The 56288-nt window shown below is 63.2% G+C and carries 47 protein-coding genes and 3 tRNA genes (2 of these 50 running past the window's edge); 22 read left to right on the top strand and 28 right to left on the bottom strand.

All coding sequences use genetic code 11. From position 1 onward, the window contains the following. Nucleotides 1–814: the 5' portion of an NAD(P)-dependent alcohol dehydrogenase gene (locus ACQ4WQ_RS10215; RefSeq protein WP_436496691.1), read on the bottom strand. 233 nt of this gene lie to the left of the window's left edge; 814 of the gene's 1047 nt are visible here — the first part of the coding sequence; its start codon is at nucleotides 812–814; its stop codon lies off the left edge, out of view. 179 nt (nucleotides 815–993) lie between these two features. Here ACQ4WQ_RS10215 and ACQ4WQ_RS10210 point away from each other — a divergent pair, with 179 nt between their 5' ends. Further along, nucleotides 994–1944: an AraC family transcriptional regulator gene (locus tag ACQ4WQ_RS10210; protein ID WP_436496689.1), complete on the top strand. Its 951-nt coding sequence runs from the start codon at nucleotides 994–996 to the stop codon at nucleotides 1942–1944. 11 nt (nucleotides 1945–1955) lie between these two features. Here the strand turns inward: ACQ4WQ_RS10210 and ACQ4WQ_RS10205 are convergent, their stop codons facing one another. Genes ACQ4WQ_RS10205 through ACQ4WQ_RS10195 form a run of 3 tightly spaced genes read right to left on the bottom strand, consistent with a single transcriptional unit; the run spans nucleotide 1956 to nucleotide 4948 of the window. Then, a complete protein-coding gene (locus tag ACQ4WQ_RS10205; protein WP_436497395.1) occupies nucleotides 1956–2264 on the bottom strand; it encodes an AtuA-related protein in 309 nt (102 codons plus the stop codon). A 19-nt stretch (nucleotides 2265–2283) separates the two neighbouring features. After that, a complete protein-coding gene (locus ACQ4WQ_RS10200) occupies nucleotides 2284–3621 on the bottom strand; it encodes an acyclic terpene utilization AtuA family protein (protein ID WP_436496687.1) in 1338 nt (445 codons plus the stop codon). 28 nt (nucleotides 3622–3649) lie between these two features. Continuing rightward, nucleotides 3650–4948, bottom strand: coding sequence for a CitMHS family transporter (locus ACQ4WQ_RS10195; RefSeq protein ID WP_436496685.1), 1299 nt, complete (start codon nucleotides 4946–4948; stop codon nucleotides 3650–3652). A 139-nt stretch (nucleotides 4949–5087) separates the two neighbouring features. Here ACQ4WQ_RS10195 and ACQ4WQ_RS10190 point away from each other — a divergent pair, with 139 nt between their 5' ends. Next, on the top strand, nucleotides 5088–5987 hold the full coding sequence (locus tag ACQ4WQ_RS10190) for a LysR family transcriptional regulator (RefSeq protein ID WP_436496683.1): 900 nt from the start codon (nucleotides 5088–5090) through the stop codon (nucleotides 5985–5987). Between the two features lie 9 nt (nucleotides 5988–5996). Here ACQ4WQ_RS10190 and ACQ4WQ_RS10185 read toward each other — a convergent pair whose 3' ends face one another. Continuing rightward, nucleotides 5997–9566 (bottom strand): hydantoinase B/oxoprolinase family protein, encoded by a 3570-nt coding sequence (locus ACQ4WQ_RS10185; RefSeq protein ID WP_436496681.1) that lies wholly within the window; start codon nucleotides 9564–9566, stop codon nucleotides 5997–5999. Between the two features lie 143 nt (nucleotides 9567–9709). Here ACQ4WQ_RS10185 and ACQ4WQ_RS10180 point away from each other — a divergent pair, with 143 nt between their 5' ends. Then, nucleotides 9710–11251, top strand: a complete 1542-nt coding sequence (locus ACQ4WQ_RS10180; RefSeq protein ID WP_436496679.1) for an NAD(P)H-hydrate dehydratase — start codon at nucleotides 9710–9712, stop codon at nucleotides 11249–11251. A 115-nt stretch (nucleotides 11252–11366) separates the two neighbouring features. Here the strand turns inward: ACQ4WQ_RS10180 and ACQ4WQ_RS10175 are convergent, their stop codons facing one another. Continuing rightward, entirely contained in the window at nucleotides 11367–12128 is a 762-nt protein-coding gene (locus ACQ4WQ_RS10175) for an ABC transporter ATP-binding protein (protein WP_436496677.1), read from the bottom strand. On the opposite strand from ACQ4WQ_RS10175, the gene ACQ4WQ_RS10170 reads away from it, so the two are divergent. Beyond that, the gene (locus tag ACQ4WQ_RS10170) at nucleotides 12127–12816 is read left to right on the top strand and encodes an arylesterase (RefSeq protein ID WP_436496675.1); all 690 of its coding nucleotides are present in this window, start codon (nucleotides 12127–12129) and stop codon (nucleotides 12814–12816) included. The two genes, ACQ4WQ_RS10175 and ACQ4WQ_RS10170, sit on opposite strands and share 2 nt — an antisense overlap. A gap of 69 nt (nucleotides 12817–12885) precedes the next feature. Here ACQ4WQ_RS10170 and ACQ4WQ_RS10165 read toward each other — a convergent pair whose 3' ends face one another. The 8 genes from ACQ4WQ_RS10165 to tig form a co-directional block, all read right to left on the bottom strand. Continuing rightward, nucleotides 12886–14808, bottom strand: a complete 1923-nt coding sequence (locus ACQ4WQ_RS10165) for a SurA N-terminal domain-containing protein (RefSeq protein ID WP_436496673.1) — start codon at nucleotides 14806–14808, stop codon at nucleotides 12886–12888. Between the two features lie 409 nt (nucleotides 14809–15217). After that, nucleotides 15218–15294, bottom strand: a tRNA-Asp gene (locus tag ACQ4WQ_RS10160). 17 nt (nucleotides 15295–15311) lie between these two features. Then, a tRNA-Asp gene (locus ACQ4WQ_RS10155) sits at nucleotides 15312–15388 on the bottom strand. Between the two features lie 125 nt (nucleotides 15389–15513). After that, nucleotides 15514–15786: an HU family DNA-binding protein gene (locus tag ACQ4WQ_RS10150; RefSeq protein WP_010398442.1), complete on the bottom strand. Its 273-nt coding sequence runs from the start codon at nucleotides 15784–15786 to the stop codon at nucleotides 15514–15516. A gap of 204 nt (nucleotides 15787–15990) precedes the next feature. After that, nucleotides 15991–18402, bottom strand: a complete 2412-nt coding sequence (lon, locus tag ACQ4WQ_RS10145; protein ID WP_034751007.1) for an endopeptidase La — start codon at nucleotides 18400–18402, stop codon at nucleotides 15991–15993. Nucleotides 18403–18679: 277 nt separating this feature from the next. Further along, the gene (gene clpX / locus ACQ4WQ_RS10140; RefSeq protein ID WP_010398446.1) at nucleotides 18680–19948 is read right to left on the bottom strand and encodes an ATP-dependent Clp protease ATP-binding subunit ClpX; all 1269 of its coding nucleotides are present in this window, start codon (nucleotides 19946–19948) and stop codon (nucleotides 18680–18682) included. A 199-nt stretch (nucleotides 19949–20147) separates the two neighbouring features. Then, nucleotides 20148–20765 (bottom strand): ATP-dependent Clp endopeptidase proteolytic subunit ClpP, encoded by a 618-nt coding sequence (gene clpP, locus ACQ4WQ_RS10135; protein WP_369811567.1) that lies wholly within the window; start codon nucleotides 20763–20765, stop codon nucleotides 20148–20150. A gap of 85 nt (nucleotides 20766–20850) precedes the next feature. After that, a complete protein-coding gene (gene tig, locus ACQ4WQ_RS10130; protein ID WP_046685568.1) occupies nucleotides 20851–22191 on the bottom strand; it encodes a trigger factor in 1341 nt (446 codons plus the stop codon). Between the two features lie 599 nt (nucleotides 22192–22790). Between tig and ACQ4WQ_RS10125 the strand changes: the two genes are divergently transcribed. Next, nucleotides 22791–22973, top strand: a complete 183-nt coding sequence (locus tag ACQ4WQ_RS10125; protein WP_436496670.1) for a hypothetical protein — start codon at nucleotides 22791–22793, stop codon at nucleotides 22971–22973. Nucleotides 22974–22986: 13 nt separating this feature from the next. Beyond that, nucleotides 22987–24504, top strand: a complete 1518-nt coding sequence (locus ACQ4WQ_RS10120; protein ID WP_436496668.1) for a hypothetical protein — start codon at nucleotides 22987–22989, stop codon at nucleotides 24502–24504. A 60-nt stretch (nucleotides 24505–24564) separates the two neighbouring features. On the opposite strand, the gene ACQ4WQ_RS10115 is transcribed toward ACQ4WQ_RS10120, so the two are convergent. From ACQ4WQ_RS10115 to ACQ4WQ_RS10105, 3 genes are all read right to left on the bottom strand, one after another. Beyond that, a tRNA-Leu gene (locus ACQ4WQ_RS10115) sits at nucleotides 24565–24647 on the bottom strand. A 177-nt stretch (nucleotides 24648–24824) separates the two neighbouring features. Continuing rightward, nucleotides 24825–27923, bottom strand: coding sequence for an efflux RND transporter permease subunit (locus tag ACQ4WQ_RS10110; RefSeq protein WP_326456173.1), 3099 nt, complete (start codon nucleotides 27921–27923; stop codon nucleotides 24825–24827). After that, entirely contained in the window at nucleotides 27920–29083 is a 1164-nt protein-coding gene (locus ACQ4WQ_RS10105; RefSeq protein ID WP_436496666.1) for an efflux RND transporter periplasmic adaptor subunit, read from the bottom strand. The genes ACQ4WQ_RS10110 and ACQ4WQ_RS10105 overlap by 4 nt, the downstream gene beginning before the upstream one ends. Before the next feature lie 291 nt (nucleotides 29084–29374). Between ACQ4WQ_RS10105 and hpnC the strand changes: the two genes are divergently transcribed. From hpnC to ACQ4WQ_RS10075, 6 genes are all read left to right on the top strand, one after another. Then, on the top strand, nucleotides 29375–30256 hold the full coding sequence (gene hpnC, locus ACQ4WQ_RS10100) for a squalene synthase HpnC (protein WP_326456175.1): 882 nt from the start codon (nucleotides 29375–29377) through the stop codon (nucleotides 30254–30256). A gap of 46 nt (nucleotides 30257–30302) precedes the next feature. Further along, on the top strand, nucleotides 30303–31136 hold the full coding sequence (hpnD, locus tag ACQ4WQ_RS10095; protein ID WP_436497393.1) for a presqualene diphosphate synthase HpnD: 834 nt from the start codon (nucleotides 30303–30305) through the stop codon (nucleotides 31134–31136). Next, the gene (gene hpnE / locus ACQ4WQ_RS10090; protein WP_436496663.1) at nucleotides 31129–32502 is read left to right on the top strand and encodes a hydroxysqualene dehydroxylase HpnE; all 1374 of its coding nucleotides are present in this window, start codon (nucleotides 31129–31131) and stop codon (nucleotides 32500–32502) included. The genes hpnD and hpnE overlap by 8 nt, the downstream gene beginning before the upstream one ends. Nucleotides 32503–32626: 124 nt before the next feature. Then, nucleotides 32627–32782 carry a hypothetical protein gene (locus ACQ4WQ_RS10085; RefSeq protein ID WP_326456177.1) on the top strand — a complete coding sequence of 52 codons (156 nt, stop codon included), beginning with the start codon at nucleotides 32627–32629 and terminating at the stop codon, nucleotides 32780–32782. A gap of 28 nt (nucleotides 32783–32810) precedes the next feature. Next, nucleotides 32811–33593: a DUF1700 domain-containing protein gene (locus ACQ4WQ_RS10080; RefSeq protein WP_326456178.1), complete on the top strand. Its 783-nt coding sequence runs from the start codon at nucleotides 32811–32813 to the stop codon at nucleotides 33591–33593. 10 nt (nucleotides 33594–33603) lie between these two features. Further along, nucleotides 33604–34410 (top strand): head GIN domain-containing protein, encoded by an 807-nt coding sequence (locus tag ACQ4WQ_RS10075; protein ID WP_436496661.1) that lies wholly within the window; start codon nucleotides 33604–33606, stop codon nucleotides 34408–34410. A gap of 155 nt (nucleotides 34411–34565) precedes the next feature. Here ACQ4WQ_RS10075 and ACQ4WQ_RS10070 read toward each other — a convergent pair whose 3' ends face one another. After that, nucleotides 34566–35807, bottom strand: a complete 1242-nt coding sequence (locus ACQ4WQ_RS10070; protein WP_436496659.1) for a TIGR03862 family flavoprotein — start codon at nucleotides 35805–35807, stop codon at nucleotides 34566–34568. Nucleotides 35808–35961: 154 nt separating this feature from the next. On the opposite strand from ACQ4WQ_RS10070, the gene ACQ4WQ_RS10065 reads away from it, so the two are divergent. Further along, a complete protein-coding gene (locus ACQ4WQ_RS10065; protein ID WP_436496657.1) occupies nucleotides 35962–36195 on the top strand; it encodes a hypothetical protein in 234 nt (77 codons plus the stop codon). Nucleotides 36196–36242: 47 nt separating this feature from the next. Here ACQ4WQ_RS10065 and ACQ4WQ_RS10060 read toward each other — a convergent pair whose 3' ends face one another. Genes ACQ4WQ_RS10060 through thrC form a run of 3 tightly spaced genes read right to left on the bottom strand, consistent with a single transcriptional unit; the run spans nucleotide 36243 to nucleotide 39215 of the window. Continuing rightward, the gene (locus ACQ4WQ_RS10060; protein WP_326456182.1) at nucleotides 36243–36497 is read right to left on the bottom strand and encodes a MoaD/ThiS family protein; all 255 of its coding nucleotides are present in this window, start codon (nucleotides 36495–36497) and stop codon (nucleotides 36243–36245) included. Nucleotides 36498–36507: 10 nt separating this feature from the next. Then, complete coding sequence (locus tag ACQ4WQ_RS10055; RefSeq protein ID WP_436496654.1) at nucleotides 36508–37734, bottom strand: molybdopterin molybdotransferase MoeA; 1227 nt, start codon at nucleotides 37732–37734, stop codon at nucleotides 36508–36510. Then, entirely contained in the window at nucleotides 37734–39215 is a 1482-nt protein-coding gene (thrC, locus tag ACQ4WQ_RS10050) for a threonine synthase (RefSeq protein WP_436496652.1), read from the bottom strand. Before thrC ends, ACQ4WQ_RS10055 begins: the two co-directional genes overlap by 1 nt. An 88-nt stretch (nucleotides 39216–39303) precedes the next feature. On the opposite strand from thrC, the gene ACQ4WQ_RS10045 reads away from it, so the two are divergent. Next, nucleotides 39304–39516, top strand: a complete 213-nt coding sequence (locus ACQ4WQ_RS10045) for a hypothetical protein (RefSeq protein ID WP_436496650.1) — start codon at nucleotides 39304–39306, stop codon at nucleotides 39514–39516. Beyond that, a complete protein-coding gene (locus ACQ4WQ_RS10040) occupies nucleotides 39503–40243 on the top strand; it encodes an AAA family ATPase (protein ID WP_436496648.1) in 741 nt (246 codons plus the stop codon). Before ACQ4WQ_RS10045 ends, ACQ4WQ_RS10040 begins: the two co-directional genes overlap by 14 nt. 216 nt (nucleotides 40244–40459) lie before the next feature. On the opposite strand, the gene ACQ4WQ_RS10035 is transcribed toward ACQ4WQ_RS10040, so the two are convergent. From ACQ4WQ_RS10035 to kbl, 3 genes are read right to left on the bottom strand one after another with little or no spacing between them, the layout of a single operon-like run. Continuing rightward, nucleotides 40460–41872 carry an L-serine ammonia-lyase gene (locus tag ACQ4WQ_RS10035; protein ID WP_436496646.1) on the bottom strand — a complete coding sequence of 471 codons (1413 nt, stop codon included), beginning with the start codon at nucleotides 41870–41872 and terminating at the stop codon, nucleotides 40460–40462. Nucleotides 41873–41919: 47 nt separating this feature from the next. Further along, nucleotides 41920–42885, bottom strand: coding sequence for an NAD-dependent epimerase/dehydratase family protein (locus ACQ4WQ_RS10030; protein ID WP_436496644.1), 966 nt, complete (start codon nucleotides 42883–42885; stop codon nucleotides 41920–41922). Nucleotides 42886–42905: 20 nt separating this feature from the next. Further along, nucleotides 42906–44132 (bottom strand): glycine C-acetyltransferase, encoded by a 1227-nt coding sequence (gene kbl / locus ACQ4WQ_RS10025; protein ID WP_070218655.1) that lies wholly within the window; start codon nucleotides 44130–44132, stop codon nucleotides 42906–42908. 213 nt (nucleotides 44133–44345) lie between these two features. Here kbl and ACQ4WQ_RS10020 point away from each other — a divergent pair, with 213 nt between their 5' ends. From ACQ4WQ_RS10020 to ACQ4WQ_RS09995, 6 genes are all read left to right on the top strand, one after another. Continuing rightward, entirely contained in the window at nucleotides 44346–44921 is a 576-nt protein-coding gene (locus ACQ4WQ_RS10020; protein ID WP_034751403.1) for a helix-turn-helix domain-containing protein, read from the top strand. A gap of 169 nt (nucleotides 44922–45090) precedes the next feature. After that, nucleotides 45091–46017, top strand: coding sequence for an STM4015 family protein (locus ACQ4WQ_RS10015; RefSeq protein WP_326456188.1), 927 nt, complete (start codon nucleotides 45091–45093; stop codon nucleotides 46015–46017). A gap of 13 nt (nucleotides 46018–46030) precedes the next feature. Next, nucleotides 46031–47119, top strand: a complete 1089-nt coding sequence (locus tag ACQ4WQ_RS10010; RefSeq protein ID WP_436496641.1) for an STM4014 family protein — start codon at nucleotides 46031–46033, stop codon at nucleotides 47117–47119. Next, nucleotides 47112–47957, top strand: a complete 846-nt coding sequence (locus ACQ4WQ_RS10005; RefSeq protein WP_436496639.1) for an STM4013/SEN3800 family hydrolase — start codon at nucleotides 47112–47114, stop codon at nucleotides 47955–47957. The genes ACQ4WQ_RS10010 and ACQ4WQ_RS10005 overlap by 8 nt, the downstream gene beginning before the upstream one ends. Beyond that, a complete protein-coding gene (locus ACQ4WQ_RS10000) occupies nucleotides 47954–49333 on the top strand; it encodes an STM4012 family radical SAM protein (protein ID WP_436496637.1) in 1380 nt (459 codons plus the stop codon). Before ACQ4WQ_RS10005 ends, ACQ4WQ_RS10000 begins: the two co-directional genes overlap by 4 nt. After that, a complete protein-coding gene (locus tag ACQ4WQ_RS09995) occupies nucleotides 49327–50229 on the top strand; it encodes an STM4011 family radical SAM protein (protein WP_436496635.1) in 903 nt (300 codons plus the stop codon). The genes ACQ4WQ_RS10000 and ACQ4WQ_RS09995 overlap by 7 nt, the downstream gene beginning before the upstream one ends. Nucleotides 50230–50322: 93 nt before the next feature. Here the strand turns inward: ACQ4WQ_RS09995 and ACQ4WQ_RS09990 are convergent, their stop codons facing one another. Further along, nucleotides 50323–52503: a prolyl oligopeptidase family serine peptidase gene (locus ACQ4WQ_RS09990; RefSeq protein WP_326456193.1), complete on the bottom strand. Its 2181-nt coding sequence runs from the start codon at nucleotides 52501–52503 to the stop codon at nucleotides 50323–50325. A gap of 411 nt (nucleotides 52504–52914) precedes the next feature. On the opposite strand from ACQ4WQ_RS09990, the gene ACQ4WQ_RS09985 reads away from it, so the two are divergent. Then, entirely contained in the window at nucleotides 52915–54702 is a 1788-nt protein-coding gene (locus ACQ4WQ_RS09985; protein ID WP_436497391.1) for a GGDEF domain-containing protein, read from the top strand. Nucleotides 54703–54720: 18 nt separating this feature from the next. Here the strand turns inward: ACQ4WQ_RS09985 and ACQ4WQ_RS09980 are convergent, their stop codons facing one another. The 3 genes from ACQ4WQ_RS09980 to ACQ4WQ_RS09970 all read right to left on the bottom strand — a co-directional run. Continuing rightward, the gene (locus tag ACQ4WQ_RS09980) at nucleotides 54721–55164 is read right to left on the bottom strand and encodes a DUF6386 family protein (RefSeq protein WP_436496633.1); all 444 of its coding nucleotides are present in this window, start codon (nucleotides 55162–55164) and stop codon (nucleotides 54721–54723) included. After that, nucleotides 55161–55637 (bottom strand): DUF4262 domain-containing protein, encoded by a 477-nt coding sequence (locus ACQ4WQ_RS09975; RefSeq protein ID WP_436496631.1) that lies wholly within the window; start codon nucleotides 55635–55637, stop codon nucleotides 55161–55163. The genes ACQ4WQ_RS09980 and ACQ4WQ_RS09975 overlap by 4 nt, the downstream gene beginning before the upstream one ends. 101 nt (nucleotides 55638–55738) lie before the next feature. Further along, on the bottom strand, nucleotides 55739–56288 hold the final stretch of the coding sequence (locus ACQ4WQ_RS09970) for a tetratricopeptide repeat protein (protein ID WP_436496629.1). It continues 839 nt past the right edge of the window; 550 of the gene's 1389 nt are visible here — the last part of the coding sequence; its start codon lies off the right edge, out of view — the gene reads right to left on this strand; the stop codon is at nucleotides 55739–55741.

The raw sequence follows: 56288 nt of genomic DNA, 5'->3' as shown, positions 1-56288 counted from the left end.
CCGGGATGCCGACGATGACCATGTTGCCATCGACTTTCAGCAGGTTGATGTACTGGTTCCAGTCGATGGCCGCGCCCACGGTGCAGATGATCAAATCAAACGTGCCGGCCAATTTGCTGAACGTTTCCGCGTCGTTGGTGGCGTAATAATGGTCGGCGCCCAGGCGCAGGCCGTCTTCGCGCTTCGACAGGGTCTGGCTCAGCACCGTCACTTCGGCGCCCATGGCGTGGGCGATCTTCACGCCCATGTGGCCCAGGCCACCCATGCCCAGGATGGCGACCTGCTTGCCGGGGCCGGCCTTCCAGTGGTTCAGCGGCGAGTACAGCGTGATGCCGGCGCACAGCAGCGGCGCGGCCGCGTCCAGCGGCAGGTTGTCTGGAATCGACAGCACATAGCCTTCCTTGACGACGATGCTGTCCGAGTAGCCGCCCTGCGTGGCCGTCTTGCCGTCCGCTTCCAGGCCGTTGTAGGTCTGGATCAGGCCTGGCATGTACTGTTCCAGATCCACGTTGCGCGTCGTGCAGGTGGTGCAGGAATCGACGAAGCAACCCACGCCCACGTGGTCGCCCACCTTGAACTTGCTCACATTGGCGCCGACGGCCGTGACGACGCCGGCGATTTCATGGCCGGGCACCATGGGGAAGGCAGCGCCGCCCCATTCGTCGCGCGCCTGGTGGATGTCGGAATGGCACACGCCGCAGTATTTGATCGAGATGGCCACGTCGTCTTCGCGCGGGGCGCGGCGCTCGAACGTGAACGGTTGCAGTGCGGAAGTCGGGCCCAGTGCGGCGTAGCCTTTGGCGATGGTGGTCATGAAAACTCCTGTATCTATAGGTGTGTGACGAGGGGAGACGCGTGCCGTGCATGCGATTGCCCAAGTGTGCCCCAGATGCCGCGCCGCCGTTACCGCGATCCTGCAAGACCTTTGCACGATCCTCCAAATCTGCGTAAGATCAGCCCCTGCCCTTCCTCGCCTCAGGCATACTGCCACCCATGCCTACCCTGCTCCCGCCCCAAGACGAAATCGCCGCCCTGATCAGCCGCCACGCGCCGCGCACGGGCGACTTCACGACGGCCATCGGCAACCTGACCTTTCACCGCCAGTCCTCCGTCACCGAATCGCTGTTCCATGCGGCGCGCCCCAGCGTGGCCATCATCGCGCAAGGGGCGAAGGACGTCACATTGGGCACAGAAACCTTCCATTACAGCCGCATGCAGTACCTGCTGACGTCCGTCGACCTGCCGGTGCAGGTGCGCGTGGTGGAAGCGAGCGAGGATAAACCGCACTTGTGCGTGGTGCTGGGCATCGACATCGCCGACGTGGCCGCGCTGCTCGACAGCGAAAGCGCCAGCGGCGCAGCTGGCGCGGCGCAGCAGAAAATCCTGCCCGCCACGCGCGGCATTTCCGTCAGCGATGTCTCGCCAGACCTGCTCGACGCCATGCTGCGCCTCGTGCGCCTGCTGGACAAACCAGGGGACATCGCCACGCTGGCGCCCTTGATCCGCCGCGAGCTGACCTACCGCCTGCTCAATGGCCCCGTCGGCGCGCGTTTGCGCCACATGGCGCTGGCCAGCAGCCAGTCGCACCAGGTGGCGCAAGCCATCGACTGGATCAAGCACCATTACGCGCAGCCGCTGCGCATCGAGCACCTGGCCGGCATGGCGAACATGAGCATGTCCTCGCTGCATCACCACTTCAAGGCGATTACCGCCATGACGCCGATGCAGTACCAGAAGCTGCTGCGCCTGCAGGAAGCGCGGCGCCTCATGCTGGTCGAGCAGATCGACGCGGGCACGGCCGGCTACCGCGTCGGCTATGCCAGCGAATCGCAGTTCAGCCGCGAATACAGCCGCCAGTTCGGCCGCGCGCCCATGCGCGACGTGGGCCAGGTGCGCGCGCAGCTGAGCGGCACCACCGCCTACGGGACGCCATCGGCCGCCTGAATCCCGCCAGTTCAGGAGATGGGGATTTCCATCGCCAGCAGGGCCGCACCCAGGCATTTGCCGTGCGCGTCCAGCGCCAGCGAGCGCGTCACGCCGCCGCCCAGCGCCTGCTGCATGACAAAGTTCAGCGCGCCCAGCTGCGGCAAGTCGTAACGCGTGACGCTGCCCTGGACGACGCCCGCAAAATGCTGGCGCACGCGCTCGGGCGTCACCTGCCGGCGCAGCAGCTCGTAGTCCTTCCGTTCATACGCGATCAGCGACAGGTTCGAGATATCGCCCTTGTCGCCCGCGCGCGCGTGCGCCAGTTCGCGCAGCGCGATGGTCTTGATGGTGCTCATGTCAGTTCTCCCCGAAGTGAATGGCGCCAGGCGCTAGTGCCGCGTCGACCAGCGTGGCCCGCACGGCCACGACCTCGCGCGCCGATTTGGTGGCGCCGCCGCCGCCCGAAGGGCCGCAGGTGTACAGGGTCTCGACTTCATTGCCGATGCGCGCCGCTTCCTTCAGGCTGGCAGCGCGGCCGGCCACGCGCAAGCGCACTTCATACGGCTCGCCATGGGCGGCGGACAGCGTGGCGCCATGGATGGCATTGACGCCGATCAAGTCGAAACGCAGCTCCTCGGCCTGCACGCCGCACAGCTGCAGGCGTTCGGCCACGATGGCTTGCGCCAGTTGCGCCCGCGCCAGCGCTCCCGGCCCCGCATACGATATCTGCCCTTCGCCGATATAGCTGTCCAGATAGCCCAGCGTCACTTTCAGCAGCCCGCTTTTAGGGTGGCCCGTGGCGCCCGTGATGGCTACCCTGTCGGTGCCGGCCTGTTCCATCCTCACCCGGGAGAAATCGGCCACCACGTCCGGCGTCAGGTAAGCGGCCGGGTCGTGGATTTCGTACAGCAGCTGTTCGGTGCAGGTGGCCACCGTGACGCAGCCGCCCGAACCATCGACCTTGGTGATGACGACGCTGCCGTCTTCGCTCACTTCGCCGATGGGAAAGCCCAGGCGCGCCAGGTTCGCCACGTCCTTGTAGCCGGGATCGGCAAAATAGCCGCCGCTGACCTGGCCCGCGCATTCGAGCAGGTGGCCGACCAGGGTGCCTTGCCCCAGGCGATGCCAGTCATCCATGGCCCAGCCGAACGCGTGGATCAGCGGCGCCAGCACCAGCGCCGGATCGGCCACCCTGCCCGTGACGATGACGTGGGCGCCTTGCGCCAGCGCGTCCACCAGCGGCTGCGCGCCTAGGTAGGCATTCGCCGACAGCAGCCGGTCTCCCAGCTGCGCCACGGGCGCGCCCGTGTCGTCCAGGTAATCGCCGCCCGTGACCAGCGCCAGCACGTCGTCGCCCGTGACGGCCGCCACTTTGATGTGCGGCAGGCCCAGTTCGTCCGCAATGGCGCGGATGGCGGCGGCGGCCGCCAGCGGATTGGCCGCGCCCATGTTGGTGAGGATGCGCACGCCGTTCTCGCTGCACGGCCGCAGCACGGCACGCATGCGCTCGGCCAGCAGCGGGTCGTAGCCCTGCCGCAGGTCTTGCATTTTTGCCTGCTGCGCCAGCGCGATGGTGCGCTCGGCCAGGCATTCGAAGATCAGGAAATCGAGTTCGCCGCGCTCGGCCAGTTCCACGGCCGGTTCGATGCGGTCGCCCGAATAACCGGCGCCGGCGCCGATACGGATGGTTTTCATGCTGTGCTCCTGTGAAAAGTGCCTGCGCCTACAGGGGGAAGATGCCCAGCACGATGCAGCTGATGGTCATCACGATCGATGCGGCAAACAGGTATTTGAACGTGTATTTCTGGTGGTCGGCCAGGTCGATGCCGGCCAGGCCCGCGACGAGGAAGGTGGCCGGCGTCAGCGGGCTGACGGGAAAGCCCGTCGTCATCTGTCCCAGCAAGGCCGCCTGCGCCACCTGGACCGGTTCCACGCCCAGCATCTTGCTCACTTCCGCCACCACGGGCAGCACGCCGAAGTAGAACGAGTCGGGATCGAACAGCATCGACAGGGGCATGGACAGCACGCCCAGCACGGCCGGGATATGCGAGGCCATCTCGGGCGGCACGAAGCCGACGGCCGTCTTGGCCATGGCCGACAGCATGCCGGACTTGTTCATGATGCCCGTGAAAACGCCGGCGGCAAACAGGATGCTGGCCATCAGCAGCGCCGCCTTGGCATGCGCATCGATGCGGGCGCGCTGCATGTCGGCGTTCGGATAGTTGATCATCAATGCCAGCACCACGCCGATCATGAACATCACGACCGGGTCGACCTTCCCGCTGATCATCACGCCCAGCACGATCACCGTCAGCACGATATTGATCCAGAAGTTCTTCGGCCGGCGGACGGCCTGTTCGGCCTGCGTCAGCTCGTGCACCTGCACGAAGCCGGCCGGCGCGCCGGCCGTCAGACCGAGGCGGATTTCTTCCTTGCGGCCCAGGTAATAGGCCACGCCGAAGACGAAGACCAGGCCGATCAGCTGCACGGGAATCAGGGGCATGAAGATCTCGCTGACGGGAATATGCAGCGCCGCCGAGGCGCGTATCATCGGCCCCGTCCACGGCAGGAAGTTGACGCCGGCCGCCAGCGACGCCACGCAGGCGAGAATGCGGCGGTCGATGCCCAGGCGCGTGTACAGCGGCAGCATGGCGGGGATGGTGACGAGGAAGGTGACGGCGCCCGAGCCGTCGAGGTGAATCAGCAGGGCCAGCAAGGCCGTCCCCGGCACGATGCGGGTCGGGCGGCTGCCCACCACGCGCAGGATGCCTTTGACGACGGGATCGAGCATGCCGGCGTCGGTGACGATGCCGAAGAACAGGATGGCGAACACGAACATGCCGGCGACCGGCGCGATGTTGGTGATGCCGGCAACGATGAATTTCGAGGTGTCCATGCCGAAGCCGCCGATCAGGGCCGCGACGATGGGAATGGTGATGAGCGCCACGAGGGGCGACATTTTCTTGGTGAGGATGGCCGCCAGTAAAATGGCGATCGTGCACAGTCCGAGCAGGGCCAGCATGGTGTTTGTCTCCGTAAGTTGTGTGTCCCTCGTCTGTGCGGGGTTTGGAAGCATTCTGCTGCCAGCGCTTTATATTGTAAAATCGATTTTTCAGGATGATTATCCTGTTTTATGGATCAAACGTTGGATGGGTCAAACTATGCTGCCGAATATCTCCAGCAAGCTGCTGCAAGCGTTTGTCGCCCTGGCCGACTGCCGCCACTTCACGCGCGCGGCCGAGCGCTGCCATTTATCGCAATCGGCCTTCAGCGCCGTGATCCAGAAGCTGGAAACGGCCTTGAACGCCAAACTGGTCGAGCGCGATACGCGCAACGTGATGCTGACGGTGGAAGGCGAGATGTTTGTCGGGGTGGCGCGCACGCTGCTGGCGGACATGGAAGCAGCCTTCGGCAACCTGGGCGACTATGTGGCGCGGCGCAAGGGGCGCGTGGCCATCGCCGCCCTGCCCTCGCTGGCCGCGCATGGCTTGCCGGCCGTGATCGCCGAATACCGCGCCAGCTATCCGGGCGTCCAGGTGCAGCTGCACGACGCGCTGTCCGACCAGTGCCTGAACCTGCTCAGGCAGGGCAAGGTCGACCTGGCCATCACGGCGCCCAGCGCCCGGCTGGCCGAATTCGACACGCGCACCCTGTGCAGCGACCCGTTCTACCTCGTGTGCCGGCGCGACCATGCACTGGCCGCCAAACGCCGCCTGCGGCTGGCGGACCTGGCCGGTTGCGAACTGATCCACCTGGCCAAGTCGACCAGCGTGCGCCAGCACGTGGAGCTGCTCACGCAAGGCATCGCCGTGCGCGACAGCGGCCTGGAAGTGGAGCACCTGGCCACCGTGGCCGGCCTGATCGAGCATGGACTGGGCGTGGCGCTGGTGCCGGCGCTGACCCTGTTCCAGTTCCGCAAACTGAACCTGGTGGCCGTGCCGCTGGCGCGCGGCCAGCCGGAGCGCCCTATTTTGCTGGCCACGCAGCGCACCCTGTCCATCGCCGCGCAAGGCATGCTGGAACTGATCGAACTGCGCCTGGGCGGCGGCGCCCTGAACTGACCTTCCCCGTCAGGGCGTGCCGTAACCGCCGCCGCCCGGCGTCTCGATGACGAACACGTCGCCAGGCTGCATGGCGGTCTTGCCGATATGCGCCAGCTGCTCCACCGTGCCATCCGCGCGCTCGACGTAGTTGCGCCCCAGCGCACCCGCCTCGCCGCCATCCATGCCAAACGGCGGAACAATGCGGTTGTTCGACAGGATGGCCGCCGTCATGGGTTCCAAAAAGCGCATCCGGCGCACGCCGCCATTGCCGCCATGCCAGCGCCCCGCGCCGCCGGAACCGGCACGGATGCTGTAGCTGTCGAGCCGCACGGGGAAGCGCCACTCGAGGATTTCCGGGTCCGTCAGGCGCGAATTGGTCATGTTCGTCTGCACCACGTCCGTGCCGTCGAAACCGGGGCCGGCGCCCGAGCCGCCCGCTATCGTCTCGTAGTACTGGTATTGCTCGCTGCCGAACGTGAAATTGTTCATCGTGCCTTGCGAGGCTGCCATCGCACCCAGCGCGCCGTACAGGGCGTTGGTGATGCAGGTCGAGGTTTCCACGTTGCCCGAGACGACGGAGGCCGGGTACTGCGGGTTGAGCATGGAGCCGGTCGGGATGATCACGGTCAAAGGCTTCAGGCAGCCCGCATTGAGCGGAATGTCGTCGTCGACCAGGGTGCGGAACACGTACAGCACGGCCGCCATGCAGACGGCGGACGGCGCATTGAAATTGTTCGGCAGCTGGGCGGATGTGCCCGTGAAGTCGATGACGGCGCTGCGCTGCGCGACGTCTACCGTGATCGCCACCTGGATGCGCGCGCCGTTGTCCAGGTCCAGCGCATAGCTGCCATCCTTCAAGGTCGTGATGACCCTACGCACGGCTTCCTCGGCGTTGTCCTGCACATGGCCCATGTAGGCTTGCACGACAGGCAAACCGAAATGCGCGACCATGTTATGCAGTTCCTCGGCCCCCTTCTGGTTGGCCGCCACCTGGGCGCGCAGGTCGGCCAAATTCTGCTGCGGGTTGCGGGCGGGCCAGCTGGCGCTCGCCAGCAGGGCCAGGGTGTCATCTTCGCGCAGCAAACCGGTGGCGCCGTCGACCAGCTTGAAATTGTCGATCAGGACGCCCTCTTCCTCGATGCGCGTGGAATCGGGCGGCATCGAGCCTGGTGTCGTGCCGCCGATATCGGCATGGTGGCCGCGCGAACCGACATAGAACAGGATGGCGTCGCCCGCTTCGTCAAACACGGGGGAAATGACCGTCACGTCGGGCAAATGCGTGCCGCCGTGATACGGGTCGTTCAGCATGAAGACGTCGCCGGGCCGCATGGCACCGGCATTGCGCGTCATGACGGTGCGGATGCTCTCGCCCATGGAACCGAGGTGCACGGGCATGTGCGGCGCGTTGGCGATCAGGTGGCCTTGGGCGTCGAAGATGGCGCAGCTGAAATCGAGCCGCTCCTTGATGTTGACGGAATGGGCCGTGTTCTGCAGGCGCAGGCCCATCTGCTCCGCGATCGACATGAATAGCTTGTTGAAAATTTCCAGCATCACGGGATCGGCATTCGTCCCGATGGCGACACGCTCCGGCACGGCGACGACTCTGCGCAAGATCAAATGGCCGTGCGCCGTCACGTCCGCGCGCCAGCCCGGCTCGATCACGGTGGTGGCATTGGCGTCGCTGACGATGGCCGGGCCTTCGATAGTGTCGCCGGGACGCAGGCTGTCCGCCGCATACAGGCCGCTGTCGCGCCACGCGCCGGCGCAGTATATGGCCACCGTCTGCACGGGCGCCAGAGCGCCTTCACGGGGCGCATACGCGGGCGCGGCCGGTTCCGGCGCATCGGACGCGCCGATGGCTTCCACGGAAATGGCTTCGACGATCAGGGCGCGCGCCGGCATCAAAAAGGAAAAGCGTTTTTTGTACGCCGCTTCGAACTGCGCCTGCATGCCGGCCACCGTGTCGAACAGCACGACGAGGGTCGAATCCGTGCCTTCGTAGCGCAGGTGCACGCGTTGCACGAGCGCGATGCGATCAAGCTCCACGCCCTGGCGCAGCAAGTCGCCCCGCGCCTGCGCGCCCAAGGTCTCGAATTGGCGCGCCAGGTCGCTGCCCAGCCTGGCCTCGATGGCCTGTTCGCGCATGGCGCTCTGGTCGGCCAGGCCCATGCCGTAGGCCGACATCACGCCCGCAAGACTGTGGATGAAGACCGTGCGCATGCCCAGCGCATCGGCCACGAGGCAGGCGTGCTGGCCGCCCGCGCCGCCAAAGCTGGTCAAGGTATAGTCGGTGACGTCGTGACCGCGCTGCACGGAAATCTGCTTGATGGCGTTGGCCATATTGCCCACGGCGATGGCGATATAACCTTCGGCCACCTGCTCCGGCGTCGAGTTCACCGTGCGCGCCAGCGCCTCGAACTGGGCGCGCACCGTGGCCGCATCCAGCGCTTCATCGGCGTCGGGGCCGAAGACGCGGGGGAAGAAGGCGGGCTGCAGCTTGCCCAGCATGACGTTGCAGTCGGTGACGGCCAGCGGGCCGCCGCGCCGGTAGCTGGCGGGACCGGGATTGGCGCCCGCGCTGTCCGGCCCCACCTTGTAGCGGGCGCCGTCGAAATGCAGGATGGAGCCGCCGCCGGCGGCCACCGTGTGGATGCTCATCATCGGAGCGCGCATGCGCACGCCGGCGATCTGCGTCTCGAACACGCGCTCGAACTCGCCCGCGTAATGCGACACGTCCGTCGAGGTGCCGCCCATGTCGAAGCCGATGACCTTGTCGAAACCGGCCAGCGCGCTGGCGCGCACCATGCCGACGATGCCGCCGGCGGGGCCGGACAAAATGCTGTCCTTGCCCTGGAAGGCGCGCGCATCCGTCAAGCCGCCGTTCGACTGCATGAATTGCAGGCGCACGCCGGGCAGCTCCATCGCCAGCTGGTCGACGTAGCGGCGCAGGATCGGTGACAGGTAGGCGTCGACGACGGTGGTGTCGCCGCGCGCCACCAGTTTCATCATGGGGCTGACCTCGTGCGACACGGACACCTGCGTAAAGCCCACCTCGCGCGCCAGCTGCGCCAGCCGCGCCTCGTGCGCGTGGTAGCGGTAGCCGTGCATCAGCACGATGGCGATGGCGCGCACGCCGCGCGCATAAGCCTGTTCCAGCGCGGCGCGGGCAGCCGCCTCGTCGAGCGGCGTCACCACGTCGCCATGGGCGCCCAGGCGTTCATCGATCTCGATCACGTCGCCGTACAGCAGTTCCGGCAGGATGATCTGGCGCGCGAACAGCTGCGGGCGGTTCTGGTAGGCGATGCGCAAGGCGTCGCGAAAACCGCGCGTGATGGCCAGCACGGTGGGCTCGCCCTTGCGTTCGAGCAGCGCGTTGGTCGCCACCGTCGTGCCCATCTTGATGGCGCCCACCTGCTCCACGGGCAGCGGCGCGCCGGGCGCAAGGCCCATCAGCTGGCGCATGCCGGCCAGCGCTGCGTCGCGGTACTGGCCCGGGTTCTCCGACAGCAGCTTGTGCGTGGCCAGGCTGCCGTCAGGACGGCGCGCCACGATGTCGGTAAAAGTGCCGCCCCGGTCGATCCAGAATTGCCAGTCCATCGTCCTGCCCCCGTGCCTGAGTGTGATCCTAATGAGATGGCTATTGTAGCCGCCAAACAGGGACGCGTTTCAGGCGTGCGCGCCTTGCCTTTCGCCCGCTTCGGCCTTATGTTGAAGACATGCTGACTAACGGAATGTGCTCCATGACCCTGATCGACTCTGCAACACCGCTGTATGCCATCGCCGAACTGCGCGCCATCGAACAAGCGGCCATGCGCGACCTGCCGCAAGGGCTGCTGATGCAGCGCGCTGGCCAGGCCGCCGCCAGCGCCGCCCTGAAGCTGCTGCACGCACAGGAAGACGGCGACGCGGGCCACCGGCGCGTACTGGTGCTGGCCGGCCCCGGCGACAATGGCGGCGATGCGCTGGAAGCGGCCGCGCACCTGGCCGGCAGCGGCCTCGAAGTGCTCGTCTGGCTGGCGCCCGAAGCACCGGCCACGTCGCCCGAACGCGAACAGGCCCTGAGCCGCGCCCGCAACAGCGCGGCGCGCTGCATGGAAGCGACGACCAGCATGGCCTCGGCCGCCGTGGGCGCCGCGCCGTGGGACCTCGTGATCGATGGCCTGTTCGGTATCGGCGCGTCGCGCCCGCTGGACGGCGAATGCCGCGACATGGCGCAGCTGGTCAACAAGCTCGATTGTCCCGTGCTGGCGCTCGATGTGCCCAGCGGCCTGCACGCGGACACGGGCGCCGTCGACGGCATCGCCATCCGCGCCACGCATACGCTCACCTTCATCGGCGACAAGCCCGGCCTGCACACGGCAAACGGCCGCGACTACGCGGGCGAAGTGGAAGTAGCAAGCCTGGCCATCGACCCTTCCCTGCTGCCGCCCGCCAGGGCCCAGCTGGGCGGCCTGCACCTGTTCGCGCGCCAGTTGCAGCCGCGCCGGCAGAATACGCACAAGGGCAGCTATGGCAGCGTGGCCATCATCGGCGGCGCGCAAGGCATGGCCGGCGCACCCATCCTGGCGGCCCGCACGGCCCTGCATGCGGGCGCGGGAAGAGTGTATATCGCCTTTCCCGACGCACCGCCCGCCTTCGACAGCGGCCAGCCTGAACTGATGTGCCGCCGCGCGCAGGACGTGGATTTCTCCGGCCTGCACTTTGCCGCGCTGGTGGCCGGGCCGGGCCTGGGCGACGACGCCGATACGGTGGAACTGCTGCAGCGGGCCATTGACAGCGACAGCCCGCTGCTGCTGGACGCGGACGCGCTGAACCTGATGGCGGCCGAACCGGAGCTGCAATCGGCGCTGGCCGTGCGCACGGGCGCAGGGGCGACGATATTGACGCCGCATCCGCTGGAAGCGGCGCGGCTGCTCGACATGACGGTGGCCGAGGTGCAGGCCGACCGCCTGGGCGCGGCACGCCAGCTGGCCACGCAGCTGGGCGTGATCGTCGTATTGAAAGGGTCGGGCACGGTGATCGCCGCGCCCGATGGCCAGGTGGTCGTCAACAACACGGGCGGCCCCGCCTTGGCGACGGCCGGCACGGGCGACGTGTTGTCCGGCCTGTGCGGCAGCCTGCTGGCGCAGGGCTGGCCGGAATGGGAAGCGGCGCTTGGCGCTGTCTGGCTGCACGGCGCGGCGGCCGATGCGCTGGTGGCGGCAGGCAGCGGCCCGATCGGCTTGACGGCGGGGGAATTGATCCCGGCGATACGCAGGTTGATCAATGCCTTGTCGGCATAAGCGTATGGCGTGGGTGTGTTGGATTACGCTGCGCTAATCCAACCTACGGCTGCGATGATGGCAGGCAAATAGGTCGGATTAGCGGAACGCGTACTCCGACAAACACGCGCCGCAATCACACCAGCCTGCCCGCCGCAATGGTAATCGTGCGGCCGCAACGGGCCGCGATCAAGCTGTCGTGCGTGACAAGCACCAGGGTCGAACCCCGTTCGCGGTTCAGCTCGAACATCAGCTGGATCACGGCCTCGCCCGTGGCGGCGTCCAGGCTGCCCGTCGGTTCATCGGCAAACAACAGCGGCGGCTCCGTGACGAACGCGCGCGCCAGGGCCACGCGCTGCTGCTCGCCGCCGGACAGGTATTTCGGATAGTGTTTCAGGCGGCTGCCCAGGTTGACTCTGCCCAGCATGGCTTGCGCCTTTTCCTTCGCATCGGGGTCGCCCCGCAATTCCAGCGGCAGCATGACGTTTTCCAGCGCCGTCAGGTGGGCCAGCAGCTGGAACGACTGGAACACGAAACCGAGCTTTTCCTTGCGGAAACCGGCGCGGCCGTCTTCGTCCAGCGCGAAGATATCGGTACCGTCGAGCATGACCTTGCCGTCGCTGGGCGTGTCCAGTCCCGCCAGCAAGCCCAGCAAGGTGGACTTGCCGGAACCGGAGGCGCCGACGATGGCCAGCGTCTCCGCCGTTTGCACGGTAAAATCGACTTGATGCAGGATGGTCAGCTCACCATCGGCATCGGGTACGCGCTTGGCCAGCTGGACCACTTCGATGGCCGGCCGGGCATTTTGGCTGTTTTGACTGTTGAGTGCGGCAGGCCGCCGGGCTGCCGCTTCTGACGGGAGAAAACTGGTGGAAGTCGCTTTAGGGAATTCGGGCATGCTGATCTATCTTAAAAAATTTCGTGAACAAATAAGTGTCAAGGGCGACAACCGCCTGCGGCGGCGCACCCTGTCCTTGCTTCCTGCGGCAGCCCTGCTCCTGGTGTCAGGCATGACGAACGCCTATTCTGCACCAAAAACGCTGCTGGTGCTCGGCGACAGCCTCTCGGCCGAATATGGACTGGCGCGCGGTACTGGCTGGGTGGCGCTGCTGGAACAGCGGCTGCAAGCGCAAAAGAACGACACGCGCATCGTCAACGCCAGCATCAGCGGCGAGACCACCAGCGGCGGCCGCGCCCGCCTGCCCGCCCTGCTGGCCAAGCACCAGCCCGACGTCGTGCTGATCGAACTGGGCGCCAACGACGGCTTGCGCGGCTTGCCCGTGGCGGCTGCCGAAGCGAATCTGCGCGCCATGGGCGAGGCGGCAAAAAAATCGGGCGCGCAGGTGGTGCTGGTGGGCATGCGCATGCCGCCCAACTATGGCCGCGCATACGGTGAACAATTTTATAGCGTGTACGGCAAGCTGGCCAAGGAATGGAAGGCGCCGCTCGTGCCCTTCATGTTCGAAGGCATCGCCGACCAGCCGCAGCTGTTCCAGGCCGACCGCATGCACCCGAATGCCAAGGCGCATCCGACCATTTTGAAAAATATCTGGCCGCAACTGGCGCCGTTGCTGAAAGCCAAGTAAGTCCACAAATTCTGCAGACAAAAAAATAGCCGCTCGAAAGCGGCTATTTTTATGCGTGGAAACTAAATCTTACGGCGCTGGCGCTGGGGCCGCTGGCGCGGTGACCGGCTTGACGATCTTCACCTTGGCCTTGGCTTTCAGGTATTCGACGTAATCGAACATTTCCTGTTGTGCCAGGATGCCGCCGATCTGATCTTTTTCTTGCTGGCGGCGCGCCGCATCGACTTGCGCCGGCTGCTGCACCTTGGCGATGCGGTAGATGCCGTAGCCCAGGGCTGGCAAGTCCGCGCCCACGTAGGCTGGCAGCTTGCTCGTGTCCGCCTTCATGACTTGCGCGATGGCGGCACGGTTGATGCCGTCCAGCTTGCTGCGCGACACCCATTGCGCCGCGCCGAAGCCCGTCGCATCACCCGACGCCTTCAAGGCGGCCAGCTTGGTCTCGCCCGCTTTCTTGGCCAGCTTTTCCGCTTCTTCCAGCGTCACGCGCTGACGGATCATCGCTTCGACTTCGGCCAGCGGACGCTTCGAAGCGGGCTTGAATTCCACCACGCGGCCGGCGATCAGCACGTTCGGTGCGACGGTGACGGCTTCCGTGTTGCGCTTGTCCTTCAGCGAGTCGTTCGAGAAGATGGCGGTGAGGAACTTGGCGTTGTTGAACGGCGCCTTGCCCAGTGCCGGCGACGGCGTGCGCGACAGGTTGGCGGCGGTTTCCACTTTCAGCTTCAGCTTGTCGGCCACCGGCTTCAGGCTGTCCGATTGCTCGTAGACCGTATTGGTGAACGTTTCCGCCATTTCCGAGTATTTCTTGGCAGCAAACTGCTTGCGCAGGTCGGCCGTGATTTCGCCGCGCACTTCGTCCAGCGCACGCACGTGCTGCGGCTTGAGCGAGGTGACGGTCAGGATGTGGTAGCCGAAATCGGAAGCGACGACATCGCTGATGTCGCCTTGCTTGAGTTTCGCGACAGCGCTCAGCAGCGGTGCCGGCAAACCATCCTTGCCGATCACGCCCAGGTCGCCGCCCTGCTCTGCGGAAGCCGGGTCTTCCGACTTGGCTTTCGCCACGGCGGCGAAGCTGGCAGGCGCCTTGCGTACTTCCGCCAGGATCGCTTCGGCCTTGGCCTTGGCGGCTGCCTTGTCGGCGGCCGATGCATCTTTCTTGACGGCGACCAGGATGTGGCTGGCCTGGCGCGCTTCTGGCGTCGTGTAGGCTTTCTGGTTCTTCGCGTAGTAGGCAGTCACGTCGGCGTCGCTGACGTCGACTTGCTCACCCGCAGCGCTGTCGTCGAGCACGACGTATTCGATCTTGGCTTGTTCCGGGATTTCGAAGAACTTGCTGTTCTTGTCATAGAAAGCCTTGATCATGGCGTCCGTGACCTTGACTTCCGGCACGTACTGGGCGATCGGCAACAGCAGTTCCTGCACTTCACGCTCTTCCGACGTGATGTCGGACAGGCGCTTGGAGACGGTGCTTGGCGCGAAGGCGGTGCCTTGCACGGCGCCGGCCAGTTGCTGCAGGGCCAGGTCGCTGCGGCGGCGCGCATCGTACATCTGCGGCGTCATGCCTTGGGCGGCCAGCATGGCCTTGTAGCGTTCCAGGTCGAATTTACCGTCCGGCAAGGTCAAGCCGGGGATATCCAGCACTTCTTTTTGCAGCACGGCATCGCTGATGACCAGGTGGCTACGGCCCACTTCGGCGGCCACGGCGCGCTCGGCGATCAGGTTGTCGAGGATGCTCTGGCGCGCTTCCGGCGTGTCGAACATTTTCTGGTCGAACTGCTCGCCCATCATCTGGCGGTAGCGGTCGATCTGCTGGCGTTGCGCTTCTTCATATTGCTGCTGCGTAACGACCTGGTCGCCGACCTTGGCGATGGTGTTCGCGCCGTCGCCGAAGCTTTGGTAGCCGCTGATACCGACCAGTGCAAAAGACGGGACGATGACCAGCATCAAGAGAAACTGCATCAAGCGTCGATGGGTACGAATAAATTCAAACATGGTCAGCCAATTCGGGATGAGTGGATCACTATAAAAAAAGGCGAACATGCGTTCGCCTTGATTTCTTCGGCGGAATGGACGGGACAGATGTCCACTTCCCCTTTAGATTCAACAACTTGGCGCTGGAACTAAAGCAGGATTCTGACGCCCAAGCCATTATCTCCTGATTCTACAATGCCCATAGCGCTATAGCAAGAGTAAATCAGGGCGCGCGCCCTGCCCTGGCGCCGCATGGACGGCAAGGCGCCGGACTCGTGCATTAAACCGGGCGCAGCTTAAAGCGCATTTAAACGCAGGCTTTTTTATTCAAACGGCGGGACGGGATTTTAAAAGCAGGCGCGCCGAGATAATCTGGCGCTGCAAAAGAAAAACCCGCGCTACTTATTCAGCAGTGCGGGCTTCTATATTCTGGCGGAGCGGACGGGACTCGAACCCGCGACCCCCGACGTGACAGGCCGGTATTCTAACCAACTGAACTACCACTCCTTAAGAGCGTATTTTTTTGGCGGAGCGGACGGGACTCGAACCCGCGACCTCCGACGTGACAGGCCGGCATTCTAACCAACTGAACTACCACTCCGAAAAATACACAGTACTACTTGCATTTGCATTCAAGGTTGCGATTCGTAGAACTTCAACCTTGAAATCGCGGCACCCGGGGGCGCCGCCAAATGTTTCCGGTGATTGTCACCTCACCGAAGTCCGTTAGTTTACAGCATCCTTCAAAGCTTTACCAGCTTTAAATTTTGGAACTTTTGCTGCTTCGATCGTGATCGCTTCTTTGGTACGCGGATTGCGGCCGGTACGCTCAGCGCGTTCGCTGACCGAGAAAGTGCCAAAACCAACCAGCGTTACGCTGTCGTTGTTTTTCAAAGTTTCCGTCACGCCGCCGATAACAGCGTCGAGTGCGCGCGCAGCGGCGGCTTTGGAAATGTCAGCTTTTTCAGCAATGTGGTCGATCAATTCAGTCTTGTTCACTAGCATCCCCAATTACAAAGGTATAAAACGTTTACCGTATCGTTGCGGCACTTTTGGCACCACAGCTGTCCGGCGAAAAAAATGTGCAGGCGTATTAAACAAGCCACACTGTATATGTGTCAAGCGCTTTGGGGGCGCAATTCACGTTTCAATATAAAACAAGCGCTCTAAAAGCGCTTGTTTGGGGAAAACAGGGGTAAAACGTTAGTGTTTTACTACCTCGCCGGCCGCATCAGGCTTGGCCGCGGCGGCCGTGACAGCCTCCACCGCAGCGACGTCCGCCAACGCTTCAGGCATGCGTTCGAGGGCGATTTCCAGCACTTTGTCGATCCAGCGCACGGGTACGATCTCCAGTTTGTTCTTGACGTTGTCCGGAATGTCGGCCAGGTCTTTCACATTCTGCTCAGGAATCAGGACCGTCTTGATGCCGCCGCGATGGGCCGCCAGCAGCTTTTCCTTCAGGCCGCCGATCGGCAACACTTCGCCGCGCAAGGTGATCTCGCCCGTCATCGCCACGTCGGCACGCACGGGAATGCCCGTGAAGACCGAGACCATCGCCACCGTCATGGCCGCGCCAGCCGAAGGACCGTCCTTCGGTGTCGCGCCTTCCGGCACGTGGATATGGATGTCGCTCTTCTCGAACACGTCCGCCTTGATGCCCAGGCGCTGTGCCCGGCTGCGCACCACCGTACGGGCTGCCTCGATCGACTCTTTCATGACGTCGCCCAGGGTACCCGTGCGGATGATGCCGCCCTTGCCCGGCATCGACACGGCTTCGATGGTCAGCAGATCGCCGCCCACTTCCGTCCATGCCAGACCGACCACCTGCCCCACCTGGTTTTCTTTCTCTGCGACACCGAAATCGTAGCGGCGCACGCCGAGGAACTTGTCCAGGTTCTTCGAGTTGACGATGACCTTCTTGTCGGATTTCTTCAGCAGCAGCATCTTGACCACCTTGCGGCAGATCTTCGACACTTCACGCTCGAGCGAACGCACACCGGCTTCCCGCGTGTAGTAGCGGATGATGTCGCGCAAGGCCGACTCGGCCACCGAGATTTCCTCTTCCTTCAAGCCATTGTTCTTGATCTGCTTCGGCAGCAGGTAACGCTGCGCGATGCTGGTTTTTTCGTCTTCCGTGTAACCGGACAGACGGATCACTTCCATGCGGTCGAGCAAGGCTGGCGGAATGTTGTACGAGTTCGACGTGGCCACGAACATCACATCCGACAAGTCGAAATCGACTTCGATGTAATGGTCGGAGAACGTGTGGTTCTGTTCCGGATCGAGCACTTCCAGCAGGGCCGACGAAGGATCGCCGCGGAAATCGGCGCCCATCTTGTCGACTTCATCGAGCAGGAACAAGGGATTGCGCACGCCGACTTTCGACAGCGATTGCAGGATCTTGCCCGGCATCGAGCCGATGTAGGTGCGGCGGTGGCCGCGGATCTCGGCTTCGTCGCGCACGCCGCCCAGGGCCATGCGCACGAACTTGCGGTTCGTCGCGCGGGCGATGGACTGGCCCAGCGAGGTCTTGCCGACGCCCGGAGGACCGACGAAGCACAGGATAGGCGCTTTGAGCTTGTCGACGCGCTGTTGCACCGCGAGGTACTCCAGGATGCGTTCCTTGACCTTGTCGAGACCGTAGTGGTCGCCTTCAAGCACTTTTTCCGCATTCGACAGGTCGTTATTGACCTTGGATTTCTTTTTCCAAGGCAAGTTGACGAGGGTGTCGATATAGTTGCGCACGACGGTGGCTTCGGCCGACATCGGCGACATCAGCTTGAGTTTTTTCAGCTCGTTGGTGGCCTTGTCGAGCGCTTCCTTCGGCATCTTGGCCGAAGCGACTTTTTTCTCCAGCTCGTCGAGGTCGGCGCCATCTTCGCCCTCGCCCAGTTCTTTCTGGATCGCCTTGACTTGCTCGTTCAGGTAGTACTCGCGCTGCGACTTTTCCATCTGGCGCTTGACGCGGCCACGGATGCGCTTTTCCACCTGCAGGATGTCGAGCTCGCCTTCGAGCTGGCCCAGCAGGTGCTCGAGGCGCTTGGCCACGCTGAAAATTTCCAGGATGACTTGCTTTTGCTCAAGTTTCAAAGGCAGATGCGCGGCTACCGTGTCGGCCAGGCGGCCGGCATCGTCGATGCCCGACAAGGATGCCAGGATTTCCGGCGGGATCTTTTTGTTCAGTTTGACGTACTGGTCGAACTGCTGCACGATCGCGCGGCGCATGGCTTCGACTTCCGACTCGTCGCCCGGCTCGGACTCGAGCGGCGTCAGGTCGGCGATGAAGTGCGTCGGCGCATCGCTGATGTGGTTGATACGGGCACGCTGTGCGCCTTCGACCAGCACCTTGACGGTGCCATCGGGCAGCTTCAGCATTTGCAGAATATTGGCGACGCAGCCAATTTCATAGATATCCGAAGGAGACGGCTCGTCCTTCGCGGCTGCTTTTTGAGCGGCAAGCATGATGCTCTTGCCCTGCTCCATCGCAGCTTCCAGCGCCTTGATCGACTTTGGACGGCCAACGAACAGCGGTATCACCATATGCGGGAAAACGACGACATCCCGCAACGGCAATAACGGCAGTTGAGTTTGCTCAGTTAATTTGGAAGTTGTCATGGCGTACCTTATAGAAAGCGTGTTTACGATGTTGGCGCTCGCTGCCAAAACACAAGACCGGCGAGAATAAATAATTCTGTGAAACAAACATTTTTCTGTCTATTTCGCAAAACACACCCGCATGACGGTAATAAATGCAGTTTTCACAGTAAAAAAAGCCACGCGCAGCTAAGCGCCGCGAGTGGCTTTCCGATTGAAGCCTGCACTCATTGATTTAAATTGTACTGCCATGCATTAAGGAATCAAAACCCTTTTTATGCATTTGTCTCGGCAGTAATCAATTTTCTCCGGAGGCCTTGGCAGTCTCTTGATAAATCAACAAAGGTTTGGCGCCACTGGTGATGGTATTTTCGTCGATGACGACCTTCACCACATTTTGTTCGCTCGGCAGTTCGTACATGACGTCCAGCAAAGCATGTTCCAGGATGGAACGCAGGCCACGGGCGCCGGTCTTGCGCGCCAGCGCCTTCTTGGCGATCGCATGCAGGGCGGCCGGACGAATCTCCAGTTCCGCGCCTTCCATCTCGAGCAGCTTCGAATACTGCTTGATCAGCGCATTCTTCGGCTCGACGAGGATCTGGATCAGCGCCTCTTCCGTCAATTCCGCCAGGGTGGCGATGACGGGCAGACGGCCGACCAGTTCCGGGATCAGGCCGAACTTGACCAGATCTTCCGGTTCCGCTTGCAACATCAGTTCGCTGGCCGAGCTTTGCGACTTGCTGCGCACGGTGGCCGAGAAACCGATGCCGCTCTTTTCGGAACGGTTGGCGATCACTTTCGACAGGCCGTCGAAGGCGCCGCCGCAGATGAACATGATGTTGGTCGTGTCGATCTGCACGAAATCCTGGTTCGGATGCTTGCGGCCGCCTTGTGGCGGCACGGAAGCCATCGTGCCTTCGATGAGTTTCAACAAGGCTTGCTGCACGCCCTCGCCCGACACGTCGCGCGTGATGGACGGATTGTCGGACTTGCGCGAAATCTTGTCGATTTCATCGATGTAGACGATGCCGCGCTGGGCTTTCTCGACGTCATAGTTGCAGCTTTGCAGCAGCTTCTGGATGATGTTTTCCACGTCCTCGCCCACGTAACCGGCTTCGGTCAGGGTGGTGGCGTCGGCGATCACGAACGGCACGTTGAGCATGCGCGCCAGGGTCTGTGCCAGCAGGGTCTTGCCCGAGCCGGTAGGACCGACCAGCAAGATGTTGCTCTTGGCCAGTTCGATGTCGTCTTTCTTGCCCAGGTGCTTGAGGCGCTTGTAATGGTTGTACACCGCCACCGACAGGATGCGCTTGGCAGTCTGCTGGCCGATCACGTACTGATCGAGCAAGGCGGCAATTTCTTGCGGCGTCGGCAGGTCGGATTTGGTACCGGTCACCGTCTCGATGCTCGACGTTTCATCACGGATGATGTCGTTGCACAGGTCGATGCACTCGTCGCAAATGAACACGGACGGGCCGGCGATGAGTTTCTTCACCTCGTGCTGGCTTTTGCCGCAGAACGAGCAATACAGTAATTTTTCGCCGCTAGAGGATTTTTTGTCTGACATAAGGCATTTTGGTTGGAACTGCATTAACAATATTGCAAAATCGCAAGCCGGAGTGCGGTAGTTGCCGGAAAGGCAGCTATCCATGGCGCAAGTCAACAACGTGCACAAGCTCCATGCTACCCGAAATAAAAGCGAAACGCCCGAACGTTTGATCGCCCGGGCGTTTACTTACTTGCTTAGCAATACCGGTAGGGGCTCATCAAGCGCGGCTGGTCAACACTTTGTCGATCAAACCATACTCAACGGCCTCGTCGGCGGACATGAAACGGTCGCGGTCGGTGTCCTTGGCGATCTGTTCGATCGTCTGGCCCGTGCGCTCGGCCATGATGCCGTTCAAGCGGGTGCGCAGGTAAAGGATTTCCTTCGCCTGGATCTCGATGTCGGACGCCATGCCTTGCGAACCACCGGACGGCTGGTGAATCATGATGCGCGAGTTCGGCAGCGAGAAACGCTTGCCCTTGGCGCCAGCGGCCAGCAGGAAAGCGCCCATCGAAGCAGCCATGCCCGTGCACAGGGTCGAGACGTCCGGCTTGATGAACTGCATGGTGTCGTAGATGGCCATGCCGGCCGAAACCGAACCACCTGGCGAGTTGATGTAGAGCGAGATTTCCTTTTCCGGATTTTCGCTTTCCAGGAACAGCAGCTGGGCGACAACCAGGTTGGCCATCTGGTCATTGACCGGGCCGACCATGAAAATCAAGCGTTCCTTCAGCAGGCGCGAGTAAATATCATACGAGCGCTCGCCGCGACCGCTTTGTTCCACCACCATCGGCACCAGGCCGAGCATCTCTGTGTCCAGCGCCGGATTACGGTTCATACCTGTCATTTCATTTCCTTGTGAAGCAGTTAGGGGATACCGCCCTTACCTTGCGGCAAGAGCAAGCATCCGGATACCAACTGGTTTACGCTTGTGCGTTGCTTCCCATCAGTTCGTCGAAAGCAACTGCTTTCGTCGTGACTTTCGACAGGCCCAACACGTAAGTGACGACGTTTTCTTCCAATACAAGGGCTTCGATCTCACCCAGACGACGACGGTCGCTGTAGTAGTACTTCAGCACTTCGCGTGGATCTTCGTAGCTTTGGGCGAAATCTTCGATCTGCGCCTTGACTTGCTCAGGCGTTGCCTGCAGGTTGTTGTCGCCCACCAGTTGCGACAGGATCAGGCCCAGGCGTACGCGACGCTCGGCTTTTTCCGCGAACAGTTCTGCTGGGAAAGGCACGTCCTTGACGTTCATGCCGCGCTGCGCCATGTCCTGGCGGGTCATTTCAGCCAGGCGCTCGGAATCCTGAGCGATCAGGGTTTTTGGCACTTCCAGCTCAGCAACTTTGATCAGCGCGTCCATGACGGCTTCCTTGTTGCGTGCTTTCACGCGGCCAGCGACTTCGCGTTGCAGGTTGACTTTGATGTCTTCGCGCATTTTGGCCAGGTCGCCATCGGCAACGCCCAGCGATTTGGCGAATTCGGCATCGACTTCCGGCAGGTGCGCCCATTCCAGCTTCTGCAGCGTGATGGTAAACGAGGCGGTTTTGCCGGCCACGTCTTTACCGTGGTAGTCCTCTGGGAACGACAGCGGGAAAGTCTTGGACTCGCCTACTTTCAGACCCAGGGTCGCTGCTTCGAATTCCGGCAGCATGCGGCCTTCGCCCAGCACGAAAGCGTAGCCTTCAGCTTTGCCGCCTGGGAATTCAACGCCGTCGATCGAGCCGACGAAGTCGACGGTCACGCGGTCGCCGTTGGCAGCGATAGCCTCACCGCCGTCGCCGTGTTCGCCAGCTTCGCCCTTGGTGTGGAAGTGCACGCGCTGCTTGCGCAGGATATCGATGGTCTTGTCGATTTCGGCTTCCGACACGTCGGCTTGCACGGTTTCGATTTCAACGGCCGTCAGGTCGCCGATGGCGACTTCCGGATACACTTCGAACGTGGCGTCGAAAGCCAGCTGGCCTTCGGCTGCTTCTTCTTTCGGCACGATGTTCGGGAAACCGGCCACGCGCAGATTGTTTTCGTTGGCGGCGTCGTTGAACGCGCGGCCGACTTTGTCATTCAGCACTTCGGATTCAATTTGGTAGCCGTATTGTGCTGCGACCATTTTCAACGGCACTTTGCCCGGACGGAAGCCCGGTGCCTTAGCCGTACGGGCTTGCACTTTCAGGCGCTTCTCAACTTCCGTGCGGACGTCCGTCAGCGGGAAGGAGATCGTGATACGACGTTCGAGTTTGCCCAAGGTTTCGACTGCAGTTGCCATGTAAAAAATCGTCCAAAAAATAAACACTGTTGGTGCGAGAAAAGAAGACCCGACCCCTTGCGCCATCACTGGCGGCAAGACATGGGTCCAGCTTCACTCGCTCGCATATTCATCTGTAAAAGCACTGAAAGCAGGACGATGGACCTGGTCTACCCGGCTGAGGGAAAACCCGCACCAGGCACCAAACAATCCGCCGCTTCCAGTACTGCGACAGGGCTCCGAGCGTCCAGCCTTGCTTCTAAGTCAATGCAGGGCCGGCCATCATTCGGTAAAGCGTGGCATTATAACAAAGGACTTCGGGAAAGTGGCTGGCTTTGCAGCCCGGCCACAGAGGATACCAGCGGCAGCGAACGAATCGCTACAGCCTCGGTGGCCCTGTCTTTACTCTTGCCCCGGCATTCTTTATTTCGCCAGAGACAGGCTTTCCAGCCTGCTTCGTTCATTAGTATATGCGAACTGGCGCCCCGTCCGAAACAAAGAAATGCGCTCACGGCGAAGATTTCGGCCAAAAAACCTTTGATTTACCTCAATTTGGCCATTTTTCAGGCAAACCTAAGCCGCGCGCGCCGTCTCCAAGTGAATTTAATGGAGAAAACATCATGAGCGATAGCGCACCCGACAGTTCCAGCAACGCCAAAGCCAAGCTGCAAATGGTCCTCAGCCGCCTGCTCGATGGCGTCACGGATGACGACCTGCAAAAAATCCAGACGGAAGTCGATGAAATGGAATTGCGCATGAAGGGAGACGGCCACCACGACCACGACCACCCCACCGTCGCCTGACCCGGCCCCGCTCATGCAGCCCGTGCAGACCTTGCGCGCCGCACCACCGGATGCGGACGTGCTGACCACCGTGGAAACGGCGCTGGTAACACACCGCGCCTTTGGCGACAGCGGCTACATCCGCGACCAGCTGGCCGTCGCCTACCGGCGGCGGCTGCACAAGCTGGGCAGCGCCCTGCCCGAGGCCGAACGGCTGGCCAGCGCGCTCGATACGGCGCCGCCCGCGCGACAGCGCCAGCTGCTGGGCGACACGGTGCTGCGCTGCGCCGTCCAGCACGCCATGCGCCAGCTGCACCTCGGCGACGAGTACGGCTTGCCGCTGCCCCAGTGCGCAGCGCTGTTCCAGGGCGCCCGCGAGCACTTGCGCGCAGGCTTGGCCGGCGGGCCGCTGGTGGCCCATTTGCCGGCGATGGCGCGCTTGCACGGCGAAGGCAGCCCACAGGATGAGGACACCTATATCTGGCATGCGTGGCAGGAAGGCACGCCGTCTGCACGCGCCTTCCTTGGCGTGATGGAAGATAACTACGGCGCACCGCTGGCTACACCAACGCCGCAGGAACGGGCCCTGCTGCGCCGCGGGCTGCGCCTGCTGGAAACCCTGCTGCCCCGCCTGACGGCCAGCGCGCTGTCTCACGTGCAATTGATCGCCCTGTTCCCCAAGCTGGGCACCTGGCGCGGCAAGGCGTCCAGTTCGCAATTTCGCGTCAATGGCAGCGTGTTCCTGAACCAGGAACTGATCGGCAACCCGTGGTGGCTGGCCGAGCACTTGCTGCACGAGTCGCTGCACCAGAAACTGTACGACTTCCGCCACGGCCACAGCCTGCTGGCGCCCGACTATGCGCGCGACGACGGCGCCAAGGTCTGCTCGCTGTGGAATGCGCCCGATGATGACGGCAATCACTACTGGGATGCCCATCGCGCGCTGGCCGCCTTCCACGTGTATGTCCACCTGGCGCTGCTCTGTTTGCTGGCCGAGCGGCAGGAAGCGGCGCTGGCGCCCCAATATGGCCCCATCGGCCAGCACATGAGCGGCAGCCGGCGCGCCATCGACCGCGCCCGCTACCTGGGAGAGCAATTGCTCGGCACCACCTGGCCGGAGCTGGGATTGGCCGGGCGCCAGATGACACACTGGCTGCCGGACGTGCTCGACGCGCTCGATACGCAGCGGCGGCCCAGCGGCGCCACCTTGCACCTGCTGCTCGACCTGTACGAGCGCCAGAGCCGCAAGCTCGACAGCTATCTTGCGCAACAGCCGCCGCCCCAGAGCGACACGCTGGACTTGCAGGCGGAACAAGAGGTGGCGATGACGCGGCAAGCGCTACACATGCTGGACAGGGAGCTGCCCCCATCAACACATAAACAGGAGCAACACTGGCCGCAGGCGCGGCAACGCGTCCTGCAGGCACTTTGGCCACTGACTGAAGATGATAAATTAATGGAAAGAAGCGGCTACCCGCAGGCGCAGGCACTGATTGTGCAGATGGTGCAGCAGTCGAGCCGGCAACTGGCCGCATTGGGCGCATTGGGCTGAGAAATACGAATTCAGGGAAAACTTGATGGTGCTGCACTTCCGGGCTGGAACAACCCGGATTGGTGCGGATGGGGAGACTCGAACTCCCAAGCCGAAGCACTGGCTTCTAAGACCAGCGTGTCTACCAATTCCACCACATCCGCATCTTTTGTACGCAGCTTGTACATACCACTTTGCTGCCACCCCTGATTTTAACAACTCGTGGGCGATCTGGCTACCGTGGACTGATAGAGCAAGCCCTCGGTAAAGCAAAGGCGGCATTCTACTGGATTTCCCAGAGGAATGCCGCCTTTTTTATGGCTGCACCTTGGCGCTGCCTACTAGCCCTCTTTTGCGGTCGCCGGCTCGGGCTTCCTGACACGGAACCAGGCCGCATACAGGGCCGGCAGGAACAGCAGGGTCAGGGCCGTTGCCAGGATCAGTCCGCCCATGATGGCGACCGCCATCGGTCCCCAGAAGACCGAACGCGACAGCGGAATCATGGCCAGCGCGGCGGCGGCGGCCGTCAGCACGATGGGGCGGCAGCGGCGCACGGCCGAGTCGATGATGGCATCCCACGGGGCCGAACCATCGTTGATGTCTTGTTCGATCTGGTCGACGAGGATCACGGAGTTGCGGATGATCATGCCGAACAGCGCGATGACGCCCAGGTTGGCCACGAAGCCCAGCGGACGGTGCAGCAGCAGCAAGGCAAACGCGGCACCCGCCACGCCCAGCGGCCCCGTCAGGAAGACCAGCAGGGAACGCGAGAAACTGTGCAGCTGCAGCATCAGCAAGGTGAAGATGATGAAGATGGCCAGCGGCAAGTTGGCCGCGATCGACGCTTCCGCCTCGCCGCTGTCGGCCGCCACGCCTTTCACCGTGATGCGGTAGCCGGCCGGCATTTTGGCCCGCAAGGCGTCGAGCTGCGGCGCCAGTTGCGTCGAGACCGTCGCGCCCTGGATGCCGTCGATCACGTCCGACTGCACGGTAATGGCCCATTCGCGCTTGTCGCGCCAGACGACACCCGGTTCCCACACGAAATGCGCGCGGGCCAGCTGCGAGATGGGCACGGACTTGCCCGTTGCCGTCGGGATATTCGTGTCATTCAGCACGGAAATCGTCGCCCGCTCTTCCAGGGGCTGGCGCACCTGGATATCGATCAATTTGTTGTCTTCGCGGAACTGGCCGATGACGGTGCCCGACAGGATGGTATTGGCCGCCTGCATCACCGTTTTCGAGGTGACGCCCAGCGCGCGCATCTTGTCCTGGTCCAGGTCCAGGCGCAGCACTTTCACCGATTCATTCCAGTTGTCATTGACGCCCAGGGTGTTCGGATTGGCGCGCATGATGTCCTTGACCTGGTCGGCAATGGTGCGCACACCCGCCACTTCCGGTCCCGTGACACGGAATTGCACGGGATACGGCACGGGCGGTCCGTTCGGCAGCAATTTGACCCTGCCCCGTACTTCCGGGAAATCTTTCTTGAAGACATCGACGATTTGCTGGCGCAAGCGTTCGCGGTCGGCCAGGCTCTTCGGCAAGACCACCACTTGCGACACATTGGTCTGCGGGAAGATCTGGTCGAGCGGCAGGTAGAAACGGGGACTACCCGTGCCCACATAGCTGGTGACGCTTTCCACGCCGTCGAGCTTGCCAACGAAGGCCTCGAACTTCTTGACCTGTTTCTCGTTGGCAGCAAACGTCGTGCCTTCGGGCGACCACAGTTCCACCATCAGCTCGGGGCGGCTGGAATCGGGGAAAAATTGCTTTTCGATAAAGTTAAAGCCGTAAATACCCAGCGCAAAGATGGCCAGGGTGGCGGCAATCGTCGTCTTGCGCCATTCCACGCACCAGGTGACGGCGCGGCGGAAGCGGCGGAAGTTCGGCGTATCGAACAATTCATGGTCGTTATGCGCGTGTGGTTTCACTTTCAGCAAGATGTAGCCGATGTAGGGCGTGAAGACGACGGCCACCACCCAGGAAATGATCAGGGCCAGCGCATTGACGGAGAACAAGGAAAACGTGTATTCGCCGGCGGCCGACTTGGCCAGGCCGATGGGCAAAAAGCCCGCCACCGTGATCAGGGTGCCCGTCAGCATGGGCATGGCCGTCGACGTGTAGGCGAACGTGGCCGCGTCGAAGCGGGACATGCCCTCTTCCATCTTGCGCACCATCATCTCGACGGCAATGATGGCATCATCGACCAGCAAGCCCAGCGCGATGATCAGGGCGCCCAGCGAGATCTTGTGCAAGTCGATGTCGAGCAGGCGCATGAACAGGAAGGTGACGGCCAGCACCAGCGGAATGGTCAGCGCCACCACCAGGCCCGGGCGCACGTCGATGCGCAGCGGCTTCGTGTGCAAGCCCAGCGCAACGAAGCTGACGGCCAGCACGATCAAAATGGCTTCGATCAGGGTGTGCACGAATTCGCCCACGGAAGCGGACACGGCTTCCGGCTGGTTCGACACGCGCTGCAACTCTATGCCCACCGGCAATTCGCTCTTCATGCGCGTGACCGTCGCCTGCAAGGCCTTGCCCATATCGATGATGTTGCCGCCCTTTTCCATCGAGACGCCCAGGCCGATCACTTCCTTGCCATTGAAGCGCATCTTGTCCTTGGGCGGATCGACGAATTCACGTTTCACCGTGGCAAAGTCGCCGAGGCGGAAGGTGGTGCCGTTGGCGCGCAATTCCAGGTTTTCCAGGTCCTTGACGGTGACCATGGCGCCCGTCACGCGCACTTGCAGGTTATCCGTCGGCGTCACCAGCACGCCCGTGGCGTTGATGCTGTTTTGCTCGGACAATTGCTGCACGATGGCATCGAAAGGAATGCCCAGCTGGGCAAATTTCTTGTGCGAAAAGATGATATTGATCTTTTCATCCTGCACGCCGAACAGTTCCACTTTCGAGACCTGTCCCACGGCCAGCAGTTCCTGGCGCACCTTGTCCGCGTAATCCTTCATTTCCGCGTAGGTAAAACCATCGCCGGACAGGGCGAAGATGGAGCCATACGTGTCGCCGAACTCGTCGTTGAAGAACGGACCCACGACACCGGACGGCAAGGTGCCCTTGATGTCGCCGATCTTCTTGCGCACCTGGTACCAGGCGGCGGCCGTTTCCTTGGGCGGCGCCGATTCGCGCAGCTCCAGCAGGATCAGGGTTTCGCCCGGCTTCGAGTAGCTGGTGATTTCATTGATGTAGGGCGTTTCCTGCAGCTTCTTTTCCAGCTTGTCCGTGACCTGCTCGGCCATCTGCAGCGCCGTGGCGCCGGGCCAGTACGCCTGCAAGACCATGGCGCGGAAGGTAAACGGGGGATCTTCATCCTGGCCCAGGCTGGCGTAGCTGAGCATGCCGCCGATCAGCAGCACGGCCATCAGGTAGCGCGTCAGCGGGATATGTTCGAGGGCCCAGCGCGACAGATTGAAGCCGCCCTTCATTTGGCCGCCCCCACGCTGACGGCGGCAGCGGCGACCTCAGGCTTGCTGGCCAGTTCGGCGCCGAGGATGGTCACTTTCTGACCAGGCTTGAGCAGGTTGACGCCGGCCGTGACCACCGTCTGCCCCGCTTTCACGCCCGAGGTCAGCAGCAATTCATTGCCCGCCACGCCGCCCACCGTCACCGGGACCAGCTTCACGGCGCCGTTTTCCACCACCCACACGGAGCTTTGCGATTTTTCATTGAACAGGGCCGTCAGCGGCACCTTGATCTGCGGCGTGGCCGTTTGCGAAGCAAACTGCACCACGGCCGTCATGCCCAGGCGCACTTGCGGCGCGTCCGGGATGCTGACCTTGGCCAGATAGGTGCGCGTGGCCGCGTCGGCCACGGGCGACACTTCGCGTATCTTGCCAGGCAAGCCCTGCTGCGGGTCGGCCCACAGGCGCACGGTGACATCCTTGACCTTGCGCAAGGTCTCCACCTTGTCTTCAGGAATGCCGATCACGACTTCCTTCTCGCCGCTCTTGGCCACCTGCACCACGGGCGCGCCGGGTGCCACCACCTGCCCCACTTCGGCCTCGATGCGCGTGACGACGCCGTCCGCATCGGCCAGCAGGCTGGCATAGCCGGACTGGTTCGCCTGGCCCCGGTACAGGGCTTGCGCCGCTTCCACGTTCGCCTGCGCCGCCTTGTAGGTGGCGTCCTTGCCATCGAGCACAGCCTGGCTGACGAAATTTTTCTCGCGCAAGTCCTGGTAGCGCTTCAATTCCGCGCGCGCCAGGTCGCGGTTCGTTTCCGCGCTCACCAGCGAGGCCTTGGCCTGCGCCTGCGACAGCTGCAAGTCGGCGGGGTCGAGCTGCATCAGCACTTGCCCCTTCTTCACGCTGGCGCCCACATCGACCTTGCGCGCGACGATCTTGCCGCCCACGCGGAAACCCAGCTGCGACACGACGCGGGGCACGACCTCGCCCGACAGCTCGGCACTCACGTCAACATTACTGCTAGACAACACGATAGCACGCACGGGGCGCACGTCTTCCACCTTGACGGCAGGCTTGGAACAGGCCGCCAGGGTCAGCGCCAGGGCGGCGGCGGCAATCAGCCGCAGGGCGGGAAGTGCGGGTGCGCCGGTCTCGCGGCGCAGGGTTTTCAGGGCAAACAAGGTATTTTCCTTTACTATGCGGGCTGCAATATTTTTATGCGGAGAAACTTTTTGCTTGCCCTTTGGGCCAAGCCAAACTTTTTCGCACGCGATATCCTTAAATTTGTGACAATATCAGCTTGGTCATGGCGGGAAGCGATTTTTCCCTAATGACTTTCTGGTTATTAATTATAATCGTGCGTAAAAGTTTTTAGTGACTTTTGCGTCATTAATCTTGAGACGTACAACGTCCGGCCACATTCCAGCGTTTGCGGACGTGCCGGACAAACGCAAGACTAGAGAAGCTGTTCAATGCCTGTAGACCATTACGAAAATTTTCCTGTTGCATCATTTTTACTGCCGCGCCGCCTGGTGCCCGCCGTCGAAGCCATCTATGCCTTCGCCCGCAGCGCCGACGACCTGGCCGATGAAGGCGACGCCACGCCGGCCGAACGCCTGGCCTTTCTACACGCCTACGAAGAGGCGCTGGGCCGCATCGCCCGCGAGGAAGGCCATGCCGGCGAGAACGCCGCCATGTTCGAACGCCTGGCCGCCGTCATCGCCAAACATCAGTTGCCGCTCAAGCCGTTCTACGATCTGTTGTCCGCCTTCAAGCAAGACGTGGAAACGACGCGCTATGCCAGCTACGACGACGTGCTCGATTACTGCGCCCGCTCCGCCAACCCCGTGGGGTTGCTGATGCTGCACCTGTACGGTGCGGCCGATGAACAGAATGTACGCGATTCCGATGCGATATGTTCAGCTTTGCAACTAATTAATTTCTTGCAAGACGTCGCCATCGACCAGCAAAAGGAGCGCATCTACCTGCCGATGGAAGACCTGAGCCGCTTTGCCGTCTCCGCCGCCGCCTTCGAGCGGCCCGAGGCGCACGGCAAGTGGAGCGCCCTGATGCGTTTCGAAGTGGCCCGCACGCGCGCCCTGATGCTGTCGGGCGCGCCGCTGGCCCTGCGTTTGCGCGGACGCATCGGCTGGGAACTGCGCCTGGTGGTGCAAGGGGGCTTGCGCATTCTGGAATGCATCGAAGCCGTCAACTACGACGTGTTCCGGCGCCGTCCCAAGCTGGAGAAACGGGACTGGCTGATCATTTTCTGGCGCGCCCTGCGCATGTCGCGCAAAAGCCTGCATCAAGAGACACAAGTAAAAACGGCTTTTCCCCCGTCGCCTACTCTGTAAGACGATAGAATAGCGGCTTCGATCTGCAACCCTTGCTCTTTTGACTATGTCTCCCGACGAATACTGCCAACAAAAGGCCGCCCAGAGCGGCTCCAGCTTCTACTACAGCTTCCTGTTCCTGCCGGCCGAACGCCGCAAGGCCATCACGGCCCTGTACGCGTTCTGCCGCGAAGTCGATGATACGGTCGACGAGTGCACGGACGAAGCCGTGGCACGCACCAAGCTGGTGTGGTGGCGCAAGGAAGTCAAGGCCATGTACGAGGGCAATCCCACGCATCCCGTGATGCGCGCGCTGCAGCCGCACCTGGACATGTATCAACTGGAAGAAAAGCATTTGCAGGCCATCATCGACGGCATGGAAATGGACTTGAACCAGACCCGCTACCTCGATTACCAGGCCATGAGCCGCTATTGCTGGCACGTGGCCAGCGTGGTCGGCATCTTGTCGGCCAGCATCTTTGGCGCGACCCGCCCGGAAACCCTGCTGTACGCGGAAAAGCTGGGCCATGCCTTCCAGCTGACCAACATCATCCGCGACGTGGGCGAGGATGCGCGCAAGGGGCGCATCTACCTGCCGATCAGCGAGTTGCAGCAATTCAATGTGACGGCGGCCGACCTGCTGAATGCGCGCCACAGCGAAAACTTCGAAAACCTCATGCGCTTCCAGGTGGCGCGCGCGCAACAATCCTACGACGAAGCCTTCGCCCTGCTGCCGGCCGAAGACCGCCGCGCCCAGCGCCCAGGCCTGATCATGGCCGCCATCTACCGCACCCTGCTCAATGAAGTCGAGCGCGACGGATACCACGTGCTGAAACAGCGCATCTCGCTCACGCCGATCCGCAAACTGTGGCTGGCCTGGAAGACCTGGGTTCGTGGCTGAGAGTAGCGTGAAGCAGCGCTACGCCGTCATCGGCGCCGGCTGGGCCGGCTGCGCGGCAGCCATGGAACTGGCGCGCGCCGGCCACACGGTGACCGTCTACGAGGCCGCGCGCATCCTGGGCGGGCGCGCGCGCCGGGTCGAACGGGAAAAGACGGTGCTCGACAACGGCCAGCACATCCTGCTGGGCGCGTACACGGAAACCTTGCGCCTGATCAAGCTCGCGGGACAGGACCCTGCCGAACTGATCCTCACCCAGCCCCTGCAGATGCGCTATCCGCCCGGCACCAAAGGCATGGATTTCATCGCGCCGCGCCTGCCCGCACCGCTGCACCTGGCGTGGGCCCTGCTGCGCGCCAAAGGACTGTTGCGTGCCGACAAGCTGTCCCTGATGCGTTTTTCCACCGCCATGCGGTGGATGGGCTGGCAGTTGTACAACGATTGCACCGTCAGCGAATTGCTGCAGCGCTTCGACCAGACGGACACCTTGAACCGCCTGATGTGGCACCCGCTGTGCCTGGCAGCCTTGAATACCCCGCCCGAGCGGGCCTCGGCGCGCGTCTTCATCAACGTGCTGCGCGACAGCCTGGGCGCGAGCCGGCGCCGCGCCTCCGACATGCTGATCCCGAAGGCGGACCTCTCCGCCCTGTTGCCTGACGCGGCCGCCCGCTACGTGGAACAGCATGGCGGCGCAGTGCGCACGGGCACCAAGGTGGCCGCCTTGCACGCCTTGCCCGATGGCCGCTGGCAGCTCGATGAGACCGACACCTACGACGGCGTCATCGTGGCCACCTCGTCCGTGCAAGCGGCCGGCCTGCTGCAAGCCGTGCAGGACGCGCGCCTGGCCGATGCGATTGACCGCATGCAGGCGTTCACGCCGGAAGCCATCAGTACCTGCTACCTGCAATACGACGCCTCGGTGCGCCTGGACTTGCCGTTCTACGCCCTCGTCGATGCGCCAGAGCGCCAGCACTGGGGCCAGTTCGTCTTCGACCGGGGCCAGCTTGACGCGAATCAGGCAGGCTTGCTGGCCGTCGTCATCAGCGCCTCCGGCCCTGCCGCCGAGCAAGGCCATGGGCCGCTGGCGCAGGCGATCGCCGCGCAGTTGGCGCAGGTGCTGCAGCGCCCGGAACTGGCGCAGCCCGCCTGGACCCAGCTGATCACGGAAAAGCGCGCCACCTTTGCCTGCACGCCGGAACTGCGGCGTCCCGGCAACGCCAGCGGCATGCCGGGCTTGCTGCTGGCCGGCGACTACACGGCCAATGATGACCGGACGCAAGACTATCCGGCCACCATCGAGGCGGCCGTGCGCAGCGGCGTGGCGGCGGCCAGGATGGCGAACACGGGCAAGGCGGCAAAACAGACTTGACGGTGCATCCTTCCCTGGCGTCGCTCGCCCCCGCGAAATTGCATTCTGTCGCACCGTGCTGGTGCACCCGCGTGCGCTTGGGTACAGTCCGATCATCGACAACGGCCATGCCACGGGGAATACCATGCACACCACCTTGCACTTGAAAAACAGCTTGAAAGCCGTGGCGCTGCTCGCTTGCGTGGCGCTGGCCACCCTGATCGTCATCCACGGACAGCAGGCGCCACATGCGCCATTACTGCTGAGCCAGGCAAGCATGCTGCTGCCGACAGTGGGATGAAGCGGCGAAGCGGACGGACAGGAAGAATATGATGAACAAGCAAGATTATCTCGAGGCGCTGCGGCGCGCGCTGGCAGGCTTGCCGCCGGACCTGGTGGCCAAGACCATGGACTATTACGAACAGACCTTCATCGAAGGGGCGGCGGCCGGCCGCAGCGAACACGAGATCGCCGACGAACTGGGCGACCCGAAAAAGATCGCCCTCACCTTGCGCAGCAGCACCCACCGCCAGGCCTTCGAACAAAAGAAAACCCCCGTCAACCTGCTGCGCCTGCTCGTCTCGCTGGTGGGCCTGGCCATCTTCAACCTGTTCATGGTCGTGCCTGCCGCCGTGTACGCGGCCTTGCTGGCCGCCCTGTATGCCGTCGGTCTGAGCTTTTACCTGGCCGGCATCGCCATCACGGCCAGCGGCCTGTCCGGTGCCAACGAACTGGTGCTCGACGGCCCGCTGCGCCACGTCTTCATCCATGACGATGATGGCGGCGAAGGCGGCGAGCGGCGCGAAACGCGCATCACCATCGGCGACGCGGGCATCGAAATCGACCACCTGCCCGGTCCCGTCAAAGCCGAGCCCGAGGCGCCGGGCGCGTCGTCGCGCATGATGGAGCGGGCCGAAGCGCTGGCCGGCGGCGGCATACGCATCTCCACCGATATGGACCGCGATGCGCGCACCACGCAAACCATCTTCGGCATGGGTATGCTGCTCGGCGGCATCGCCATCTTCCTGCTCAGTCTGGTCGTCACGCGCTATACCTTGATCGGCATCAAGCGCTATGTCGCGATGAATGTTTCCCTCCTCAAAGGTCACTAGAAAGGCTGCCATGAAACGCTTATTCAAAGTCGGCCTGTCCATGTTCCTGCTGGCCCTGGTCCTGATCGCCATGTCGTATGCGGCGCTGCGCGCCAAGGGAATCAGCAACCCCAGCAGCGCTGCCGGGCGCGCCGTACGCAGCGAAACGCGCCCGATTGCCGCCAATATCACCAGCATCGACCTGGCCGGCCCCATCGACCTCGTGCTGCGCCGCGGCGCCACGCCATCGATGAAGGTGAGCGGCGAGCAGCGGCTGCTGTCGAACGTCGACACGACGGCCGATGGCACGACCCTGCATATCGGCCCGAAAGGCATGCTGTTCCACCATCGCCAGCCGCTGCAGGTGGAACTGGTGCTGCCGGCCCTCGTGCGTGTCGAAGTGCATGGCAATGGCGACACCAAGATCACGGGCTTTTCCGGCGACAGTTTTATCCTGGAAGTCATGGGCTCGGGCGACGTCAGCTTCACGGGCCGCTACAAGCAGGTGCAAGCGACCGTCAACGGCAGCGGCGACCTGGACATCAACGGCGGCAACAGCGACAGCGTGGTGCTGGAAATGGTGGGTTCCGGGCGCATCGCCGCCAGCGGCAACACGAAATTCCTGCGTGCCGACCTGAGCGGCTCAGGCGATATCGATGCCGAGCACCTGGCCGCCGACAAGGCCAGCGTCAGCCTGCAAGGCTCAGGCCAGAGCACCGTCTTCGTGCGCGACGCCGCCAACCTGACCCTGCGCGGCAGCGGCGACATCCACGTTCATGGCAACCCGCGCCAGCGCGATGCGCAAAAGAGCGGTTCCGGCGACATCATCTGGCATTGATGATGACGCAGTTCACAATCTACTGCGCGGCGCGATTTGCGGCTGGCGATGCTCGCTGTACTAGAGTACAGCTGCACTTCTCAGCCACAACTCGGGGCCGCTCGCTACGATTGTGAGCAGCGTCGTGGCGCTAACGATCAAATGCTGTTGTAATTTCAAAAATTCCCTTCCAGCCACGCCACTGCCTGCTCGCCAGCCGCCTTGCCTTGCGCCAGGCAGGCCGTCAGCAGGTAGCCGCCCGTCGGCGCTTCCCAGTCCAGCATTTCCCCCGCCACGAACACGCCCGGCATGGCGCGCAGCATGCTGCCGTCGATGCAGTCGAAGTCCACGCCACCGGCGCTGCTGATGGCTTCATCGATGGGGCGCGCACGCTTGAGCGTGACGGGCAGCAGCTTGATGGCGGCCGCCAGCCTGGCCTCGTCGGTAAAGTCGGCCGCGCTCAGGCATTCGCGCAGCAAGCCCGATTTCACGCCCTTGATGCCCAGACGGCTGTTCAGGTGGCTGGACATGGAGCGGGAACCGCGCGGGCGCGTCACTTCCTCGAACACGCGTTCATGCGTGTGGTCGGGCGCCAGGTCCAGCCAGATGGTGGTGCTGCCGTCGCGCGCGATCTGCTCGCGCAGCGCGGCCGACAAGGCATAGATCAGGCTGCCCTCGACGCCGCCCGCGGTGATGACGAACTGGCCCTGGCGCTTGATCATGCAGTCCTCGATGTCGCGCGCCGAGATGGCCACCGTCGCCAGCGGTTCGCCAGCATGGCGGCTGCTGAAATGCTCGCTCCAGTCCACGTCGAAGCCGCAATTGGCCGGCACCAGAGGCGCCACGGCCACGCCCTGCCCTTGCAGCAGCGGTACCCAGGCGCCGTCGGAACCGAGCCGCGCCCAGCTGCCGCCACCGAGCGCCAGGATCACGGCGTCGAAGGAGCACAGGCGTTCGCCGTCCGGCGTGGCAAAGGCCAGCTGGCCGTCGCGCCAGCCCGTCCAGCGGTGGCGCATGTGAAATTGCACGCCCGCTTCGCGCAGGCGGTGCAGCCAGGCGCGCAGCAAGGGCGCCGCCTTCATGTCGGTAGGGAAGACGCGGTTCGAGGAGCCTACAAAGGTGTCGACGCCCAGGCTGTGTACCCAGTCGCGCACCTTTTGCGGGCCGAACTGGTCCAGCGCCGGCTTGATCCAGCGCGCCGGCCTGCCGTAGCGCGAGACGAAGGACTGGTAGTCTTCCGCATGCGTGATATTCATGCCGCCGCGCCCCGCCAGCAGGAATTTGCGGCCGACGGACGGCATGGCGTCGAACAGTTCCACCCTGGCTCCCTGGTCGGTGGCCGCCTGGGCGGCCATCAGGCCGGCGGGACCGCCGCCAATGACGGCGATGTGGAAGGGAGGAAGGCTGGAATGGGTCATGGCAAGCGGGGAAGACGGTGAAAACCCCGGCATTTTAGTCGAGATAAGGCCGGCCGATGGCAAGAATGCCGAAAAATGATGCATACTGCGCGCAGATGCTGCACGATCAGCGCTTCGACTTCACGAGACAACGCGACGACAAGAGGAGAAACACATGGGCGCAGGATTCTGGATTTCCCGCTATTTGCTGGCCAGTTCGATCTTATTCACCATCCTGACGGTGGTCGATTACAGCAAGGGCAACACCAGCATGACCACCTTGCTGGGTGCACTTGCCTGGTCGCTGGTGGCGTCGGCCATCTTCATCGGCTCGAAGTACTGGCGCTACCGAAAGGCCGTCGCCTGCGCCGCGTGCAGCGGTGACAAGCCAAAAACCAGGTCGTCATGAAAAAACGGCCACTTCGATGAAGTGGCCGTCTTGTTTGAAAAGCGGGATCAGCCGCCCGTCACGGGCGGGAAGAACGCCACTTCGTCGCCTTCGCCGATCACGGTATCGGCATCGCACATCACCTGATTATGCGCCGTGCGCAGGGCGCGGCCCTGCGCCAGCGCGTATTCCCAGTTGCCGCCGCGGCCGATCAGCAGGGTTCTCACCTCGCCCACCGTCAGCGGCCCGGCTACTTCCAGTACTTCCTGGCCCGTGCCCACCAGCTCGCGCACGCTGGCAAAAAATCGCAGATTGATCTTCATCGATACTTCCTTAGTACAGCAATTCGTTAAACGGGATAAAACGCAGCATGTCGCCGCGCGCAATCGACAGCCCCGGCGGGCAATCGATCAAGCCGTCGCCCCACACGGTGGACGTCAGCACGCCCGAACTCTGGTTGGCGAACAGTTCCAGCTCGCCGTCATCATTGACTTTGGCGCGCAGGAACTCGTTGCGCTTGTCCGCCTTCAGGCGCTCGAACGCTGCCGGCAGCCTGTAGCTGCGCGGCGCCAGACTGCCCGCCACGCCCTGCAGGCGCAAAATAAAGGGACGCACGAACAGTAAAAATGTGACGAAGCTGGAGACGGGATTGCCGGGCAAGCCGACAAAGAACGCATCCCGCACTTCGCCAAACGCCAGCGGCTTGCCTGGCTTGACGGCGATCTGCCACATGTTCAGCCGCCCTTCCGCTTCCACGGCCGGCTTGATATGGTCTTCCTCGCCCACGGACACGCCGCCCGAGGTGATGATCAGGTCATTGCCCTGCGCCGCTTGGCGCAGCACGGCGCGCGTCGCCTCCAGGCTGTCGGGCACGATGCCCAGGTCCGTGATCTCGCAGCCGAGGTTTTCCAGCAGGCCGCGCAAGGTAAAACGGTTCGAATTGTAGACGGCGCCCGGCGCCAAAGGCTCGCCCGGCATGGCCAGTTCGTCGCCCGTGAAAAACACGGCCACGCGCAGCTTGCGCAGCACCGGCAACTGCGCCAGGCCCACCGAAGCGGCCAGACCCATTTCCTGGCTGCGCAGGCGGCGGCCCGCGCCGAGGATTTCGCCGCCGGCGCGGATATCCTCGCCCTGGCGGCGCACCCATTCGCCCGCGTGCGGCACGTGGTTGACCGTCACCACGCCGTCAAGCACCGTGCACTGCTCCTGCATCACCACGCAATCGGCGCCGTCCGGGAGCAAGGCGCCCGTGAAGATGCGCGCCGCCGTCCCCTGCTGCAAGGGCTGGCCCACGTGACCGGCCGCGATGCGCTGCGACACGGGCAAGCTGGCCGCGCCGCTGGCGCAGTCGCTGGCGCGTACGGCGTAGCCATCCATCTGCGTGTTGTCGCGTTCGGGCACGTTCAGGGTCGACGTCTGCGCCGTGGCCAGCACGCGGCCGTTGGCGCGCATGGTGTCGACCAGTTCCACCTCGGTCACCGGGCGCGCCGCGCCCAGCATGAAGGCTTGCGCCTCGGCCACCGACAGCATCGGTTTGCGTACAGTGCTGGCGTCTGTCATCACAAGCCCGTATTGGCGGCGATGTACGCCTTCATTTTTTCCACGTCCGTGCCCATCACAACGAACTTCTGCGGCAAATCCTCGATGTTTTCGAAGCCGTTTGGCCGTTCCGCGTCCACGCCCAGCGCTTCGAGGATGGTTTCGTTGAACTTGGCCGCCAGCGCGGTTTCCAGCACGATCATCGGCACGTTCGGCTCCAAGTGCTCGCGCGCCACCTTGATGCCATCGGCCGTGTGCGTGTCGATGGTGATGCCGTAGTCGTCGGCCACGTCGCGGATGGTGTCGAGGCGGTCCTGGTGCGTGGACTTGCCTGACTTGAAGCCGTATTTGGCCACCAGCTTGAATTCGTCGCCATCGCTGCCAGGCTTGCCGGACAAATCGAAGCCGCCATGCGTTTCCACTTTCGTGAACAGGGCGCGCACGCGGTCGCTGTCGCGGCCCACCAGGTCGTAGACGAAGCGCTCGAAGTTCGACGCTTTCGAGATATCCATCGACGGGCTGCTCGTGTGGTACGTTTCGGCCGACTTGCGCACGCGGTAGACGCCCGTGCGGAAGAATTCGTCGAGCACGTCGTTTTCATTCGTCGCGGCCACCAGTTTCGAGATGGGCAGCCCCATCATGCGGGCGATATGGCCGGCGCAGATATTGCCGAAGTTGCCAGACGGCACCGTGAACGACACTTTTTGCTCATTGCTGGTGGTGGCCGCCAGGTAGCCGCGGAAGTAGTACACGACCTGCGCCACGACGCGCGCCCAGTTGATGGAGTTGACGGTGCCGATCTTCTGCCTGGCCTTGAACGGCAGGTCGTTCGACACGGCTTTCACCATGTCCTGGCAATCGTCGAACACGCCTTCGACAGCGATGTTGTAGATGTTCGGGTCTTGCAGGCTGAACATCTGCGCCGTCTGGAAGGCGCTCATTTTCTTGTGCGGCGACAGCATGAAGACGCGGATGCCCTTCTTGCCGCGCATCGCGTATTCGGCCGCGCTGCCCGTGTCGCCCGAGGTGGCGCCGAAGATATTGAGTTCGGCGTCGTGCTTGGCCAGGGTGTATTCGAACAGGTTGCCAAGCAGCTGCATGGCCATGTCCTTGAAGGCCAGGGTCGGGCCGTTCGACAGCGCCTGCAGCATCAGCGTGGTCGATCCGCCCTTGACGACATTTTCTTCGAGCACGCGCAGCGGCGTGATGTCGGCCGCGTTTTCGCCGGCGCGGGCGTTCTTGTAGACTGCCTTGGTATAGGTTTTCGCCGTCAATGCCTTCAGGTCCGCGGCCGGGATATCGGTGGCGAACTTCTTCAGGATTTCGTAGGCCAGGTCGGCATACGACAATGTGCGCCAGGCATTGAGCTCGGCACCAGTGACTTGCGGGTAGTGTTCAGGGAGATACAGTCCGCCATCGGGGGCCAGGCCGCCCAGGAGGATGTCGGAGAATTGCTGCGGATTCAGTGGCGCTTTGTCAGCGCGGGTAGACACGTAATGCATAGATTTGAAGAGTCCAGTTGAGCTGAGTGCGGTTTATCATGAATGGCAGCGGATATTATAGTGCCAGCCGCCCCCCAAGGCGAATCGCATGCGCACGCAGCCGTCCTGGCCCCCGTCCCTGTTGTCAAACAGCAGCGCCAGGCACAGGAAAAAACATTGCATTTTGGAAATTTCTTATGGCGAGATCAACGCCCCGCATAAAGATGGGCACGCGTACTGGCGCATGCGCCTGATTTGCGCCACACTCGTATTTGTCGGCCGCATTGCGGCCATTCATGGAAGCGGTCATGTCGCTGAGTAAAAAACCGTATCTGCAAAGCGCCGCGCTGCGCCACGACGCCATCGTCGACCTTGATCACTATCCGTTCACCATCCCCGCCATCCGCGACTTCGTGCACATGGACTTCCACCCCGACGTGACGTTCTTCGTGGGCGAAAATGGCAGCGGCAAGTCGACCATGCTCGAGGCGCTGGCCGTGGGGCTGGGCTTCGGCAAGGATGGCGGCACGCGCAACGTGCGCATCGCCCTGCCCTCGGACGAGGAATCGGGCTTGCACGCACACTTGCGCCTGAGCAAGAGCTACAAGAAACCGGACGACAGTTATTTTTTGCGCGCCGAAAGTTTTTTCAACGTCGCCACCTATATGGACGAGATGCCCGAATACCTGGGCAGCTACGGCGGCACGTCGCTGCACGCGCAATCGCACGGCGAAGCGTTCATGGCGACCCTGATCAACAAGCTGCGGGGCAAGGGACTGTATCTGCTGGACGAACCCGAGGCGGCCCTCTCGCCCAGCCGCCAGATGGCGGCATTATCGGTGATCCACCAGCTGGTGCAGGACGACTCGCAGCTGATCATCGCCACCCACTCGCCGATTCTGCTTGCCTACCCGAATGCGAAAATCCTGATGTTTACGGGCGGCGGCATCCATGAAGTGGCGTATGAAGACACGGAACACTATGCCGTGACGCGCGATTTCTTGAATCACTACCCGCGGAGGCTGGAGCAGTTGTTTGAGGAGGAGTGAGCTTATTGGCTGTGGGGAGGATGTCGGCTTACGCCCTGCGGGCTAAGCCGACCTACGCCGACGACACGATTTTAAGGAATCGCACGGGACGTCGCGGCGGCGCGAGAAACCGTAGCGAGCAAGCCCGATATCGCGTTAAGTAGCGCAGCTGTACCAGGGTACAGCGAGCAACGCCGACGCGAGAGTGGGCTGCGCAGTAGGTTTATCGCGTCGTCCTCAACAAGCCGCGTGATTGACGGTAATCACGTGAACGGCCAGGCCGCCCAAGGACGTTTCCTTGTACTTGTCCTGCATGTCCGCGCCCGTCTGGCGCATGGTTTCGATGACTTCGTCGAGGCTGACGAAGTGCGTGCCGTCGCCCTTCAGCGCCAGCGAGGCGGCCGTGATCGCTTTCACGGCGCCCATGCCGTTGCGTTCGATGCACGGGATCTGCACCAGGCCGCCGATGGGGTCGCACGTCATGCCCAGGTGGTGTTCGATGCCGATTTCGGCCGCGTTTTCGATCTGCTCATTCGTGCCGCCCAAAGCCGCCACCAGGCCGGCCGCCGCCATGGCGCAGGCCACGCCCACTTCGCCCTGGCAACCCACTTCGGCGCCCGAGATCGAGGCATTGCGTTTGCACAGCATGCCGATGGCCGCTGCCGTCAGCATGAAGCGGCGCACGCCGCCGACGGGATCGCTGGGGCGGCAATCCTGCGCATAGTAGCGCAGCACGGCCGGGATGATGCCGGCGGCGCCATTGGTCGGCGCCGTCACCACGCGCCCGCCGGCCGCGTTTTCCTCGTTGACGGCCATCGCGTACAGGCTGACCAGGTGCACGGCGTCGTGCGGCAAGTCGTTGGCGCGGTTGTCCGACGCCTTCGCCTCCTGCGCCAATCGCCATAGTTTGGCGGCGCGGCGCTTGACGTTCAAGCCGCCCGGCAGGTTGCCCGTCGTTTCCAGCCCGTGCGCGATGCAGTCGCGCATGACGTGCCAGATGCGGTCCAGGCCCGCGTTCAATTCCTCGTCGCTGCGCTTGACGCACTCGTTCGCGCGCAGCATTTCAGGGATCGACAGGCCGCTTTCCACGCCATGCGCCAGCAACTGCTCCATGGTATCGAAGGGGAAGACGACGCGGGCAGCAGCGGCCGATCCCACGGCGGCTTCGGCCTGGGCCGAGGTTTGAGCTTCTCCGGCCTCGCGGATAAAGCCGCCGCCGATCGAGTAATACACCTTGTCGACGCGGCTGCCGTCCGCCAGCTTCAACGTAAAGCGCATGCCGTTCGGGTGCTCGGGCAGCGATTCGCTCTTGTGCCAGACCAGACCCGTGGCGGCGGTGAACGGCACCACGTGCGTGCCCAGCAGCGCGATTTCTCCGGCCGCCTCGATGGCGGCCAGCTTGCTGTCGACTTCGTCGGGTGCCACATCCTGCGGCGTTTCGCCCATCAAGCCAAGAATGACGGCCTTGTCCGTGGCATGGCCCACGCCCGTCAGCGCCAGCGAGCCATACAGGGCCGCCTCGACACCCACCACCTGGTCCAGCGGACCGTATTCGACCAGAAAACGCCGCGCCGCCACCATCGGCCCCACCGTGTGGGAACTCGACGGCCCGATGCCGATCTTGAACAGGTCAAATACGCTCATATCCATGTAGTGTCTCTTTATATAGTATGTTTTTATAAATGCCGGTGCTGAATTCAGGCCGCCTTGGCCGCCTGCCCCGCATCGACATTGGCCAGCATATCCGTGACCATCTGCTCGACGCCGATCTGCGCCTTCCAGCCCCAGTCCGCGCTGGCCTTGCTGTCGTCCAGGCTTTGCGGCCAGCTGTCGGCGATGGCCTGGCGGCTGTCCGGCTTGTAGCTGATCTTGAAATCGGGGACCATGCGCACGATGGCTTTCGCCAGCTGCTCGGGGTTGAATGACACGCCCGCCACATTGTAGGACGAACGGATCTTGATCGATGCCGCCGGCGCGTCCATCAGTTCGATGGTGGCGCGGATGGCGTCGGGCATGTAGATCATCGGCAGCGTGGTGTTCGCATCGAGGAAGCAGTCATAGCGCTCGCCGCGCAAGGCCGCATGGAAGATGGCGATCGCGTAATCGGTGGTGCCGCCGCCCGGAGGCGACTTGTAGCTGATGATGCCAGGGTAGCGGATGCTGCGCACGTCCACGCCATACTTGTTGAAGTAGTACTCGCACAGGCGCTCGCCGGCCAGCTTGCTGATGCCGTACATCGAGGTCGGGTCCATCACCGTCATTTGCGGGGTGTTCACCTGCGGCGTGTTCGGGCCGAAGGCGGCGATCGACGATGGCCAGAAGATGCGCAGCGGCTTGCCCGCTTCGCCCCGCTCGCGCGCCAGTTCCAGGATATTGAGCAAGCCATCCATGTTCAGGCTCCACGCCTTCAACGGGGCCGCTTCGCCCGTGGCCGACAGCATGGCCGCCAACTGGTACACCTGGGTGATGTTCTCGTCGGCGATGATTTTCGCCAGGCCGTCCTTGTCCAGCACATTCAGCTGCGCGTAGCGCTTGGCCTGGTACAGATTGTTCGTGCCGATGTCGCTGGCGATGACGTTGTCCGGGCCGTGCTGCTGCGCCAGCGCGCCAACCAGTTCACTACCGATTTGGCCGTTTGCGCCAATGACTAAGATGCGTTCCATGCTATTTTCCTGAATTCTTGTTAATTGGTCGTGGTAGTGGTGGTCAGCAGACCCAGTTCCTTGCCGGCCTGTTCGAAGGCGGCCAGCACCTGCACCAGCTGCTCGCGGGTATGCGCGGCGGACAGCTGCACGCGCACCCTGGCCTGGCCCATCGGCACGACCGGGTAGAAGAAGCCCGTCACCAGCACGCCCAGTTCATACAGGCGGGCGGCGAATTTCTGTGCCACGGGCGCGTCGAACAGCATCACGGGAACCACCGGATGGGTGCCCGGCTTGATGGTAAAGCCGATGCGTTCGATCTCGCTGCGGAAGAACGCCGTGTTGTCATGCAGGCGGTCGCGCAGTTCCGTCGACTTGGCCAGGCGCTCCAGCACCGACAGCGAAGCGCCGGCGATCGAAGGCGCCAGGGTGTTCGAGAACAGGTAGGGGCGCGATTTCTGGCGCAGGGTGTCGATGACTTCCTTGCGCGCCGAGGTAAAGCCGCCCATGGCGCCGCCCAGGGCCTTGCCCAGGGTGCCCGTGATGATGTCGATGCGGCCCATCACATTGTGGTGCTCGTGCGTGCCACGGCCCGTCGCGCCCATGAAGCCGGAAGCGTGGCATTCGTCGATCATCACCAGCGCGCCATACTTGTCGGCCAGGTCGCAGATCTTGTCGAGTTGCGCAATCGTGCCATCCATCGAGAAGACGCCGTCCGTGACGATGACTTTATGGCGCTTGCCGGCGGCAATCGCCGCTTGCAGCTGCACTTCCAGGTCGGCCATGTCGTTGTGCGCATACCGGTAGCGGCCGGCCTTGCACAGGCGGATGCCGTCGATGATGGAAGCGTGGTTCAGCGCATCCGAGATAATGGCGTCGTTTTCATCGAACAGGGGCTCGAACACGCCGCCGTTGGCGTCGAAGGCGGCCGCGTACAAAATCGTGTCCTCGGTGCCCAGGAAGGCCGAAATCGCCTGTTCCAGTTCTTTATGTACGGTTTGCGTGCCGCAGATAAAGCGCACGGACGAAAGGCCGTAGCCGTATTTTTGCGTGGCGGCAATAGACGCTTCCTGCGTCTGCAGGTCGCCGGACAGGCCCAGGTAGTTATTCGCACACATATTGATCAGGGTACGGCCATCGTCGCACACCACTTCAGCGCCCTGGCGCGAGGCGATCACGCGCTCGGGCTTGTACAAGCCCTGCTGGCGCAGTTGATCGAGATTCTGTTGCAGACCGCTGAAAAAGGTGTTCTTCGCTTGCTCGCTCATGATGATCCTTGTGTGTCCCTGTTGTATGCGTGTTGTATTGGCCGCCATAGGGGAAAAGCCGTCGCTTGACCGGTGCGCGCGGTATGCTGTACCGTGAAGCGCTGTTTGAAGTCTACACGTTTCCGTGATTTCCTTCAAAATCCACTATTTCGAACCAAAATTCAATATAGTGGATATTACCCAAGCCTTTTGAACTTTGCAAGCCACCTGCCGATGAAAACCAGCGTTTCGACCAATTCTCCCCCTGAAGTGGGTGCCACCCTGCAACGGCTGCGCCTGGCGCGCGGCCTGACACTCGAGGATTTGTCGCGCATCGCGGGCGTCTCGAAGTCCATGCTGTCTCAGATCGAGCGCGAAAAAGCCAATCCCACCATCGCCATCACGTGGCGCCTGGCCAACGCCCTGGGCGTGCAGATCGGCGAATTGCTGTCGAGCGCGGAAAAAGCCGTCGAAACCATCCGCATCACGGATGCCCACGAAACCCCCACCCTGCCCGGCGACCACGCTGGCTACGTGCTGCGCATCCTGGGGCCGATGGAACTGGCTGGCAAATACGAATGGTATGAAGTGACCCTGGCGCCCGGTGGCGAACTGGCCTCGCAGCCGCACGACCCGGGCACCACCGAGCATTTGACGGTGATCCACGGCAACCTGGAGCTGGAAGTGGGTACGGCGAAGAAAAAGGTCAAGAATGGCGGCACGGCGCGCTATCCGGCGGATCAGCCGCATACGATACGCAACCTGGGCAAGACCGAGGGCAAGGCCCTGCTCGTAGTCATCCACAGGTAGGCGCCGCCAGCAGTGCGCAATATGTCCATATGGCTATGCTAAGATTTTAGTATAGACAAGATTTCCAGGCCTGGATGTCTTCGCAGAGCGTCGCGGCACATCCCGGCTCGTCCCTCCGCCACACTGCGCGCGGCATCCAGGCCTCCACCGCCTACACGGAGCCACAGCGATGACCATTTCCGACAGCACCACCACCTTCCACGACAAGAAAGTCGTCCAGTACGACCCGGACCTGCCGTTCGACGCCTCGCCCGGCATCGTCTACCGCCTGTCGCTCGAATACGACGACGAGCGCAAGATGGATGAACTGATCGCGGGCTTCCTCGACAAGGCCGACAAGGGCGCGCTCGAAGCGTTGATCATCGGCATGTGGGGCGACCCGTACGAATCGGGCGCCGACGAGGTGATGGCCGCGCTGATCGCCCACGCGCCGCAGTTGCCGAAGCTGCGCGCCCTGTTCATCGGCGACATGACCTACGAGGAATGCGAAATCTCGTGGATCGTGCAAGGCAGCTACAAGCCCCTGCTCGATGCCTTCCCGCTGCTGGAAGAGCTGCGCATCCGCGGCGGCAATGAACTCGTCATCGAGCCGTTCGCGCACCAGCACCTGCGCCGCTTCACCATCGAAGCGGGCGGCCTCGATCAAAAGATCGCCGAAGCGCTGGCGCAATCGAGCATGCCGCAGCTGGAACACCTGGAACTGTGGCTGGGCACGGACGACTATGGCTTCTCGGGCGACGTGGACCTGTACCGCAAGGTGCTGGCGCAGCTGACCGTGCCGACGCTGAAATACCTGGGCTTGCGCGACGCGGAAATCGCCGACGACCTGGCCGTCTGGCTGGCCGAGGAACCGCTGGTGGCGCAGCTCGACACGCTGGACCTGTCGCTGGGCACCATCGGCGACCTGGGCGCCGTGGCCGTGCTCAATCACACGCAGCTGGGCAACCTGAAGCGCCTGGACCTGTCGCACCATTACATCTCGGAAGAAAACCAGGCGAAACTGAAGGCGCTGCCCTTCGAAGTGGTGCTGGACGACCCGCAGGAAGCGGACGAGGACGACGGCGAAAGCTACCGTTACGTGGCCGTCGGAGAATAAGCGAATTCACTCTTTGCACACGCATCTCACCCTGCTGGCGACACAGGGCAGCAAACGCGTGCGCCTGATGCAGGCGGCGCGCGCGCAACTGCGCCTGCCGCCCGCGCAGGTGCTGGAATGGCGCGACTGGCTGGCGCAGCCCGCGCTGCTGGAGCACGCATTACGCCAGCCTGGCCTGCTGAAGATCGAACCGCCCGGCGACGATACCGCCGCCCATTTGCTGTTGCTGCAGGCGGGCTGCAGGCTGCTGGAGCGTCCGCCGGTCGCCGCGCCCGAACACGGCGAACTGCTGGCCATGGATGCCTGGTTTGCCGGTTTTACTTCCGCCATGACTGCCCTCGCGGCGCAATTGCTTGAGCTGCCGCAAACGCGCGTCTTCAATGCGCCGGGCGAAATCAGCCGCATGACGGACAAGCTGGCGTGCCAGCGCCACCTGGCCGCGCACGGCGTGCCGATTCCTGCCTTGCTGGGGCCCGTGCACGGCTACGAGCATCTGCAGTCGCTGCTGCACCAGCACGACCTGGACCGCCTCTATTTAAAACCGCGCTACGGCTCGTCCGCATCGGGCGTCGTCGCCTACCGTCGGAACAGCGCCGGACGCCAGCAAGCCACCACGTCGGCCGCCTTGTCGCGGGCGGAAGGCCGGACGCGCCTGTTCAACGTCAAGCGCATGGCGCGCTACGAGACCACCGGCGACATCGCGGCCCTCGTCGACGCGCTGGCCGCACAGGAACTGTACGCGGAGGCGTGGCTGAACAAACCGCGCTGCGGCGACAGCCATTACGACCTCAGAGTCGTGACCGTGGCGGGCCAGCCCGCGCACCGCGTGGCGCGCATCGGCGACCGCATGATGACGAATCTGCACCTCGACAACCGGCGCGGCGACGCGTCCGGCCTCTTGAACGCAGCCGATCTGGCCGCGCTGGAAGACACCGCAGCCCTGGCCGCCCGCGCCTTCCCGGCCAGCCACGTGACGGGCTACGACCTCGTGGTGCGCCACGGCCAGGCCCACGTGCTCGAGGCGAACGCCTTCGGCGACCTGCTGCCCGGCCTTCTGTGGCAAGGCATCGATACATACACGGCGCAACTGGCCCATGCTTAAAGAAACACCGACCATCCCCGACATGCACGCCGTCGTCGGCAGCCACGACATCGTCTTCATCACGCTCGACACCCTGCGCTACGACGTCGCGCAAGCGCTGTACGAGGCGGGCGAACTGCCCGTGCTGGGGCGCTTTTTACCGCCAGGCGGCTGGGAACGGCGCCACTCGCCCGCCACGTTTACCTATGCGGCACACCAAGCCTTCTTCGCGGGCTTTCTGCCCACGCCGGCCGCGCCGGGCCGCCATCCGCGCCTGTTCGCTTCCGCCTTTGCGGGCAGCGAAACGACGTCGCCGCATACCTTTGCGTTTGAAGAGGCCGACCTTCCCGCCGCGCTGGCCGCGCGCGGCTACCGCACCATCTGCGTCGGCGGCGTGGGCTTCTTTAACAAACAGACGGCGCTGGGCTCCGTGCTGCCCTCGCTGTTCCAGGAAAGCCACTGGAGCGCGGGCATGGGCGTGGCCGGCCGCCATTCGACCGAAAAACAGGTGGCGCTGGCCACCCGCCTGCTGGCCGACAACGCACAGCGCACCTTCCTGTTCATCAATGTCAGCGCGCTGCATACGCCGAACCGCGCCTACCTGCCCGGCTGCCGCGCCGACAACCTCGACAGCCACGCTGCCGCCCTGCGCTATGTCGATGGCGCGCTGGCGCCGCTGTTCGCCGCCTGCGCCGCGCGCGCGCCCACGTTTGCCATCGTCTGCTCGGATCACGGCAGCGCGTATGGCGAAGACGGCTACCGGGGCCACAGGGTCGCCCACGACAGCGTGTGGAACGTACCTTACGCGCACTTTTTCATTGATTCTTTACCACCGCATTCCAAGGGAGCCGCACCGTGAATCCATCCGAACAGCCGGGCACCCTGGCGCAGCGCATGCGCCACACGCCCTACCAGGCATATTCCTATTCGTATCCGCACAAGGCCGCCTACCGCGCCTTGCCGCAGGCGGCGCCGCTGGCGCCACTGTGGGCGCAGCAGGACCGCTCCGCCCTCTTCGCCTACATCCACATCCCGTTCTGCGAGATGCGCTGCGGCTTTTGCAACCTGTTCGCCATGGCCCGCCCCAGCGCGGACATGGTCGAGCGCTACGTGCAGCAAGTGCTGGTGCAGATGCGCGCACTCAACGGCGCGCTGGGCGAACGGCGCTTTGCCCGCTTCGCGCTGGGCGGCGGCACGCCCACCTATCTGTCGCCCGCGCAGCTCGACACCCTGCTGTGCGGCGCGCGCGACATCCTCGGCATCGACCTGCAGCACACGCCGGCCGGCATCGAGGCCTCGCCCGAAACCATCACGGCGGAACGGCTGGCCGTGTGCCGCGCGCATGGCATCGACCGCGTCAGCCTGGGCATCCAGAGCTTTGCCGCCGGCGAAATGCGCGCACTGGCCCGCCCCCAGCAAAACGCCACCGTCCATCACGCCATCGGCCTGATACGCGCGGCCGGCTTTCCCACCCTGAACCTGGACCTGATCTACGGTATCGCGGGACAGACCGTCGCCAGCCTGCACGCGTCCATCGACAGCGCGCTGGCCTTCCGGCCCGAGGAGCTCTATCTGTACCCGCTGTACGTGCGCGAACAGACGGGTCTTGGAAAAGTGGCGCGCCGCCAGGGCGCGGAGTCGCTCCACCCCATCATGCTGGCGCGCGATGGCGACAGCCGTCTGGCCCTGTACGCGGCGGCGCGCGACCATTTGCGCGCGCAGGGCTACGAGCAGGTCTCGATGCGCATGTTCCGCGCCCCCCATGCGCCGGAACAGAATGGTCCTTCGTACTGCTGCCAGAACGATGGCATGGTGGGCCTGGGCGCGGGCGCCCGCTCCTACACGTCGCGCCTGCATTATTCGAGCGAGTACGCGGTGGCGCGGCTTGATACCATCAACATCATCGACAACTACCTGGCACTCGATGAAGCGCGTTTTGCGCAGGCCGAACACGGTTATCAGCTTGATGACGAAGAACAGCGCCGGCGCTACGTGATCCAGTCGCTGCTGACCGAACCGGGCCTCGACCGCGACGCCTACGCGGCGCGCTTCGGCTCCCGCTGCGAAGCAGATTTGCCGCAGCTGGCCGAGCTGCACGCGCTGGAGTTGGTGGAAGAAGACGGCCCGCTGCTGCGCCTGAATGACCGGGGCTACAGCTACGCCGACACCATCGGCCCCTGGCTGGCATCCGATACGGTGCGCGCGCTGATGGCCGAAGGCGGCCAGGCGTGCTGACAGCGCCGCCGGGTTTCGCGCAAGCGGGCGCGCTGTCCCTGCTGTACCGGGGCACGCTGGCCAGCTGCAACTACGCCTGCGGCTACTGCCCGTTCGCCAAGAAGCGCGACAGCCGCGCCGCGCTGGCCCGCGACGCGCGCGAAGTGGCGCGCTTTACCAGCTGGGTGGCGGCGCAAGACCGGAACATCAGCGTGCTGTTCACGCCGTGGGGCGAAGCGCTGGTGCGGCGTCACTACCGGAGCGCGATGCAGACACTGGCGGCGCTGCCCCACGTGCGCCAGGTGGCGCTGCAAACGAATCTGTCCGGCCCCCTGGACTGGCTGGAGAACATGGACGGGCTGGAGAAAATCGGCCTGTGGTGCACCTACCACCCGGACCAGACGACCCTGGCCCGCTTTCTCGCCCGCTGCGCGCGGCTCGATGCCATGGGCGTGCGCTATTCGGTCGGCGTGGTCGCCATGAACGAGCACCTGGACGCCATCCGCGCCCTGCGCGCAGCGCTGCCTGCCCATGTCTATCTGTGGCTGAACGCCTATGACCGCCGCGGCCCCGGCTACTACAGCGAACAAGACCTGGCCGAACTGGACGCCATCGATCCGTGGTTCGCGCAAAACCGGCGCCCGTCTCCCTCGCGCGGCAAACCGTGCCTGGCGGGCGAGGCGTCGCTGTCCGTCGATGGCGACGGCGAACTGGCGCGCTGCCATTTCGTGCCCGAGCGGCTGGGGAATCTGTACGTGGATGCGCTGGAAGACATGCTGCAGGAACGCAGCTGCCCGCGCTTCAAGTGCGATTGCTACATCGGCTACGCGCAGCGCAAGGATTTGCCGTTTCAGGCGGTGTTCGGGGAGGGACTGCTGGCGAGGATGACGGAAGCAGGCCAGCGTAGGTCGGATTAGCGGCGGCACGCCGCGTAATCCGACATCGTGCTGACATGACAGGTGGTGTCGGATTACGCACGGCGATGCCGCGCTAATCCGACCTACCTGGTTTTACTGCGCCGCCACCTTGGCCGGCTCCGCCACTGCCGGCGTCATCTTCAGCGAACGGCTGAGGAAGCCCCAGCGATCGGCCACTTCTTCGATCTGCTTGGTCGTCGGCTTGCCGGCGCCATGGCCCGCCTTGCTGTCGATGCGGATCAGCACGGGTGCCGGGCCGCCTTGCGCTGCCTGGGCAGCGGCGGCAAACTTGAAGCTGTGGGCCGGCACGACGCGGTCGTCATGGTCGGCCGTCGTGATCATGGTGGCCGGATAGCAGCCGCCCGCCTTCAGGTTGTGCAGCGGCGAGTATTTCACCAGCGCCTTGAATTGCTCGGCATCGTCCGACGAACCGTAGTCAGGCACCCAGCCCCAGCCCACGGTGAACTTGTGGAAACGCAGCATGTCGAGCACGCCCACCTGCGGAATCGCTGCGGCGAACAGGTCCGGACGCTGCGTCATGGCCGCACCGACCAGCAGGCCGCCATTGCTGCCGCCGCCGATCGCCAGCTTCGATGGCGAGGTGACCTTGTTGTCCACCAGCCATTGCGCCGCGCCGATGAAATCGTCGAACACGTTTTGCTTGTTCAGCTTGGTGCCAGCCTGGTGCCACGCTTCGCCGTATTCTCCGCCGCCGCGCAGGTTGGCCATCACGTAGACGCCGCCCATTTCCACCCAGGCAAGATTCGCCACGGAGAAGCTAGGCGTGAGCGAAATATTGAAGCCGCCATAGCCGTACAGATAGGTCGGGTTCGTGCCATCGAGCTTCATGCCTTTTTTCGAGACGATGAACATCGGCACCTTGGTGCCGTCGCGGCTGGTGAAGAATTGCTGGCGCGTTTCAAAGGCGTTCGGGTCGAAATCGACCTTTGGCTGGCGATACACCGTGCTCTTGCCCGATTTCATGTCGTAGCGGTAGATGGTCGCCGGCGTGGTGAAGCTGGTGAACGAATAAAACGTTTCCGTGTCGCCACGCTTGCCCGCGAAACCGCCGGCCGAACCGATGCCCGGCAAGGCCACTTCGCGCACCAGCTTGCCGTTCAGATCGACGATCTTGATTTGCGTTTGCGCATCTTTCAAGTAGTCGAGCACCAGCTGGTTGTTGATCAGGTTGACGGCGACCAGGGTTTCCGCGCTTTGCGGCACGATCTCTTTCCAGTCGGCGGGCGCAGGTTTGCGCGTATCGATGGCGATCACGCGCGATTTTGGCGCCTTGTTGTCCGTCTTGAAGAAGAAGACGGGACCGTCATTGTCGATGAACGAGTACGATGCGTCGAACTCTTCCAGCAAGCCCACGACCTTGGCGTTCTTCTGGCGCAAGTCCTTATAAAAAACGCGATTCTTGCGTTCCGTGCCCTGCGTGGCCGTGATGATCAAATAATTGCCGTCGTCGCTGACGGTGCTGCCGCCGAACGCCCATTCCTTCTGGTCGGGACGGTCGAAGACGAGCACATCGTCGCTTTGCGGCGTGCCGATCTTGTGGAAATACAGTTTCTGGAAGTAATTGATATCGGCCAGCTTGGTTGCCTCATTCGGCGCGTCATAGCGGCTGTAGAAGAAACCGGTGTTGTCCTTGGTCCACGAAGCGCCCGAGAATTTGGCCCACTTGATGTGGTCCGTCAAATCCTTGCCCGATTCGATGTCGCGCACTTTCCACTCGTTCCAGTCGGAACCGGAGGCGGACGTGGCGTAGGCCAGGTACTTGCCGTTCGGGCTGATCGAGGTGCCGGCCAGCGCCACCGTGCCGTCCGTCGACAGGGTGTTCGGGTCCAGCAGCAGGCGCGGTTCGTCCGTCAGCTTTTTCACCGTGTACAGCACGGCCTGGTTCTGCAAGCCGTCGTTGCGGCTGTAGAAGTAGCGGCCGCCCTGCTTGGTTGGCGTAGTGAAACGCTCATAATTCCACAGCTTGGTCAGGCGCTGCTTGATCGCGGCGCGCTCGGGGATGGTGCCCAGGTACGATTGCGTCAGCTTGTTTTGCGCCGCGACCCATGCGCCCGTTTCCGCGCTGTTGGCATCTTCCAGCCAGCGGTAAGGGTCGGCGATGGTGGTGCCGAAATAGCTGTCTTGCTGGTCGACTTTTTTGCTGACCGGATACGTCACGGGGGCGCCATCGCCGGCCGGGCAGGATTGTGCCAGGGCATTGCCACCGAAAGCGGCCAGCAAGCTGCATATGAGGGTTGCACTACGTAATTGCATGGGTTGTTTGTCTCATTGTTGGATGTCGAGGAAAGCAGGCCGCACACACACGGCGGCTGCCCATGTTGACTTTCGCCAAGAGAAATCATAGCGCGGATTGCCACTTTTAAAGCACAGTTATCCGATGGATTTGCCATCTTTTGTTTGGCAAATTTAGCTGGATTGCCATGATAAATCTCGCTTTCGATAGAATCGGCAAACTGACGTTCATACAAGAAACATTATCAAAAGAAAAGTCGTTTCATCAAGCTGTCATAAATCTTCTTTACTATCGGCAACATGTTCATGGCCCGTCCAGAGGCCCTGCCGCCACATCCGCCTATGTACACTCTCGCCCTCCCTTCCGCCACCGCCGCGCCGGTCCCCGCGATGCCATCGAACGTGGCTTATCTGAAGCCGCCATCGGCCAGCATGACCATCGAAGGGACGGATGCCTTGCACGAGATATTGGCGGGCCGCAAGCTCAGCGCGCTGTTCCAGCCCATCATCCACATGCACAGCGGCGACATCATCGGCTACGAAGGCTTGATACGGGGGCCGTCCGACAGCCCGCTGCACGCGCCGATGAATCTGTTCAAGGTGGCGCGCGCGCATGACCTGACCCTGGAAGTGGAACACCTGTGCCGGCAAGTGGTGCTCGAGCGCTTTGCCGAACTGCAGCTGCCAGGAAAACTGTTTCTCAACGTCAGCCCGGAATGCCTGCTGCTGCGCAATGCGCGCCATGGCGAAACCTTGGAATACATCGAGCACATCGGCATCAATCCGGACCGGGTCATCATCGAACTGACGGAAAACCAGCCCACCTATGACTACGAGCTGATGCGCGAAGCGGTGCTGCATTACCGCAACATGGGTTTCCAGATCGCCATCGACGACCTGGGCGAAGGCTTTTCCAGCCTGCGCCTGTGGTCGGAACTGCGGCCGGAATACGTGAAGATCGACATGCATTTCATCCAGGGCATCAACAACGACCCCGTGAAACTGCAGTTCGTGCGCTCGATCCAGGAAATCGCGGAAAAATCGGGCACCCTGGTGATCGCCGAAGGCATCGAGGCGCAGACGGAATTGCTGGTCTTGCGCGACCTGGGCGTGGCGTTCGGCCAGGGTTATCACCTGGGCCGGCCCAACGCGGTGCCGGCGCGCGCCCTGCCCGCCGAAGTGGTGCAGGCGCTGGGACGCAACGGCGTGGCCGTGTATCCGCAGCGCAGCAGCCTGGAAAAGAACGGCGCCACCATCCGCAAGCTGCTGCACCGGGTGGCGGCCGTCTCGCCGCAACTCAATAATAACGAGGTGTACGACATCTTCCTGAAGGAACCGAAGCTGATGATCATCCCCGTCGTCGACGACGGCGTGCCGCTGGGCCTGATCAGCCGCTTCGAAATGATCGACCACTTCGCCCGCCCCTACCAGCGCGAACTGTATGGCAAGAAATCGTGCAGCCTGTTCATGGATGCCACGCCGTTGATCGCCGACCACGAGACGAGCTTGCAGGAACTCAGCTACACCATGGTGCAGTCCGATGCCCACCACCTGTTCAACGGCTTCATCATCACCGAACACGGCTGCTACCTGGGCATGGGCACGGGCCACGACTTGATGCGCGAAATCACGCAGATGCAGATCAACGCGGCCCGCTACGCCAACCCGCTCACGCAACTGCCCGGCAACGTGCCCATCAACGAACATATCGACCGCTTATTGCACAGCGGCAGCCGTTTCTGGGTCTGCTATTGCGACCTCGACCACTTCAAGCCCTTCAACGATGTGTACGGCTACCGCAAGGGCGACGACGTGATCCAGCTGACCGGAGAAATCCTCAGCGGCCATTGCGACCCGAACCGCGACTTCATCGGCCACATCGGCGGCGACGATTTCATGATTTTGTTCCAGAGCGAAGACTGGGAAAGGCGCTGCCAGGCCATGCTGGACGACTTCGCGGCCGCCATCCCCGCCTACTACAGCAGCAGCGACTGCGAACGGGGCGGTTACCTTAGCGAAGACCGGCAAGGCAAGAAAGTGTTTTATTCCTTGATCAGCCTGTCGCTGGGCGCGATCAAGGTCGAGGCGCACCAGTACTACACGCACCACCAGATCGCCACGCAGGCGGCGGAAGCGAAGAAACAGGCGAAGAAAATCCACGGCAACAGCCTGTTCCTGGACCGGCGGCAAGGCGCGGCCGTGGCGCACATGGATGCCTAGCCAAGGTTCAACGGCGCATCAAATACGCACGAGGTCGGCAAACCCATTGCTGCTGCGCGCATCAGGCACGAATGCCAGGCTGACGTGTGCGCCATCGCGGCGCGCCTGCACGCGGTAGCTGCCCGCCGGCACGTCCACGAACAGGCCGCCGTATGCCGTGTCCGGCTCCAGGCCGCCGCCCGTGACATCTTCCCCTGCGCCGATGAAGACGCGGCCCGAGACCACGGCCAGGTGCACGCTCGCATGCGGCTCGGCAAGTTCCCCGTGCAAAACCACGTCATACGCGCCGTCGCCGCCCACGTTGAAAAACGCCGCCTGGCCCGCATTCACGGCCGCCAGTTCCGCGCTGGGAATGCTCCACCAGTCGCAGTCATCGTCGAGCTTGTGGCGCAGGAGGGCCGGATCGAACACGCACAGGGTGGCCGTGCCGGTCATAATGCAGACGGAGGTGCCTGCCGTCATGCGGCAGGCGGCGCCGGTCCCAGCAGGGGCTGGCTCTCCACATACTGCACGCTCGCTTGCGCCTGCCACGGGAAATGGCCATCGCGCGACGGCCAGACGATCTGGTACACGGTAAAATCATCGCCCTGGTAATACCAGCGCGCATAGCCGACATAGTTGCGGTATTGCTCGACGGGCACGCGCACGAAGGCACACGGATGGCAGTCCAGCAAGGCGTCCGTGGTGACCGTAAAATCCGTGATGGCACCGCTGCGCACGGCATCGAACGCCACGTCGAGTATCTGGTGGGCCATGGAACGCGGCAAGCCCATGATGAGGAATTCAGGCTGGCCGAAGCTGTGGCCGGCGCCTATGGTAAAAGCATAGCCGGGACCTTCTTCGTCAGCACCGATGTGCACGCCATGCCAGCCATGCGTGGCGATGTCGTCGATGACTTTTTGCTCGGATGCATCCTCGCCTGCCTGCCTTACCATGCTCCACCTTTCACTGTGCCGAAAACCGCGCCGCCTTCGCGACATGCTCTTCGGCAATTATCGCATGCAGCGCGCCTCCCTGCGCGCACGGTGCAGGTGCTTCAGTCGGGCGGCGGCAGCGGCGGCGAGCGCACCTGGTGCCATTGCCGCATGCGCCGCTGCGCCTCTTCCAGCTGTGCCGGCTCCAGCCTGGCGGCCGCCGCTTCCCGCGCCCTGGCCGCTCCGCTGTCGCCGCCCTCGGCCGCCAGCGCCAGCCACATGTAGCCGCAGACGGGATCCTTTTCCACGCCGCGCCCGCTGTTATACATGCCGCCCAGGTTGTACTGCGCCAGCGCATGGCCCTGGCCGGCCGCGCGCGCATACCATTGCACGGCCAGGCCATCGTCTTGCGGCACGCCGTGGCCGTTCGCATACATGACGCCCAGGTTGTTTTGCGCGCTGGCATCGCCCTGCTCGGCCGCCGTGCGGTACCAGCGCACGGCGCACACCTCGTCGCGCTCCACGCCCTGGCCATTGGCATACATCACGCCCAGATTGAACTGCGCATTCGACGCGCCCTGGGCCGCCGCCTTCGCATACCAGTCCAGCGCCTGGCGCAAGTCGCGGGCGACGCCGCGCCCGCCCGCAAACATGCCGCCCAGATTGTATTGC

It is taken from the genome of Janthinobacterium goodfellowi (assembly GCF_051380695.1).
Lineage (GTDB): Bacteria > Pseudomonadota > Gammaproteobacteria > Burkholderiales > Burkholderiaceae_D > Janthinobacterium.
The sequence above is the reverse complement of the archived record's forward strand: the minus strand, read 5'-3'. Positions and strand labels throughout refer to the sequence as shown.

What these genes read in the sequence shown, in the direction of transcription:
- ACQ4WQ_RS10015 (WP_326456188.1), top strand. Translation starts at nt 45,091, where the DNA reads ATGACCATTTCCGACAGCACCACCACCTTCCACGACAAGAAAGTCGTC.
- ACQ4WQ_RS09975 (WP_436496631.1), bottom strand. Translation starts at nt 55,637, where the DNA reads ATGGTAAGGCAGGCAGGCGAGGATGCATCCGAGCAAAAAGTCATCGAC.
- ACQ4WQ_RS09980 (WP_436496633.1), bottom strand. Translation starts at nt 55,164, where the DNA reads ATGACGGCAGGCACCTCCGTCTGCATTATGACCGGCACGGCCACCCTG.
- ACQ4WQ_RS10075 (WP_436496661.1), top strand. Translation starts at nt 33,604, where the DNA reads ATGAAACGCTTATTCAAAGTCGGCCTGTCCATGTTCCTGCTGGCCCTG.
- ACQ4WQ_RS10085 (WP_326456177.1), top strand. Translation starts at nt 32,627, where the DNA reads ATGCACACCACCTTGCACTTGAAAAACAGCTTGAAAGCCGTGGCGCTG.
- ACQ4WQ_RS10120 (WP_436496668.1), top strand. Translation starts at nt 22,987, where the DNA reads ATGCAGCCCGTGCAGACCTTGCGCGCCGCACCACCGGATGCGGACGTG.
- tig (WP_046685568.1), bottom strand. Translation starts at nt 22,191, where the DNA reads ATGGCAACTGCAGTCGAAACCTTGGGCAAACTCGAACGTCGTATCACG.
- ACQ4WQ_RS10110 (WP_326456173.1), bottom strand. Translation starts at nt 27,923, where the DNA reads ATGAAGGGCGGCTTCAATCTGTCGCGCTGGGCCCTCGAACATATCCCG.
- ACQ4WQ_RS10020 (WP_034751403.1), top strand. Translation starts at nt 44,346, where the DNA reads ATGAAAACCAGCGTTTCGACCAATTCTCCCCCTGAAGTGGGTGCCACC.
- ACQ4WQ_RS10065 (WP_436496657.1), top strand. Translation starts at nt 35,962, where the DNA reads ATGGGCGCAGGATTCTGGATTTCCCGCTATTTGCTGGCCAGTTCGATC.
- ACQ4WQ_RS10185 (WP_436496681.1), bottom strand. Translation starts at nt 9,566, where the DNA reads ATGGACTGGCAATTCTGGATCGACCGGGGCGGCACTTTTACCGACATC.
- ACQ4WQ_RS10180 (WP_436496679.1), top strand. Translation starts at nt 9,710, where the DNA reads ATGACCCTGATCGACTCTGCAACACCGCTGTATGCCATCGCCGAACTG.
- thrC (WP_436496652.1), bottom strand. Translation starts at nt 39,215, where the DNA reads ATGCATTACGTGTCTACCCGCGCTGACAAAGCGCCACTGAATCCGCAG.
- ACQ4WQ_RS10210 (WP_436496689.1), top strand. Translation starts at nt 994, where the DNA reads ATGCCTACCCTGCTCCCGCCCCAAGACGAAATCGCCGCCCTGATCAGC.
- ACQ4WQ_RS10005 (WP_436496639.1), top strand. Translation starts at nt 47,112, where the DNA reads ATGCTTAAAGAAACACCGACCATCCCCGACATGCACGCCGTCGTCGGC.
- ACQ4WQ_RS10165 (WP_436496673.1), bottom strand. Translation starts at nt 14,808, where the DNA reads ATGTTTGAATTTATTCGTACCCATCGACGCTTGATGCAGTTTCTCTTG.
- ACQ4WQ_RS10055 (WP_436496654.1), bottom strand. Translation starts at nt 37,734, where the DNA reads ATGACAGACGCCAGCACTGTACGCAAACCGATGCTGTCGGTGGCCGAG.
- ACQ4WQ_RS10060 (WP_326456182.1), bottom strand. Translation starts at nt 36,497, where the DNA reads ATGAAGATCAATCTGCGATTTTTTGCCAGCGTGCGCGAGCTGGTGGGC.
- ACQ4WQ_RS10035 (WP_436496646.1), bottom strand. Translation starts at nt 41,872, where the DNA reads ATGGATATGAGCGTATTTGACCTGTTCAAGATCGGCATCGGGCCGTCG.
- hpnC (WP_326456175.1), top strand. Translation starts at nt 29,375, where the DNA reads ATGCCTGTAGACCATTACGAAAATTTTCCTGTTGCATCATTTTTACTG.
- ACQ4WQ_RS10190 (WP_436496683.1), top strand. Translation starts at nt 5,088, where the DNA reads ATGCTGCCGAATATCTCCAGCAAGCTGCTGCAAGCGTTTGTCGCCCTG.
- clpX (WP_010398446.1), bottom strand. Translation starts at nt 19,948, where the DNA reads ATGTCAGACAAAAAATCCTCTAGCGGCGAAAAATTACTGTATTGCTCG.
- ACQ4WQ_RS10125 (WP_436496670.1), top strand. Translation starts at nt 22,791, where the DNA reads ATGAGCGATAGCGCACCCGACAGTTCCAGCAACGCCAAAGCCAAGCTG.
- ACQ4WQ_RS10045 (WP_436496650.1), top strand. Translation starts at nt 39,304, where the DNA reads ATGCGCACGCAGCCGTCCTGGCCCCCGTCCCTGTTGTCAAACAGCAGC.
- ACQ4WQ_RS10195 (WP_436496685.1), bottom strand. Translation starts at nt 4,948, where the DNA reads ATGCTGGCCCTGCTCGGACTGTGCACGATCGCCATTTTACTGGCGGCC.
- ACQ4WQ_RS09985 (WP_436497391.1), top strand. Translation starts at nt 52,915, where the DNA reads ATGACCATCGAAGGGACGGATGCCTTGCACGAGATATTGGCGGGCCGC.
- ACQ4WQ_RS10175 (WP_436496677.1), bottom strand. Translation starts at nt 12,128, where the DNA reads ATGCCCGAATTCCCTAAAGCGACTTCCACCAGTTTTCTCCCGTCAGAA.
- hpnD (WP_436497393.1), top strand. Translation starts at nt 30,303, where the DNA reads ATGTCTCCCGACGAATACTGCCAACAAAAGGCCGCCCAGAGCGGCTCC.
- ACQ4WQ_RS10170 (WP_436496675.1), top strand. Translation starts at nt 12,127, where the DNA reads ATGCTGATCTATCTTAAAAAATTTCGTGAACAAATAAGTGTCAAGGGC.
- ACQ4WQ_RS10080 (WP_326456178.1), top strand. Translation starts at nt 32,811, where the DNA reads ATGATGAACAAGCAAGATTATCTCGAGGCGCTGCGGCGCGCGCTGGCA.
- ACQ4WQ_RS10040 (WP_436496648.1), top strand. Translation starts at nt 39,503, where the DNA reads ATGTCGCTGAGTAAAAAACCGTATCTGCAAAGCGCCGCGCTGCGCCAC.
- kbl (WP_070218655.1), bottom strand. Translation starts at nt 44,132, where the DNA reads ATGAGCGAGCAAGCGAAGAACACCTTTTTCAGCGGTCTGCAACAGAAT.
- ACQ4WQ_RS09990 (WP_326456193.1), bottom strand. Translation starts at nt 52,503, where the DNA reads ATGCAATTACGTAGTGCAACCCTCATATGCAGCTTGCTGGCCGCTTTC.
- lon (WP_034751007.1), bottom strand. Translation starts at nt 18,402, where the DNA reads ATGACAACTTCCAAATTAACTGAGCAAACTCAACTGCCGTTATTGCCG.
- ACQ4WQ_RS10200 (WP_436496687.1), bottom strand. Translation starts at nt 3,621, where the DNA reads ATGAAAACCATCCGTATCGGCGCCGGCGCCGGTTATTCGGGCGACCGC.
- clpP (WP_369811567.1), bottom strand. Translation starts at nt 20,765, where the DNA reads ATGAACCGTAATCCGGCGCTGGACACAGAGATGCTCGGCCTGGTGCCG.
- ACQ4WQ_RS10030 (WP_436496644.1), bottom strand. Translation starts at nt 42,885, where the DNA reads ATGGAACGCATCTTAGTCATTGGCGCAAACGGCCAAATCGGTAGTGAA.
- ACQ4WQ_RS10070 (WP_436496659.1), bottom strand. Translation starts at nt 35,807, where the DNA reads ATGACCCATTCCAGCCTTCCTCCCTTCCACATCGCCGTCATTGGCGGC.